The following is a 55196-nucleotide window of genomic DNA, read 5'->3' as shown; positions in this document are numbered from 1 at the left end:
GACTTGTCCCCGGCGGAAGAGCCGCTGTTGCGGGCAACTGGACCCGGCAACGACCCGTATTGTCGCATGACTCGGCAAAACCGCGACCCGGACGCTTCCGAAAGGCCTTGTCCAGGTTCCTGCAAACGGGCCCGCCCGGCCCCCGCAACCGATGCGCTGGGGTCATGCGTTAAACTCTTACCACGCCAGTATTACCAGGAGCGCAGCATGCGACTCACTTCCAAGGGGCAGGTCACCATTCCCCAGAACATCCGCGAACTCGCCGGGCTCAAGCCCTACGACGAGGTTGAATTCGAATACAAGAACAAGCAGATCGTGGTCCGTCCCGTGAAGCGCAAGAACACGCCTGCCGAGGAAGCGATTGCCTTGCTGCGCGGCAGCGCGACCTCCAACCTCGACATGTCGGCCGACGAGTGGCTTGAGATGACCCGGGGCCAGCGCTGAAGTGAGCGAGATGTTCCTGATCGACAGCAATGTGCTGATCGACGTGATTCATGAAGACCCGAAGTGGATGGCCTGGTCTGCCGCGGCCATCACCGACTGCCTCGGGCGCGGCAAGCTGGCCATCAACCCGCTCATCTATGCCGAGGTGTCGGCCTATTTCAACTCCGACCGCGACACCGATGCCGCTTTGCCCGCGCGGCTCTACGAGCGGCTGGAGCTGCCGTATGCCGCTGCACGCGGTGCGGCGGTGGCGTTCCGAAAATACCGCAAGGCGGGCGGCACGCGACCTTCGCTGCTGCCTGATTTCTACATCGGCGCGCATGCCCAACTGCTTGGGTGCACGCTCGTGTCACGCGACCGCGCCCGCTACAAGACCTACTTTCCCAAGATCAACCTGATTTCACCCCAGTAAAGACAAAGACACCCAACATGGCCCAGTACGTCTACACAATGAACCGCGTCAGCAAGACCGTGCCGCCCAAGCGGCAGATCTTGAAGGACATCTCCCTCAGCTTCTTCCCCGGCGCCAAGATCGGCGTTCTGGGCCTGAACGGCTCCGGCAAGTCCTCGCTGCTGAAGATCATGGCCGGCGTCGACAAGGAGATCGAAGGCGAGGCCATCCCGATGCCCGGCCTCACCATCGGCTACCTGGAGCAGGAACCCAAGCTCAACGCCGAGCACACGGTGCGCGAGTCCGTGGAAGAGTCGATGGGCGCGGTCTACGCGGCCAAGGCCCGGCTCGAACAGGTGTACGAGCTGTACGCGGCCGAAGACGCGGACTTCGATGCGCTGGCCGCCGAGCAGGCCGAACTCGAAGCCATCATCGCCACCGCCGGCACCGACTCCGAGCACCAACTCGAGATCGCTGCCGACGCACTGCGCCTGCCGCCGTGGGACGCCCAGATCGGCGTGTTGTCTGGCGGTGAAAAGCGCCGCGTCGCGCTGTGCCGCCTGCTGCTGTCCAAGCCCGACATGCTGCTGCTCGACGAACCCACCAACCACCTTGACGCCGAATCGGTCGAGTGGCTGGAAGTGTTCCTCAAGCGCTTCACCGGCACCGTCGTGGCCATCACCCACGATCGCTACTTCCTCGACAACGCAGCCGAGTGGATCCTGGAGCTGGACCGCGGCCGCGGCATTCCATGGAAGGGCAACTACAGCACCTGGCTCGAGCAGAAGGGCGAACGCCTGGCGCAGGAGCAGAAGAGCGAAGAGGCCCATGCCAAGGCGCTGAAGAAGGAACTCGAATGGTCGCGCCAGAACCCGAAGGCACGCCAGGCGAAGAGCAAGTCGCGCCTGGCCCGCTTCGAGGAGCTGAGCGATGTCGAATACCAGCGCCGCAACGAGACGCAGGAAATCTTCATCCCCGTGGCCGAGCGCCTGGGCAACCAGGTGTTCGAGTTCAAGAACGTCAGCAAGTCCTTCGGTGACCGCCTGCTGATCGACAACCTGAGCTTCAACGTGCCGGCAGGCGCCATCGTCGGCATCATCGGCCCGAACGGCGCCGGCAAGTCGACGCTGTTCAAGCTGATCGCGGGCAAGGAAAAGCCGGATTCGGGTGAAGTCATCGTCGGCTCCACCGTGAAGATGGCCTTCGTCGACCAGCACCGCGACGAGCTCGCCAACAACAAGACCGTCTGGGAAGACATCTCGAACGGCCTCGACATCATCAATGTCGGCAAGTTCCAGATGGCCAGCCGGGCGTATGCGGGCCGCTTCAACTTCAACGGCAGCGACCAGCAGAAGAAGGTCGGCACGCTGTCGGGCGGCGAGCGCGGTCGCCTGCACCTGGCCAAGACCCTGATCGCGGGGGGCAACGTGCTGATGCTGGACGAGCCGTCGAACGACCTCGACGTGGAAACGTTGCGCGCGCTGGAAGACGCGCTGCTCGAATTCGCCGGCTCGGTGCTGGTCATCAGCCATGACCGCTGGTTCCTCGACCGCATCGCCACGCACATCCTCGCGGCCGAGGGCGACAGCCAGTGGACCTTCTTCGACGGCAACTACCAGGAGTACGAAGCCGACAAGAAGCGGCGCCTGGGTGAAGAAGGCGCGCGGCCGCATCGCATGCGGTACAAGGCGCTCAAGTAGAACGCCTGGGCTACAAGGGCCCCCAAACGGGGCCTGCGCTTACAAACGAAACCGCCGCGAGGCGGTTTTTTTGAGCGTCTGGTGCCCCGACAGTCGCACCATGGGCACCATATGCTGTCGTAGATCACCGATAAAGAAAGAAGGTCAGGGATGACAACGTCGATGCGTTTGCTTTGGGCCGCCGCACCCGTGTTGCTGGCGAGTTGTGGCGGTGGCGGCGGTGGCGGTGGCGTCGCATTCCCCGTCGCGGCGGTCAGCCCGACCGCGACGGAGGGCGCGCCGGCACCTGCACCGGCGCCTGCCGGCACCACGCCACCCGCACCGTCCCCTGCCGGCACGCCCGTTGCCGGACCGCCATCCGCACCCGCTCCAGCGCCCGGACCTTCAGCCGGACCTCCGGCCCCCCCCGCCGCCGGAACCCCGGTCGCCGCGCCACCACCCGCTGCCGCGCCGACGCCAGCGCCGCCGTCGGGTCCGCTCAAAGTGACCGAGGTGGCCACGGGCCTGCCTTCTCCCTGGTCGCTCGCCTTCCTGCCCGATGGCCGCATGCTCATCACGGAGCGCACGGGCCGATTGCACATCCGCAATGCCGATGCCTCTGCCATCAATGGCGGCAACGATGTGGTGTGCTGCGTGCCCGCGGTCGACAGCACGGGCCAGGGCGGCTTGCTCGATGTCGCGCTCGATCCGGCCTTTGCCGCCAACAGGCGCATCTACATGACCTTCGCCGAAAGCGACGCCGCCGATGCCACGCTCAACGGCACCGCAGTGCTGCGCGCCGTGATCGATGCGGACAACCGCACGCTTTCGAATGTCACGGTCATCTATCGACAGGCGCCCAAAGTCGCGAGCGAGGGGCACTTCGGCTCGCGGCTCGCGTTCGACAACCAGGGCTACCTGTTCGTGACGATGGGCGAGCGGCAGCTCGACACCCAGCGCGGCTTTGCGCAGGACTTGACGCGAGGCAATGGCAAGGTGGTGCGCATCACCACCGACGGCGCCCCGGCGCCCGGCAACCCGAACTTCGGCGTGGCGGGCGCGCAGCCGGCCATCTGGAGCTACGGTCACCGCAACCCGCAGGGCGCGGCCATGCGGCCCGGGACCAACCAGTTGTGGACCAGCGAGCACGGCCCGCAAGGCGGCGACGAGGTCAACCTGACGCAGGCGGGCCGCAACTATGGCTGGCCCATCATCAGCTACGGCCAGGAATACGGCACGCTGACCCAGGTGGGCGAAGGCACGGCCAAGGCCGGCATGGAGCAACCCGCCTGGTACTGGCAGAAGTTCGACGGATCGGCCTGGACGCCGGGCACGCAGAAGTCGTCGACCGCGCCGAGTGGGATTGCCTTCTATTCGGCGTCGAACATCCCGGAATGGCAAGGCAACCTGTTCGTCGGGGCGCTTGCCGGCGTTTCGTTGTGGCGCCTGACGCTCAACGGCGATACGGTCACATCGCAAGAGCGCCTGCTGGCCGAGCGCGTCGAGCGCATCCGCGATGTGCGTCAGGGGCCGGACGGCTGGCTCTACGTGCTGACCGATGGCGCCAGCGGCAAGCTGCTGCGCCTCACGCGCTGACCGGACACTTCACTCCCGTGCGGCGAGCACCCGCTTGCGCACGGCGAAGATGTTGTTGCGCAGCGCATAAAGCTCGTCGGCATACGACAGCGGCACGGCCACCTTGTTGACCTTGCGGTCGATGTCGTCGAGCTCCTTGAGGAGCGCATCGTGCTCGCCGGTGCCGTTTTCCAGCTTCGCCTCCACCTCGCGCAGCCGCGCGTACCAGCGGAACACGCGCGAGCGCACGCGGAAGGTGTAGAGCGGCGGCACCACCTTCGACAGCGGCAGCATCAGCACGATCAGGCCGCCGATCACCAGCCACATGCGCTCGACCAGATTGCTTGCCCAGAACGGCAGGTAGCGTTGCCAGAACGGCGGCGTGCCGTTGATGGCGCGGTCGCCCTCGGGGCTGACCGGCAGTTCGCTGGTGCGCGTGTTGGGGAAATCGCGTGCGCGATTGAACCAGCCCGCCTCGCCGTGCAGCTTCTGCGCGGTCTGCGCGAACAGCTGGCGCAAGGCCGGGTGGGTCTGCTCGCGCGACAGCAGCGAGGTCGTGGCGGCCAGCAGCGCCACGTCGTGCGGCGGAATGTCCTTGTCCAGCGTGACCACGCCGCGCGGCAAGGCCACGGGAGACAGGAAGGCGAAGCGCCGCGCGTAGGCGTCGCCCTGGTCGAAGGGCATCAACTTGATGTTCGGCGCACGCAGCAGTTCACGCACCAGCGGCGACTGCGGCGCCGACGCGAGCACGACCACATCGATCAGCCCGGCCTGCAGCGCCGCGTCGGCCGGCGCCGGGTCGAGGTTGGAAAGCTCCATGTCCTTCGCGTCCATGTGGTTGGCGGCGAACAGCTTGTCCATGATCTGCGGCACGCCGCTGCCGGGCTTGTCGACATTGACGCGCAGGCCCTTCAGCTGCGCCAGCGACGTGAGCAAGCCCGTCTTGCGGTCGATCTTGCGGCCCGCCTCCTCGCGGTAGAACACCCACACCGGCTCGTAGAACAGGCTGCCCAGCGAGGTGATGCCCGCCTCTTCATCCGCCACCGCATCGGCCGCGCCGCCGCGCACGAAGGCCACGTCGGCGCCGCCGCTGCGCAGCAGCGCCAGGTTGTCGAGCGCGCCCTCGGTGGTCTTCAACTCGACCTTGATGCCGCTGGCGGCGAGCGCCTGCTGGTAGCGCTTGCCGAATTCTGCATAGGCGCTGCCCTGGGGCCCGGTCGCCAGCACGACGGTCTTGGGTGGCTGCGGATCCAGGTACCAGTACGCCGCGATGAGCAGCCCGATCACGATGAAGATCACAGGCCCGACCGAGACGATCAGGTCCCGGATGGTCAGCAGAAAGAGACGAAGCGCGCGTGGCATGTGCATCGAAAGTGTTCAGGTATGGGCGGTGGCGGGCAAAGCATTTGACGCGCCTTGGATCTCGTCATAAGAATGGCGAAAGCGTTGCACTTGGTAACACGCGAGTGCGTTCGTCGTGCGTTGAAGGCAGGCTGCGTCTTGGGCACGAACGGCCTTTCAGGGGGAATGAAGTGACTATACAAACGCCGGGCGCCGGCTGGGCCATGAGCCTGGAAAAGGTCGATCATGCCAATTCGCTGAAGCAGTGGCTGGATGGGCCGCTCCAGGAGTTGGTGCCGCATCGGGCTGTGCTGGCTGGCCACGGCCTGGCCCATTCTGCAGGCTACACAGGAATTCAGTTGGTCAAATCGGGCCTTTCCGAGGCCCACCTGACAACGATTGTTCGCCTGGGCGCGAGCGTGAGCAGCCCGCTGTTGAGCCGGCTCATGTCCTCCGGCGTTGGACACATCTTCTTCGATACGGATCGTGCAGGCGACGTTGAGGGCGTGGACCTTCGATGGCTGGCCAGCTTCACGAGTGCGGGCATGCACAACCTGCTGGGCATCGCGGGTCGATATACGCACGGAAGGGACGACTTCATGGCCTCGCTTGCGCTGTACAACGTGCCGCCCGAATTCGAGGCCCGCGGCGAAGCTCTGCGGGACGCGCTGCTGCCTGCGCTTCACAGGGCCTTTTGCCGGATAGAGGCATCCCCGACGAGGGCGCCCGGCACGCCGGGCAAGCGGCTCAGGCTGACCCCGGTGGAAACCGACATCGTCCGGCTGCTGATCCAGGGCAAGACCAACAAGGAGATCGGCCAGTTGCTCGGCAAGAGCGCCGAAACCATCAAGAGCAGGATCAGCCCGCTCATGCACCGGTGCGGCGTGAAGAACCGGACCGAACTGGTCTCGATGATCCTCGCGACCCAGCCCGATCTCGCGCCGCCGAATGGTTGACCGCACGGCATGCACGCGCGGCATGCAAGTGCGGCATGCAGGAACGCATACACCCAAGCGGGGGAATTGATACGAGACCGTCCAATATCTACATTTCATGGGCCGGTTCGCTGCTCGTCGACATCGGCCAGGCCGCATGAAAACGCCTCCCAGTCATCGTGCCGATGGGCGGCGGCCTGAACCTACCGAGCGGGAGGTGTGCCTATGACACAAGAAAGCCTGCGTCTTCCGGTTGCCGCGCAGGTCGCGGTGCAGTTGGTATCGATCGGATTGCTTGCCGTGCTGGCGGGGCAGGACATCTTTCCCGAATTTCGGCTGGTCAGCGACCTGGTGCGTTGCGCGGCGGGATGTGGATTGGTCCTCGTCGCACTGGACCTGGTGGCTGTCGTGCGGGGCGACTTCGACAAGCTTTCGGTCGATCACGCGCCGGTGATCGAGTCGCGCGCCGAGCCGGGCGTGCCGCCTGCCTTCGCAGCGCCGCCGCTACCGCAGGTCCCGCGCAGCCAGCGCATGGCGGCCCCCCACCGTCAGCGATTCCGCAGCACGCACGGCGCGTAGCGTCGCCCGCGCCACTGCTTCCGCCGCCATCGCGCTCAGCACGGTCATGCCCGGCGTGGCGCCGGTGACGGGCGCGCGGCAGGTCGCGAGGGCGAACAACGTGTCGCCGTCACTCATCGTGTGGACCGGGTTGATGCTGCGCGCCAGTCCATCGTGCGCCACCATCGCGAGGCGGTTGGCCTGCACTTTGGTCAACACCGCATCGGTCGCCACCACGCCGAGCGTCGTGTTGGTGCCGGCCAGCAATGGCTGGGGCAACTCGCCGCGCAGCAGCGCACGGCGGGTGTCGAGCAGTGTGCGGCCGTCCGCCGTCAGCGCGCCGGCCACCACCTGGCCGGTGTCGGGGTCGATCACATCGCCCAGCGCATTGCATGCGACCAGCGCGCCGACCGTGACGCCGGCCACCGTCACGGAAGCCGTGCCGATGCCGCCCTTCATGGCCCGGTCGATGCCGAACAGCTTGCCCACCAGCGCACCGCTGCCGGCGCCGACATTGCCTTCGGCCGGCGCCTCGCGCGAAGCCGCCTGGCAGGCCGCGTAGCCCGCCGCCGCGTCGGGCCGGATGCGCGGGTCGCCCATCGGCAGGTCGAACAGCACGGCAGCCGGCACGATGGGCAGCGTGCCGTAGCGCACGTCCATGCCCACGCCACGCTCCTCCAGCCAGCGCACTGCGCCCTCCGCGGCGGCGAGGCCCCAGGCGCTGCCGCCGGCGAGCATCACGCCGTGCACGCGCTCGACCAGGTTGCCAGGCGCCAGCAGATCGGTTTCGCGCGTGCCGGGCGCGGCACCGCGCACATCGACGCCGCCGACCGCGCCTTCGCGCGTGAGGATCACGGTGCAACCGGTGGGGCGACGGGTGTCGGAGAAGTGGCCGACCTCGATGCCGGCGACGTCGGTGATGGCGCCTGCGGGCGGCAATGGGGTATGGGACATCGGCGGCGATGATAAGGCGCGGCACGAGCGGCCTGCGCCCCCGTTGCATGAGGCCAGCCCGGATTGCCACGCGGCCCTCCTCGGGCGACGATGTACTCGCCGACCTTTCATATTCACGAAACCACGGAGACACGCCCATGCTGGGATTGATGCAGGACCGCCCATTGCTTATTTCTTCGCTCGTCGAGCATGCGGCCACTTTTCATCCGGACACCGAGATCGTCTCGCGCCTGCCCGAAGGCACGGTGCACCGCACGAACTGGCGCGGCATCCGGGACCGCGCCAAGCAGGTCGCCAAGGCGCTGGGCGCGCTGGGCGTGCGGCCGGGCGACCGCGTCGGCACGCTGGCCTGGAATTCCCACCGGCACCTGGAGCTCTACTACGGCGTGTCGGGCATGGGCGCGGTGCTGCATACCGTCAACCCGCGGCTCTTTCCGGAGCAGATCGACTACATCATCAACCACGCCGAAGACTCGGTACTGATGTTCGACGCGATGTTCGCGCCGCTGGTCGAGAAGCTGGCACCGAAGCTCCAGTCCGTGAAGGCCTTCGTGGCGATGACCGACCGCGCGCACATGCCGGCGGCCAACCTGCCCAACCTGCTGTGCTTCGAAGACATCGTCAACGCCCAGGATGCCGCCGGCTACGCCTGGCCCGAGTTCGACGAGCGTTCCGCTTCATCGCTCTGCTACACCTCCGGCACCACCGGCAACCCCAAGGGCGTGCTGTATTCGCATCGCTCGACCGTGTTGCACAGCCTGATGGAGCTGGCGCCCGACACCTTCGGCATCAGCTCGACCGAGACCCTGCTGCTGGTCGTGCCGATGTTCCATGCCAATGGCTGGGGCACGCCGTATGCCGCGGCCATGGTGGGCGCCAAGATGGTGTTTCCCGGGCCGCACCTCGACGGTCACAGCGTCTACACGCTGATGCGCGACGAGAAGGTGACCTTCTCGCAAGGCGTGCCCACGGTGTGGATGCTTCTGTTCCAGTACCTCGATGCGCATCCCGAGCTGGATGCGCGCGCGCTTGGCATCAAGCGCATCGGCATCGGTGGCGCGGCGTTGTCACGCGCGATGCTGGAACGGTTCGAGCGCGATTTCGGCGCCGAGGTGGTCCAGGGATGGGGCATGACCGAGACCAGCCCCATCGGTGCCATCAACACGCTGCTGGACAAGCACAAGAGGATGCCCGGGGAAGACCAGCTCAGGATCAAGCTCAAGCAGGGCCGCGGGGTCTGGGGAGTGGACCTGAAGATCATTGACGACGAAGGCCGTGTTCAACCCTGGGACGGCAAGGCGTTCGGCCACCTGTACGTGCGCGGACCATGGATCGCCAGCGGCTATTACCGCGGCGAGGGAGGCTCGCCGCTCGACGGGGAAGGCTATTTCCGCACTGGGGACATCGCGACGATCGACTCCGACGGTTTCCTGCAACTGGTGGACCGCGCCAAGGACGTGATCAAGTCCGGCGGCGAATGGATCTCGTCGATCGACGTCGAGAACGCGGCGATGGGTTGCCCCGGCGTCGCCGAGGCCTGCATCATCGGCGTATCGCATCCGACCTGGCAGGAGCGGCCTTTGCTGCTCATCGTCGGGCGGCCAGGGCAAGAGGTGACGCGCGAGGACGTGCTCGAATTCCTCGGCAAGCGCATCGCGAAATGGTGGTTGCCCGACGAGGTGCTGTTCGTGCCCGAGTTGCCGCACACCGCCACCGGCAAGCTGCTGAAGATGAAGCTGCGCGAGCAGTACCGCGACTACGTGTTGCCGACGGCAGTCGCCGCGACGTAGAGGGCGCCAGTCTCCCCCAGCCGCGCCCGCTCAGTCGGGCTCGACGACTGCCTCGACCTGTGCCGACAGCACGGCCTTCCTCAGCACCTCGTGGTCGCGCTCGTTCTGGTCTGCGTAGGCAGTTGCGAACTTGGCAATCGCCTTGTCGAAGGCGTCGCCCTTGCCGAGATACCCGCTGATCTGCGCGGGCGCGCCGGAGCGTGCATGGGCACGCGCAAGCGTCCATCCACACAACCTGGCGTAGTCGTTCATCACGCCGGGCGAGAAGACGTCGACCAGCGCGCTGACCTTCATGTCCCGCAGTTGCCGCACGAAGAAATGGCGGCCGAGCTTTCCCTCGGTCCAGCCGAGGAAGATGTCGCTGGCCGACTGGATCAGGCGGTAGCCGTTCACCACGCGCTGGCCGTGGTTGGGGTGCAGGCTCTTGCCGGCGTAGGCCTCCAGCACCGACGCGCGCGCCTCCTTCACCTGCAGGAAGAGTGGGTCGCTCTTGCCGGCCATCAGCAGCATCACGGCGCAGAAGGTGCCGACGCTGCCGACGCCCACCACCTTGATCGCGACGTCCTTGATTTCGTAGCGGTCGATCAGGGCGCGCCTGTCTTCCTGCACCGATTCGCGGTAGGTGCCGAAGGCCTCGCGGGTGCGGTCGAGCAGGGATTGCTCGTGCTCGTCGCGCGGGTGGTAGATGAGCGGCGGGTTGTCCTTGATGGTCGGCGCCGCTCCCGCCAATGCTGCGAGCTTGGGAAAGTCGTGCTCGAGCACGCTGCGCTGGCGTGCCGCGTCCACCCGCTTCTGCATGCGCTTGCGGGTCGAGTCGTCGCCGATGGTTTTCAGCGCCTCCTCGATCTCGACGCATGAATACCAGACGTCCAGTACCGACATCCGGCTGTACTCGTCCATGCGTTCGCGATAGCTGCGCACGCAGGCAAGCGCCGCATCGCGCGCGGCGCTTTCGCTGAACCGGTTGTTCCGGCCTGCCACCACGAGGCTGGCCGCCAACCGCTTGACGTCCCACTCCCAGGGCGCGGGGAGTGTCTCGTCCATGTCGTTGATGTCGAAGATCATCCTGCGCTCCGGCGTGGCAAAGGCACCGAAGTTCATCAGGTGGCAGTCGCCGCACGCCTGCACGCGCATGCCGGTGACGGGCGTGTTCGCCAGATCGTCCGCCATGTTGAGCGCGGCGCCGCGATAGAAGGTGAAGGGCGTGTGCACCATGCGGCCCATCCGCAGCGGCACCAGTTCCGGATCGCGGCCCTTGTTGGCCTGGGCCAATATGGCCAATGGGTCGGGGCGGCGGGAAGAAGGTTCCCACACTGCGTGCGATTCGCGCGGGCACTTCTCGCGCATGCTCTTGCCGAGCGCTTGCTGTTCGGCGCGCGACAGGCGTGGTTGAGCCGGCGAGGCGAGCTTCTTCTTCTGTTCCTTTGCCACATGCACTCCAGTCAGCCGCGATCGGGGCCGTCGGCATTGAGCGTAGCGCAAGTCGATTTGTTTGGCACCATATGGCCCATGCCAATTGCCGCCACTGCCATTCTTTGCCTCGTGCTTTCCGTCTCCGATGGCGACACCCTCAAGGCGCTCTGCGATGAAGCAGCGCTGCCGCAAAACCTCGTGACGGTACGAGTCGCCAGCGTCGACGCGCCGGAGAGCAACCAACCCTTCGGGCATCGCGCCAGGCAGGCCTTGACCGGTCTCGTGCTCGACAAGATGGCGCGTCTTGAATGCCGGGGCAATCCGGATCGCTACGGCAGGAGCGTGTGCAAGGTGATGGTGGCGCCGGCTTCATGCACACGCGAGCCATGTGCGAAGACGCTGGATGCGGGGCTCTCCATGCTCACGCTGGGGATGGCGTGGTGGGAGCCGCATTTCGCCGGGGAACAGACGCCGCAGGAGCGCGGCCAGTATGAGTTTGCCGAATCCGAGGCCAAGGCCAGGCACGCGGGCCTGTGGAAGGACGAGGAGCCCGTGCCGCCGTGGAACTGGCGGCAGGAGCACCCGCGTCCGCGCTGATCGCGCGGCGCGCGAATTCAGTGGAGCGTGTTCGGCCCGTCCTGCGCCGCGTGCGATTCGGCGCGGCGCTCGAGGGCGGCAATGCCGGCCATCATGGCGGCGGTGTAGGTGGGCATCGGGCCGGCGGCGTAGTCGACGGGAACCGGGTTCTGGTCTGGCGCTTCATGCTTGAGCAGGACCCAGCAATAGTGTCCCGGTATGGGCTCGTCGACGATCAGTTCAATGCTGTGCGATTTCATGGCGTGTGTCCTTCGATGGGCGGCAGCGCTGGCGGTCCTCAGGCTTAGAACGAACGGCCTCGGCGGAATTGAAACGCCCGCATCCAGACTAACTTTTGTATGCATGGCAATCCAGTGGCTGGCGTTGCGAAGAAGGCCTCGGATGTGATTGGTTGCACAGTGGAAGCAATTGTTATCGCGCCGCCCACAGCAGCCCGCGCTCGAACAGCGTGCGCATCTGCGGCACCTCGAACTCCTTCGACACGTGCCCCAGCGCGCTGTAGAACACGCGACCCTGCCCGTGCCTTCGCTTCCACACCACCGGCATCACCACGTCCTCGATCCAGGGCGCATGCTCGCCGCTGAACGTGGTCGTCGCCAGCACCTCGTTCGAGGGGTCGACGTGCATGTAGTACTGCTCGGAGCGGTAGTCGAAGTCGTCCAGACCGGCCATGACCGGGTCGTCGCGCCGCGCGATGTTGACGCGGAAGTCGATGACGTTGCCGGGGTGCGCGACCCACTGGCCGCCGGTCATGAACTGGTATTCGACCGCGTCGCGGAAGGCATCGCACATGCCGCCGTGAAAGCCCGCCAAGCCGACGCCGTTGCGCACGGCGTGGGCCAGGTTGGCGGCTTCGTCCTTCTCGATCTTCGACATGGTGAAGATCGGCACGATCACGCTCAGGTCGGCGATGGACGGGTCGGCGAAGGCCCGGGTGGTGGTCTCGACGCGCACCTTGAAGTCGTGCGACGCCAGCATGCCGGCGACGATGCCGGCGCATTGTTCGGGCTCGTGGCCGGCCCAGCCGCCCCAGACGATGAGTGCTTCACGCATTTTTGGCATTTCTCCGTGGGTTGATCAGTCGAGTTCGCCCGGTGGCAGGTGGGTCGGCAGCATTGCCGGACGTTCGGGCCGCGTCTCGATCGTGATGTGGCGGCCGCTGTCCGACGATGTCTGGAAGGCCTCCATCACCTCGAGTACATGCAGTGCCAGCGCGCCCGATGCGCGATGCGGCCGGTTGTTGCGGATGGCATGCGCCAGGTCGGCCACGCCCATGATGCGGTGGTTGCCGGTGGCGTAGGGATGTTCGGTCGGTTGCGGAATCCAGTCCTGGCCGGCGCGTGCGATTTCGATGGCGCCGAAGAAGCGATTGGGATCCGGGGCGCTCAGGCTGGCTTCGGTGCCGTACAGATCGATGTGCGAATGGCGATGCCGGGGCACGTCGAAGCTCGTGGCAATCGACACCAGGGCGCCGCTGGCGAACTCCATCGTGCCGGTGACGTGCGTGGCCACCTCGACCGGGATCCTGGTGCCCTTGAGGGGTTCGCTGGTGATGATGCGTTCCGACCTTGCACGCGCGACCGCGCCCGAAACCCGCGCCACCGGCCCGATCAGGTTCACCAGCGCGGCGATGTAGTACGGCCCCATATCGAGCATCGGCCCGCCGCCGGCCGCGTAGTAGAAGGCCGGGTTGGGATGCCAGCGTTCATGGCCCGGGCACATGAAGAAGGCGCTGCCTGCCAGCGGCTGGCCGATGGCGCCTTCGTCGATGAGCTTGCGGCAGGTCTGGTGCGAGCCGCCGAGAAAGGTGTCGGGCGCGCAGCCGACGCGCAGGCCGCGCTTGTCGGCCTCTTCGAGCAGCGTGCGTGCCTGGGCTGTGGTGAGGCCCAGCGGCTTCTCGGAGTGGACGTGCTTGCCGGCGCGCAGGACCTGCAGCCCGACCTCGACATGCGCGGCCGGGATCGTGAGGTTGACGATGATCTCGATGGACGGGTCGCGCAGCAACTCGTCCACGGAACAGGCCTTCAGCCCGAACTGCGTTGCACGCGCTTGCGCCGCCTGCGGGATGAGGTCGGCCAGTCCGCGGATGTCGAGGATGGGAAAGCTCGATGCCGCCTTGAGGTAGACCTCGCTGATGTTGCCGCAGCCGATGATGCCGATGCCGACTTTGCTCATTCAGGTGTCTTTCGTTGAGGGGTCATTCACTGCGCCATGAGACTGTTCGGCTTCCGCGACGTACGAAACTCTAGCGAGGCAGCGGCGCGGGCCGAGGGCTGCGGGTATTCCCCTCCGACCAACCACTGCGCGTCGAGATCACGTCGATGGTGTGCTCCACGCAGCGAAATAAAGGAGGAGCCCGCAGGGCGGGGGACATTCGCGGAGTGGAGTACGCCGTCGGCGTGATCCCGCCCACTGGCCGGCACCCCGGTAAGGCGTGGGCGCCACAGGCGTCGTTTCATCCCTTGACCGAACCACAAGTCAGCCCCGCCACGATGTGCTTCTGCGCCGCGAAGAACATCACCACCGCGGGCAGGATGGTCAGCGTGATGAAGGCCAGCACCAGGTGCCAGTCGGTCGAGTACTCGCCCTGGTAGGCCATGATCCCGAGCGGCCAGGTGTAGAGGCTGTCGCGGTTGAACACCACCAGCGGCAGCAGGTAGCCGTTCCAGCTGTGCACGAACACGATCACCGCGACGGTCGCCAGGATCGGCCGCGACAGCGGCAGCACGATGTACCAGAAGAACCGGAAGTAGCCGCAGCCGTCGATCTGCGATGCCTCGAACAGGTCGGGCGGCAGTTGCTTGAAGTAGTTGCGAAACAGCAGGATGCTCGTCGCCAGGCCGAAGGCCACCTGCGGCAGCACCACGCCCCAGTAGGTGTCGAGCAGGCCCAGGTCGCGGATCTTGATGAACAGCGGCAGGATCGCCGTCGCCGCCGGGAACATCAGGCCCAGCAGCAGGTAGTTGAAGAGAAAGTCCGAGCCGTAGAAGCGCACGTGCACGAAGGTGAAGGCGGCCATCGCGGAGACGGTGACGGTCAGCACCACCGTCAGCACCGCGATCACCAGCGAGTTGAGCATCAGGCGCCAGTAGCGCCCGCCGCCCAGGATGTCCCAGTAGTTGCTCCACTCCCAGTGCGCGGGCAGGCCGAACGGGTTCACCCGCAGGTCGCCCAGTGTCTTGAAGCCGCCCAGCGCGGTCGCGAACAGCGGCACCAGCACGATCGCCGCCACGATGAACAGCACCGCATAGCGCAGCAGGGGCGACATCGAGCCGGTGATGGAGGAGGGGTCCCCGAACGACTTGCTGCTAGTCATTGCGCATCAACGTCTTCTTATAGCCGAAGGCGAACACCACGCAGATGCAGAACAGCACCACCCCCAACGCGCTGCCAAAGCCGATCTGCATGCGTGTCACGCCGTAGGTGTAGAGGAAGGTGACCATGGTCTGCGTGCTGTCGGAGGGCCCGCCCTTGGTGAGCGGCATGATCACGTCGAAGAGCTGGATCGAGCCCAGGATCGCGAAGAACACCGACAGCCGGATCGTCGGCGCGAGCAGCGGCAAGGTGATGCGCCAGAAGATCTGCCAGTCGGTGGCGCCGTCCATGCGCGCGGCTTCGTTGAGGTTGCGGTCGATCTGCTGCAGGCCGGCGATGTAGAGGATCATGTGGAAGCCGAAGTACTTCCAGATCACCACCACGAGGATCGCGTACATCGCGAGTTCGGGCTCCGCCAGCACGTAGGGCGGCGTGGCCCCGAACAGGCCCCAGATCTTGGCGAGGAAGCCGTAGTCCCCGTCGTAGACGAAGCGCCAGATCAGTCCGGCCGCGACCTCGGCCAGGATGTAGGGCAGGAAGAAGATGAGGCGGAACGTGGTGGTGCCGCGCACCTTGTCCGACAGCAGCACCGCCATCGCCAGCGCGAGCGGCAACTGCACGACGAGCGACGCGACGATGATCAGCAGGTTGTTGCCCAGCGCCGTGCGAAACGCCGGCGTCTGGAACAGCAGCTGGAAGTTGCGCCAGCCGACCCACTGGGTTGGAGGGCCGTAGCCGCTCCAGTTGAAGAAGCTGTACCACGCCGCCTCGCCCATCGGCAGTGCCACGAACAGCGTGAACAGCAGCAGCGCCGGTGGCAGGAAGAACAGCACGACGGTGGCCGAGGCGCGCGTGCCGTGGGCCATGCGCAGCCTGCCCCACGGCGTCGATCGCGGCTCGGTGTTCAAGCGGGGGCTCATACGACCTTGCAATCAAGCGCAGGACAAGGCGGAGCGCCGCAGACAGTGCTGTAGCACGGCAAGGCGATCCAACGCAGTGATGCGTTTGATTGCGAGGTCGTATCAGTTGGCCAGCTTCCACGCCTGCTGTACTGCGTTTGCAGCATCCGCAGGCGTGGTGCGGCCGGCCGCGAGGTCGGCCGAGACGTCATTCACGACGGCGCCCACCGACGGGCCGAGCATCTGGTCGTAGTAGATCTGGTGGTACTTCGACTTCGACACGTTCTCCGCCAGCTGGCGCAGCACCGGGCGCTTGATCGATTCCTGCGTGCCGTTTACCACCGGGATGTAGAGGCCCTTCTCGGCCGCGATCTTCTGGTTGCTGGCGTCCATGAAGAAGCGCAGGAATTCGACGGTCGCGGGTGGCGAGCCCTTGGTGACAAGCCAGCCATTCATGCCGCCAAGGGTATCGCTCGGGTCACCCTTGCCGCCGGCCACGGTCGGGAACGGCATCCAGCCGAGCTTGTCGTCGGGGATGCCGGCCTTGTCGGCCGAGTTGGCCTTCATCGAGCCGAGCATGCCGTTGAGCATCAGCACCATCGCGCCCTTGCCGTCGCCGAACTGGCCAGATGACTGCGGGAAGGTGGCGCCAAGGTAGCCGGGCTGGAAGGGCTTGAGGTCGGCCAGCTGCTTGAACATCTCGCCGGCCTTGACGAAGGTCTCGGATGCGAAGCCCTTGCCCTCGTTGCGCAGCGCGGCGTCGAAGGCCGGCTTGCCGCCGATGCGGATGGCCAGGTGCGACCAGTAGAAATGCAGCGGCCACTTGTCGCCGCCGCCCGCGATGATCGGCGTGATGCCCGCGGCCTGGAACTTCTTCACCGCGCCGAGCAGGTCGTCCCAGGTCTTGATGGAGGCGGCGTCGACGCCGGCCTTGGCGAACAGGTCCTTGTTGTAGAAGAAGCCGACCTGCGAGGTCTGGAAGGGCACGCCCCAGACCTTGCCGTCGATTGCGTAGGGCGGCACCGAGGCGGCCATCAACGTGTCTTTCCAGCCGCTGTTCATCGGCGTCGTCAGGTCTTCGACGACACCGGCCCTGACCTGCTCGCGCAGCACGCCGCCACCCCAGCTGTAGAGGATGTTCGGCTTGTCCGGCGATTGCAGCAGCGTGGTGAGCTTCTTCTTGTACGACTCGTTCTCGAGGTACTGGATCTCCACCTTCACGCCGGGGTGCGTGGCCTCGAAGCGGCGCGCGACGTCGTTGTAGAAGGTCGTGACGTCGGGGTTCTGGTCGACGTGCATGAGGCGGACGTTGACGTCGGCGGCGATGGCGCTGAACGCGGCCAGTGCGGTCGCGGCGAAGACGGCCGGGGACAGGAACGTTGCAAGTTTCACTGGGGCTCCCTATAGGGGTGGTGTGATACGACCTTGCAATAAAGCGCAGAACAAGGCGGTCCAACGCAGTCATGCGTTTGATTGCAAGGTCGTATGAATTGATGATGTGTCTGATGCCGCATGGCGTCAGTAGGGAGTTCCACCAGTGAGACGGATGCGCCGCGCGCGGCTTGCGTGGACGGAACGCGTCAGCCTGGCGAACGCGCGGCGCCGCGTTCGCGCAGCACGTCGGCCAGCACATCCGGGAAGTCCGTGATGATGCCGTCCACGCCCATGTCCAGCAGCCGCAGCATGTCGGCGCGCTGGTTCACCGTCCAGGGGAGCACGGTCATCCGCAGGGCGTGGGCCTGCCGTACTTGCGCGGAAGTCAGGTCGTTGAAAGCGGGTGACCAGATCACCGGCGCCTTGCCGCCCGCGGACGCGGCCTGCACCAGCAAGGGCGTGGAGCCGAAGCTGGCGGCATCGAGGCCGAGCGTCCAGCGGCTGTCGCGCAGGGTTCGCGCGGTGCTCAGGTAGGCGCGCGGCAGGTCCGGCGCGAGCTGGCCGACCAGGGCGAGCGTGCGCCAGTCGAAGCTCTGGATGGTCACGCGCGAGGCCATGCCGGCCTTGTCGATCTCGGCGAGCAAGGCGCGCAGCATCGGCTCGGGCGCGGCGGTGTCTTCCGGCCGTGTGGGGTCGACCTTGGTCTCGATGTTGAAGCGGATTCGCTCGTCGCCGCGTTCGCGGGCCATGGAGAAGAGGGCGGCCAGTGTCGGGATGCGTTCGCCATCGCTGGGCTGCTGGGTGGCAAAGGGCTTGCCGTAGCTGCTGTCCGGATTCAGCCTTCCGACGTCGTAGCCCTGCACTTGCGCCAGCGTCATCGTGCGGATGGCCGGGCCGACGGCCGGCAACCATGCGCCCTGCGCGTCGCGGGTGTGGTCGGGGTTGAGCGCGGTGTCGTGCGAGATGACGACCACGTTGTCGGCCGTGAGGCCGATGTCGAGTTCGAGCGTGGTCACGCCGAGTCGCATGGCATTACGGAATGCGGCCAGCGTGTTCTCGGGCGCGAGGCCGCGGCCTCCGCGATGAGCCTGCAGGTCGAAGCCGGCCGGGGGCGAGGCCGGTGGCACGATGCACGCAGCCAGCAATGCACATGCCAGCACCGGCATCCACCGAACGCCCGCCGTCATTTCAGGCTTCACTTGAGCTCCACCTTGATGCCATCGTCCAGCACCGTGATCGCGCCGATCTCGTAGGTCTTGCGGCCCACGGTCAGCTCCTCGCGCTTGAAGGTGTGCAACGGGTAGTCGCGCAGCAACTCCTGCGCGACCAGGCCGCCGACTTGCTGCAGCCGCGCGGCGTCGCGCCCGCCGAGGCCTTGCAGCTCGATGCGATCGGCGCGCGGCTGGTCGAGCCGCAATGCCAGCGCGGCAGGGTCGTACTTCAACGCGCTGCTGACCGACACGATGCCGCCGACCGCGGACGGCTGCATCAACGGGCTGCCGATGACCACGATGGCCGAGATGGCGGCGCGATTGTTGCGGGCATCGAGCGCGAGCCGCGGATCGCGCAGCAGCACTTCGAAGATCTCCGCATAGCGCTGCTGGACGGGAAAGCGCTTGACGATCTGTGCCTCCAGCTCCGCCCGGCTCGCGGTGTATTCGCTGGTGAAGAAATTGAAGCCCGCGAAAGCGGCGAGCGGCGTGGGCGCCAGTGCGGCGCCGAACAGGCCGCGGAGGACGCCGCGCATGAGGCTGCGCCTCGAAAAAGGCAGGACGGGTGATCGATGAGCCATGGCAGGTCGAGCTTGCCACAGCGCAAACGTTCCGCGCCATGGGTGGATTCGCCCGCTACGATGGGCCCCGGATAACGCCACAGAGGTGACAAACGTGACCCCTTCCTCCTCCGACATCGCGGCCCGGCGCCGCGCCTTTCGGCAACTGCACGCCAGCGGCTGCTTCGTCATTCCAAACCCGTGGGACGTGGGCAGCGCACGCTATCTCAAGGCGCTGGGCTTCAAGGCGCTGGCCACGACGAGTTCCGGCTGTGCCTGGTCGCTCGGCCGTGCCGATGGCGACATGTCGCGCGAGATGGTGCTGGACCACCTGCGCGAGATGGTGGCCGCCACCGACCTGCCGGTGAACGCGGACTTCGAGAGCGGCTTCGCGCCCGACCCGCAGGGTATCGCGGAAAGCGTGCGCCTGGCCATCGAGACCGGCGTGGCCGGCCTGTCGATCGAGGACTCGACCGGCGACCCGGCCGAACCGCTGCTGGACATCGAGGTGGCGGTGGCCCGCATCCGGGCGGCCCGCCATGCGATCGACAAGGCCGGCGGCGACACCTTGCTGATTGGCCGCGCCGAGAACTTCTTCGCCGGCCGGCCGGACCTGGACGATGCCGTGGTCCGGCTCAAGGCTTACTCGGAAGCCGGCGCCGACTGCCTCTACGCGCCCGGCATCCGCACGCGCGAGCAGATCGAGATCGTGGTCGCGGCCGTGTCGCCCAAGCCGGTCAACCTGCTGGTCGGCTCGGCCAGCGACCTGACGATGCATGACATCGCGGCGCTGGGCGTGCGGCGCGTGAGTGTCGGCGGCGCGTTGGCGCGCGCGGCCTGGGGCGGCTTCATGCGCGCCGCCCGCGGGCTGGCGGAACGCGGCAGGTTCGATGGGTTCGCGGACGCGGCATCGGGCGTGGAGCTCAACGGCCTGTTCCGCGAGAAGGTGTGAATATTTCTACTGCGGCCACCGATCTCGGGTCTGCGGTGCTCGCCGTACTGGAGTACGGCTCCGCTCCGCGAACCGGCCTCCCGGCAGGCGCCCTGCGCTACGAAATCTTCACACCTTCTGAGCAAGCGTCAATCCAATCCGTCACGACGACTTCTTCGTTGATGCCTTGAGCGCATTGAGCGCCGCGTCCGAGAAGATCTGGTGCCCGCGCGGCGTCGGGTGGAACGCATCGGACCACAGGTAGGTCGTCGCGGCATCGGGCGCGCGCAGCGTGGCGGCGGTGCACAAGGCGGCGCTGGCGACCGTGCAGGCGGGCGTGTCGACGTTCACGAAGCCGTACTTCGACGGGTTGGCTACGGCATCCGCGAAGTCGGCCGCCGCGTCCATGTAGACCACGTTGCCCATGCCCGCGATGCCGGCCTTGAGGATGGCGTTGAACTGGTTGGTCCAGGCGGTGATCTGCGACGCAGGCACCTTGGTGTAGCAGCCCGTGGCCTGGTAGGCATCGCTCAGGTAGTGCGCGCCGAAGGGGTTGCCGCTCCAGTCGGAGGCCGCCGCCACCAGCACCACCGGCGCGCCGTTGTCATGGATGCGCTTGATGTTGGCGACCTGTGAATAGGCGGCGGTCATGATCTCGCTGGTCGCGCCGGCGATGGTCGCGTTGCCGCTGCCGGTGCCCGGACCGTTGTCGTCGGTGCCCCAGCACACCGAGCTGAACTGCGCATAGGTGTCGTTGCCGCCGCCGTCGAGGACGACCAGCTCGCTGGCCGGAAACTTGGCATGGCTGGCCAGGTAGCTGGTGATCTGGCGCGAGATCGGCGCCACGATCTGGTTGTTGCCGATGCCGCTTTCGCTCGGCAGCGCGTCGACGCGCGCGCCGCCTTCCGCATAGCCGTTGCCGCCGATCACGGTGGCCGTGCCCACGCCGGCGCCCTTGACGCCGCTGGCGGTTTCGTCCAGCGTGAGCGAGCGGTTCGGCGTCACGCCCAGGCCGAAGAAGTCGGCGATGTTCTCGACCCAGACCTTGCCGGGGTTGACCGTGAACTTGCCGGGGTTGGCCGGGTCGCCGGTGGCGGCCTTGTAGGTGCCCACGTCGCTCAGGCTGTCGCCGAAGACGGTGACCGACGCGATTGCCACGCGCGTGTCGGGTGGCGGCGTGTCGGCTTTCTGGGGAGTGGTCACGATGGGCAGGCTGTAGCCTCCACCACCACCACCGCCGCCGCAGGCCACGAGGCCGCTGCCCAACACCACGCACATGGCGGTCAAGCGAAAGGCTTTGACGCTGCTCTTCTTCATCTGTCTGTCTCCGGGTTTCAATCGATCGAGGGAAGGAGATGGCGCGCACGCCATGCCCCGCTCCGATTCTTGAAGTGCGTCAAGTAACGGCCGGGTCGCCGGAATGACAGATCGAATGAGGCCGGGGGAAATCCCCGATGAAGTGCGCCGGTAGTTGATGTTTGCAAGCAACATACCGCGCGGTAGCACGACGGCGGACGACCCCCGCGAACAGGGTTCGGGCAACGGGGCGACGTGTGCGCCACCCCTGCAAATACATCAGGTCTTGAGCGTCGCCTTCATCGTGATCTCCGGCACGCTCGCCAGCGCCTTCGACAGCGGGCACCCGGCCTTGGCCCCGGCCGCGATCTTCTGGAAGGTGGCCTCGTCGATGCCGGGAATCGCGGCCTCGAGTTCCAGCGCGATGCGATCGATCTTGAAGCCGTCGCCGTCCTTCACCAGCCGCACGGCGGCCTTGGTGTCGATGCTGGTGGCCGCGAGTCCGGCGCCTTCCAGCGCGAACGCAAAGGCCATCGTGAAGCAGCCCGCGTGCGCCGCGCCGAGGATCTCCTCGGGGTTGGTGCCCTTGCGGTCGTCCTCGAAGCGGCTGGCGAAGCCGTAGGGGTAGGCCTTGAGTGCGCCGGTCTCCGTGCTGATCTGGCCCTTGCCGGTCTTGCCGGCGCCTTCCCAGTGAACGCTTGCATGCTTTTCGGGCATCTCGACTCCTCGATGGGTTGAACGACCAGCGGTTGTAAGCCGTTGCGGGGAGCTTGTCTGTAGTCATGCGGCGCATCCCGTCCGGGTCGCCGAAGTGACGCCTTGGGGGCTTCCCGTATTCGAATATGCTGCGCTGCCGCGTAGGCTCGGATGACTCTGGAGACCCAATGAACCGCCCGCATTACAAGTTCTGGCCTGCCCGCCTGCCCAAATCCATCACCGTCCCCGCCACCTCGCTCTGGCACAACCTGGCCACCAGCGCCGCGCGCTACCCCGACAAGCCCGCGCTGGTGTTCTTCGGCCGCGTCATCACCTACAGCGACTTCCTGGCGCAAACCGAACGCTTGGCCGGCACGCTGCATGCTCTCGGTGTGAAGCGCGGCGACCGCGTGGTGCTCGACATGCAGAACTGCCCGCAACTGGTGATCGCGCACTTCGCGATCCTGCGGGCCAATGCGGTGGTGGTGCCGGTCAACCCGATGAACCGGGCCGAGGAACTGAAGCACTACATCGTCGACCCCGATGCCAAGGTCGCGATCACCACCGGCGACCTCGCAGCCGAACTGGCCAAGGCCAGCGACGCGCTGCCCGCGGATCAGCGGCTGGCCCACCTGATCGTGACCCAGTTCACCGATACCTTCGATACCGACGTGTCGGGCGACGAGGCGCCGGCAGCGGCCTGGCGCGACTGGCTGCTCACGCGCCACCCGCTGCCCGCGCTGGCCGGCGGTCAGGCGATGCACTGGACCGACGCCTTGAATGCAGGCCACACGCCCCCTGAACACGTGGTGGGCGCCAACGACATGGCGCTGCTGCCCTACACCAGCGGCACCACCGGCCTGCCCAAGGGCTGCATCCACAACCATTCGAGCCTCAACCACAACGCCTTCGCCAGCCAGCTCTGGGGCCTGGGTTCGTCGGAAGGCGTGATGCTGGCCGTGGTGCCGATGTTCCACATCACCGGCACCGTGAGCCTGATGCACACGACCATCGTGTTCGGCGGCACCATGGTCATCATGCCGCGCTGGGACCGCGACGTGGCCGGCCGCCTGATCTCGCGCTGGAAGGTCACGAGCTGGACCAATATCCCCACCATGGTCATCGACCTGCTGGCCAGCCCCAACTTCGCCAACTACGACCTGAGCAGCCTCGTCTACATCGGCGGTGGCGGCGCGGCCATGCCGCAGGCCATTGCGCAGCGCCTGCTGGATTCCTACGGCCTCAAGTACCAGGAAGGCTACGGCCTTACCGAGACCGCCGCGCCCTCGCATGCCAACCCGTTCGAGAACCCGAAGCAGCAATGCCTGGGCATCCCGTACATGAGCACCGACTCGCGCGTGGTCGACCCGGAGACCTTGCAGGAGCTACCGGTCGGCGAATCGGGCGAGATCATCACGCACGGCCCCGAGGTGTTCCAGGGCTACTGGAAGCGCCCGGACGCGACCGCCGCGGCTTTCGTCGAATTCGAAGGCAAGCGCTTCTTCCGCACCGGCGACATGGGCCGCATGGACGAGGACGGCTACTTCTTCATGACCGACCGGCTCAAGCGCATGATCAATGCGAGCGGCTTCAAGGTCTGGCCGGCCGAGGTGGAACTGCTGATGTTCAAGCACCCCGCGATCCAGGAAGCCTGCGTCATCGCCACGAAGGACGACTACCGCGGCGAATCGGTCAAGGCCGTGATCGTGCTGCGCGCCACGCACCAGGACACCACCGAGCAGGAGATCATCGACTGGTGCCGCGAGAACATGGCGGTCTACAAGATCCCGCGCAAGGTGCAGTTCGTCGATGCGCTGCCGAAGAGCGGGAGCGGCAAGGTGATGTGGCGGCTGCTGCAGGAGGCGGAGGCGACGGCGAAGGGGTGAGCGGCAGGCAGGTGGCCGTGCTCACCCCAGGTGCGCGACCGCCAACCCCAGCGCGGTCCACAGGCCGATGAAGATCTGGAAGCCGATCAACAGCAGCGGATCCTCAGGCAGCATGTGATTCCTCCTGCCGGCGCGCCTCGATCAGCGAGGTATAGAAGTCGATCGTTGCGGTAATGGCGGCGAGGTCGTTGCGGCGCAGCTTGCGGCCCACGGTGACGGCCTCGGCAACCTTTCGCGTCAGCGGGTGGATCTGCTTGCTCAGCGGGCGGGCGGAAGTGCAGTGCGAGCGGATCTCGGCCTGCAGGATCTCAATCCATGCCCCGATGAGGGCCAGTGCGGTGTCGAACAGGGCGGTGGTGCCCTGGTCCTTTTGACCCTTTTGATCGATAACGTCGTTCATTTGAATTTCCCTGAAAAAGACGACCCGCCCGAGGCGGGCTGAAGTGCTCAGGTCGATGTCTTGGCTCGACTGACCCAGCGAACCTGGATTGGGCGCCATCCGTGCGTCTTCCGATGCAGGAACCCGGCATGGCGCATCGCGGAAATGTCCGTGCTTGCGAAGGAAAAATCTCCGGGAGGGCGATGCGGTGCGCCTGGGCGCGAATCGCCCCCGGCGCCTCAGGCGTGGTCTTTCGGCCGGTGCTCCGGCAGCGTCTCGGGCACCACCCGCGCACTGCGCTGGTAGGTGCCATAGGCGCTGGCCCAGTCCATCAGCACGATCAGCCGGTTGCGAAAACCGATCAGGAAGTACACGTGCGCGAACAGCCAGAACAGCCAGGCCATGCGGCCGCTGAAACGCAGCGGGCCGAAGGGGGTGCTCAGGTCGACCACCGCGGCGTTGCGGCCGATGGTGGCCAGGTTGCCGTAGTCGGCGTAGCGGAACTGCTCGGTCGGCTGGCCCTTGAGCCGCCGCAGGATGTTGGCGGCAGCGGTGCGGCCCATCTGCTTGGCCCCGGGCGACACGCCGGGCACCGGCTTGGGCTCCTTGCCCTTGGGGTAGCTCATGGCGGCGGCCAGGTCGCCCACCACGCTGATCTCGGGGTGGCCGGCGAGGGCCAGGTCGGGCTCGACCTTGAGGCGGCCCGCACGGTCGACGCTCATGCCCAGAGACTCACCCAGGATGCGTCCCAGCGGCGACCCGGTCACGCCCGCGGCCCACACCACGCAGTGGCTGTCGATCCTTTGCACGCTGGGTGCCGCGCCGTCCGCGCCGCCACCCGTCTGGAAGCTCAGGCCCTCGGCGTCGATGGCGGTGACCTTGGCGTTCAATTGCACCTCCACGCCCAGATCCTCCAGATGCGCCTGCGCCTTCTGGCTCAGGCTTGCCGGCATGGCTTGCAGCACGCGCGAGCCGCCCTCGATCAGCAGCACCCGCGATTCGGCCGGATCGATGTGGCGGAACTCGCCTTTCAGGGTGTGTCGCGCGATCTCGACCATCGTGCCGGCCATCTCGACGCCGGTCGGGCCCGCCCCGATCACGCAGAAGGTGAGCATGGCGCGGCGCTTTGCCGGATCGGACTCCCGCTCCGCCGCCTCGAAGGCAAAGAGCACCTTGCCGCGCACGGTGAATGCGTCCGCCAGCGTCTTCAGGCCCGGTGCATGGGCCGCCCAGTCGTCGTGGCCGAAGTAGCTGTGCGTGGTGCCCGCAGCCACCACCAGATGGTCATAGCCGATGCGCTGGCCATCGGCCAGGATCACCTCGCGCGTGGCCGGCGCAAAGCCGCTGACTTCGGCCATCAGCGTCGTGATGTTCCGTTGGTTGCGGAACAGGCTGCGCGACGGCGCCGAGATCGAGGGTGCCGCCAGGCCGGCCGTGGCCACCTGGTAGAGCAGTGGCTGGAACAGGTGGTGGTTGGTGCGCTCGATGACGGTGATGTCGACATCCGCCCGCTGCAGCGCCCGTGTCGCTTCCAGCCCGCCGAAGCCGCAGCCGATGATGACGATGTGAGGACGCGCAGTGGGGGAGGGCAGGGTGCTCATCGGCGGATTATCCATGTCGCCACTGGGGATTCACCATCGGTTACAGGGCCGATTTGCCCGACGTAGCCCAAAGGTTTGACCACCGCCCGGCGCCTGCGCGAATTCGTCCTACGCGCATCGATCAACCCAATCGGCTACAAACACGCTTTGCCCGCGATCGGAGACCGCATGAATCCGGACAAGCCGCTTGCGCAGGCGGCACACACCCTGCGCCAGCAGTACCGCGCCGTGCGTGCCCACAGCCTCGCCCTGGCTGCGCCGTTGTCGCCCGAGGACCAGTGCATCCAGTCGATGCCGGACGCGAGTCCGACCAAATGGCACCTGGCCCACACCACCTGGTTCTTCGAGACCGTGCTGCTGCAGCCGCATGCCGTCGGCTATCGTCCTTTCGACACCCGCTTTCATTACCTTTTCAACTCCTACTACGAGGCCCTCGGCCCTCGCCATCCAAGGCCGCAGCGAGGCTTGCTGACTCGGCCTTCCGTCGAGGAAGTGCGCGGCTATCGCGCGCATGTGGACGAGGCCGTGGATGCGCTGCTGAGACAGCCGGGCGGCCAGGCCTGGCCGGATGTCGAGGCGATCGTCACGCTGGGACTGCAGCATGAACAGCAGCATCAGGAGCTGCTGGTGACCGACATCCTCCATGCGTTGTCGTGCAACCCGATGTTGCCGGCTTACCGGCCTGCATCCGGCCCCGCGCTGAGGCTGGCGGCCGTGCCGGCGCCGGTGCGCTGGCTGCGGCATGCAGGCGGCCTGGTCGAAGTGGGCCACGGAGGCGAGGGCTTCTCCTTCGACAACGAGACGCCTCGCCACCAGGTGCTGCTGCGGCCTTTCGAGATGGCCGACCGGCTGGTGACCTGCGGCGACTATGCCCAGTTCATTGCCGACGGCGGCTACCAGCGGCCCGAGCTGTGGCTCTCCGATGGCTGGGCTGCGGTGCAGGCGCAGGCCTGGCGCTGCCCGGCGTACTGGCTGCCGCCGGATGACCCGCGCATGGCGCTGCACGGTGGCGGCAATGCGGCGGGCTGGCATGTCTTCGGCGTGCACGGCCTGCGCCCCCTGGAGCCCGAGGCCCCGGTGGCGCAACTGAGCTTCTACGAAGCCGCCGCATATGCCGAATGGGCCGGCGCGCGGCTGCCGACCGAGTTCGAATGGGAAGCCGCGAGCACCCTGCCCGGCATGCGGCAGCTCACCGGGCATGTCTGGCAGTGGACACGTTCCTCCTACGACCCCTACCCCGGCTTCCGTCCGCTGCCCGGCATCGCGGCCGAATACAACGGCAAGTTCATGGTCGGGCAACTGGTGTTGCGCGGCGGCAGTTCGGCCACGCCGGACGGGCATGCGCGCGCGACCTATCGCAACTTCTTCCCGCCGGCCGCGCGCTGGCAGTTCACCGGGCTGCGGCTCGCGCGGGGGCATTGAGACATGCGAAATCCATCCTTCGACCTCGACTCGCTGCCGGCCCTGCAGGAGCAGCCGCTTTCCGACTTTGCGCAGGACATGCTCAGGGGATTGGCCGGCAGGCCGCGCAGCATTCCGCCGAAGTACTTCTACGACGGGACCGGTTCGGCGCTGTTCGACCGCATCTGCGCGCTGCCGGAGTACTACCCGACGCGCACCGAGCTGCGCATCCTCACGGACCGGGCCGCGGAGATCGCCAACCACATCGGGCCGGCGGCGGAGATCGTCGAGTTCGGCGCGGGGTCGCTGACCAAGGTGCGCCTGCTGCTCGACGCGCTGGAAACGCCCAGGCGCTACCTGCCCATCGACATCTCGGGCGAGCATCTCGAAGGCGCGGTGGCGCGCCTGCGCGCCGACTACCCGGGCCTGGAAGTCGTCCCCGTCGTGGCCGACTACACGCGCCGCTTCGCGCTGCCCGCGCCGGCGATGGACGGTGGCCGCCGCGTCGGCTTCTTCCCCGGCTCGACGCTCGGCAACTTCAGCCCCGAGGAAGCGCTCGCCTTCCTGCAGAGCGCCGCGCGCATGCTGCGCGGCGGCGGCCTGCTGCTGGGCGTGGACCTGATCAAGGACCCAGCGCTGCTGCACGAGGCCTACAACGATGCGCAGGGTGTGACCGCGGCCTTCAACGTCAACCTGCTGCACCGCGCCAACGCCGAGCTGGGGGCCGACTTCCACCCCGGCAACTTCACCCACGCGGCCTTCTACAACGCGCCGCTGCAGCGCGTCGAGATGCACCTGGTGAGCAGGCGCGCGCACGCGGTGAACCTGCTCGGCGAGCGCTTCACCTTTGCCGAAGGCGAGACCATCCACACCGAGAACTCGCACAAGTTCAGCATCGACGGGCTGCGCACGCTGGCGGTGAAGGCGGGCTTCGGCATCGGGCCGGTGTGGACCGATGCGGAGCGCCTGTTCAGCGTGCACTGGCTGCCCGTCGCGACGGCGCAATAGGCGCTGCCCGCGCAGCGCGGGATGCGCCCGGATAAGATGGGCGCCCCCACGCTCATCACTGCGTGCAATCGCTGCCCCCGAGGGGGCGCATGCCTCGCCAGAGGCAGTCCGTCGCAAGGCATCTACATGAAAGCAACCTGGAACGGCGCCACCATCGCCGAGAGTGACGACACCGTCGTGGTCGAGGGCAACCACTACTTCCCGATCACGTCGCTGAATCGCGATTTCGTCACCTTCAGCAACCACCGGACCACCTGTCCCTGGAAGGGCTCGGCCAACTACTACTCGCTGCTCGTCAACGGCGAACTCAACGCCGACGCCGCCTGGTACTACGCCGACCCGAAGCCCGAGGCCGAAGAAGTTCGTGACCGCGTGGCGTTCTGGAAGGGCGTGAAGGTCTCGGCGTAGATGCGCGCCCACGACAGTGCAGGGCGCGGGGTTGCACGCCCATGACGGAGTTCGCACCGCGCTTCTGCTCGCCCGCCCAGCTCGACACCGCGCTGCGCGAAGACGGCTATGCCGTGCTGGACCCGGATGCCGTGGCCGAATGGATCGGGCATTCGCTCGACGAACTCGACGCGATGCATCCGGACTGGGACACCCTGCCGCCTGACGACTACCTGAAGGACGGCGGCCGTTACCGGCAGCGCCGCCACGCCTGCTTCACAGTGGCCAGCGATGTGCTTCACCTGGTGCCGCACCGCGCCCATTGGCAGCCGGTGGAATACAACGCGCTGCATGGCGGCATGCAGCGCTGGTTCGCGCCGATGGAGGCGCACACGCTGGTGCAGCCGGCGTGGCAGCAACTGATGCTGAGCCTGGCGCATGCCGCCAGCACCTTGCGCGGTGCGCGGACCTGGTTCGTGGAGGCGCACCAGTTCCGCATCGACACCGCGGGCGGCATCGGGCGGCCCACGCCCGAGGGCGCGCACCGCGACGGCGTCGACCTGGTGGCGGTGGCGCTGGTCGGCAGGCACAACGTCAAGGGTGGCGAGACGCGTGTTTTCGAGGCCAACGGCCGGCGCGGCGAGCGTTTCACGATGACCCAGCCTTGGAGCCTGTTGCTGCTCGACGATGCCCGCGTCATCCACGAGTCCACCCCGATCCAGCCCTGGAACGAGAACCATGGCGGCTGGCGCGACACCCTTGTCGTCACCTGCAGGGCCGGCGCCTTCCAGGGCGACGACAGCTGACATCCTGCATGGCCCGCGACTTGCGTGGGCCGCCAAAGTGCGCGCCCGAGGGTTGGCCGGGCTTGTGGGCTTGCTGTTGCGGTCCTACATTCACCGTGCCCGCTGCACGTTAAATTGATCTGCGCACCGCATGCAAGAAGGAGAGGTGGTCATGTTCAATCACATCATGGTTCCGATCGACGGCTCCGAGACTTCGATGACCGCGGTCAGCAAGGCCAGCGCGCTTGCGTTGGCGTTCGGCAGCCGCATCACGCTGATCCACGTGATCGACAACTACCCCTTCATCGGCGTCGGCGCGGACTATGCGTTGGGCCAGAACGAATACCTTGCCGCGGCCACCACCAGCGCCAATGCGGCGCTCGCGCGCGGCGTGGCCGCGCTCGCGGCCGAGGGCCTGCACAGCGACCAGCGCGTCATCGACGGCCACGTGGTGCATGAAGGAATCACCGACACGGCCCATGCCATCGGCGCCGACCTGATCGTGATGGGTTCGCACGGGCGCTCGGGCATCGAGAAGCTGCTGCTCGGCAGCGTGACGCAGCGCGTGCTGCAAGACGCGCACATGCCGGTGCTCGTCGTCAAGACCTGACCCATACCCCGAGGCGCCTGCGCGCAGCCTCGCTTGATCGCGACGGTCAGTCCGGGATGAAGAAAGGGACCGGGCTTTCGAAACGCATCGGCTCCTGCGTCGCGGGATGCGTGAAGGCCAGCGACGTGGCATGCAGCAGGAGGCGCGGCGCGCGGGCCTGCACCGCGTCGCTCCCATACAGCGCGTCGCCGAGGATCGGATGGCCGATCGACAGCAGGTGCACGCGCAACTGGTGCGAGCGGCCGGTGAGCGGTTCCAGTTCCACGTGCGTGGCGTCGTGCCCCTGGCGCAGGGCGCGCCAGCGCGTCTGGCTCGGCTTGCCGGCGGCATCGATCTTCTGCAGGGGGCGGCGCGGCCAGTCGGCGATCAGCGGGGCGTCGATCAGGGCCCAGTCCGCCGACACGGGCAGCAGGCCGTCGACCACCGCCTCGTAGCGCTTGTCCACGCGGCGTTCCGCGAAGGCATCGCCCAGCGCACGCTGCATCGGCGCGCTGCGCGCCATCAGCACCAGGCCACTGGTGGCCATGTCGAGCCGATGGACGACCAGCGCATCGGGCCATCGCTGCCGGGCACGCGCGCTCAGGCAGTCCTGCTTGTCCGGGCCGCGGCCCGGCACGCAGAGCAGGCCGGCGGGCTTGTCGAGGACCAGCAGGTGCGCATCCTCGTGAATCGCGCGGACAGTGTCGTGGGCTTCGTGATCGCGGGGAATCATCGGCGGTCAGTTTAGGGGTGTGGGTGCTCGGCTATCCTCGAAGCGATGCCCGAGCCCCAAGCCGCCCCAGGATTTTCCGAGCTCACGCGCGAGCGGTCCTTCATGCACATGTGGATGTCGCGCCTGTTCGGCACGGCCGGCACGCAGATGCTGATGGTGGCCATCGGATGGCACATGTACGACCTCACTGGCAAGGCGTGGGACCTGGGCCTGGTCGGTCTTTTCCAGTTCGTGCCGGCGCTGCTGCTGGCGCTCTACGCCGGCCACATCGTCGACCGGCACCATCGCGGACGCATCGTGGCCGCGTGTCTTTCCGTGCAGGCGGCAGTGGCGCTGACCTTGCTGGTCGCCGGCCGCCTGCAACTCGATTCGCGCGGGCTGCTGCTGGGCCTGTCGCTGGTGCTGGGCGCGGTGCGGGCCTTCCAGATGCCGGCCCAGCAGGCGCTCACGCCGATGCTGGTGCCGCCGATCATGCTGCCGCGTGCGATGGCTTTCAGCTCGGCCGGCACGCAGGGCGCGATCATCGCGGGTCCGGCCATCGGCGGGCTGCTGTTCGTGGCCGGCATCAGCGTGGTCTATGGCGCCTGCATGCTGCTGTTCGTCGCGGGCGGCGTGCTGGTGGCGCGGCTGCGCTATGCCCATGCGCCGCCGCCCAAGGCGCCGGTCACGCTGCAGACGCTGTTCGCGGGGGTGGACTTCATCTGGCGTCGCAAGACCGTGCTCGGCGCGATCTCGCTCGACCTGTTCGCGGTGCTTCTGGGCGGCGCGGTGGCGCTGCTGCCGATCTATGCCAAGGACATCCTGCACACCGGGCCTTGGGGCCTGGGCCTGCTGCGTGGCGCACCCGCCGTGGGGGCGCTGCTGACCTCGATCGCGCTGACGCGCCGGCCCATCGAGCGCAAGGTCGGCCGCACCCTGCTGGCGGCGGTGGCGGCCTTCGGCGTCTGCATGATCGTGTTCGGCATTTCGCAGAACTTCGTCGTGTCGCTGCTGGCGCTGGCGGTGTCCGGCGGCGCGGACATGGTCAATGTCGTGATCCGGCAGACGCTGGTGCAACTGGAAACGCCCGACGAGATGCGTGGCCGTGTGAGTGCGGTGAATTCGATCTTCATCGGCGCGAGCAACCAGCTGGGCGAGTTCGAATCGGGCGCCACCGCCGCCTTGCTCGGCCCGGTGGGCTCGGTGGTGGCGGGCGGCGTGGGCACGGTGCTGGTGGCGGTGGGCTGGCTGTGGCTGTTTCCATCCCTGGCCAGGCGCGACCGGATCGTGGCGACGGCCGACGCGACGCCATCCAGGAAATAGCCGCGGCAGCCGCGAGGATCCTGCGGCTATCCGCAGCCTCCAGGGTTACGGCGTAGCGCAGGTGTCCGGCGACCCCGGAGGCGCCCGGTGCGCTTGCGGGCCCGGAGACTGACCGGTTGCGACGATGTGCCCCCTCACATGCGAACGCAAGAGGCAATACAGGGAAGCGCGGCCCGCCATGCACAGGGCGGCCGTTCATGAAAGCCGTTGCTACAGGAACCGGTAGGCGAGCGGAACGTCGAGCGTGAGGTCGCTCGTGGCCTCGGCCACGCAGGGCAGGATCAGGCCCTCGTCACGTTCGTCGACGCTCACGCCGGGCCAATCGATCTGGTAGCGGATGCTGCCCTCGAGCATGCGGCACAGGCAGGTGCGGCAGGTGCCGTTGCGGCACGAACTGGGCAGTTCCACGCCGGCCTGTTGCGCCGCGCGCAGCAGGCTCTGGCCGGGTGCGGCGTCGAAGGCATAGCCGGCCGGCTCTACGCGCACGGTCCAGCGTGGGAGCGCTGGAACTTCTTCGCTCATCGGGTCATGCTCATGGATCGTCGCCGGGCTCCGCAAGCCGGTTGCGGCGGATGTCGCGCAGCATGAAGAGGTAGAGGCTTTCGACTTTCTCCCGCGCCCACGGTGTCTTGCGCAGGAACTTGAGGCTCGACCCGACGCTCGGGTCATGCGTGAAGCAGCGCACTGGAATGCGCTCGCCGAGCCCTTCCCAACCATAGTGATCCGCCAGCGCGGTGACGATGGCTTCCAGCGTCAGCCCGTGCAGCGGGTTGCGTGGCTGGGCGGGCGGCGATTCGCTCACTTGTTCTTGAGCTTGCCGCGCGGGATCACCGCGGTGGTGACGGTGGGACGCACCAGTTCGCCGCCGCCGGCCGCTGGCGCCTTGGGGGGCGAAGTGTCCTTCTTGGGCTTCTTCGATTCCTTGTTGGTTTTTTGTTGACCTTTGGCCATGACGAACTCCGTTGGGGGTGCAGGGGATAAGAAGCAAGGCAGTTTAGCGGGGCAGCGACAATAGCGCCCCGATTCCGTTTGTTGTTCGATCCATGTCTGATTACCAAGTTCGCCCCGCCGAGATGAGCGATTCCCGCGCTGTCGCCGAAGTCCATGCCGCCGCCGCACGCGCCGCCTACGAGGGCCTGCTGCCCGAAGACCAATTGAAGGCGCTGGCCCCGGCCACGCGCGAGGCCAAGTGGCGCGAAGCCATCGAGTTCAGCGAGCCCCAGGTCCACGTGGCCGAACTCGACGGCCAGGTCGTCGGCTTCGTCGGCTTCGACCGCTCGCGCGACCCCAAGACACCGTCCACCGCCGGCGAGATCTGGGCCATCTACGTCAAGCCCGAGCACTGGGGCAAGGGTGTGGGCGTCGCGCTGTGGGATGCCGCCCGCGAAGGCCTGGAAGAAGAGGGCTGCACCTCCGTCACCATCTGGGTGCCGCTGCGCAACGACCGCGCGATCCGCTTCCATGAACTCGCCGGCTTCAAGCGCGAGATGAAGACGGCCCGCACCACCTCCGTCGGCGGCATCAAGATCGAGGAAGTCCGCCTCAAGCGCAGCGTCGCCTGATGGAAGCCACCACCGCGGTTACCGCGCGCGACACGAGTCAGCAGCGTCGCACGGCGCTGGTGCGCTGGCTGCGCGACATGCATGGCTGGTTCGGCCTCTGGGGCGCCGTGCTGGGCCTGGTGATGGGCTTCAGCGGCATCTGGCTCAACCATCGCAACGTGCTCAAGCTGCCCCAGGCACAGGAACGCAGCCGCGCGCAACTGGCGTTGCCCGATCCGGTGCCCGAGACGCCGGAGGCCATGGCCGCGTGGCTGCAGGATGCGCTGCGCCTGAAGGCCCCGCCGAACAACACACGCATCGAACCCGGCCGCGCCGTGGCCTGGGCCGAGAAGGGCGACAAGACCGCGCCCGCACTCACGCAGCCTGCGCACTGGATCTTCAACTTCGGCGGACCGCGCGAGACGGTGCAGGTCGACTTTTGGCAAGGCAACCGCTCGGTCGGCGTGGCCACCACGAGCAATGGCCTGATCGCCACGCTCACCAGCATGCACAAGGGCAACGGCATGCCGGTGGCGTGGATATTGCTGATCGACACGCTGGCCGGCAGCCTGATCTTCCTGTCGCTTTCCGGCGTGACCTTGTGGCTGCTGACGCATCGGCGCCGCAAGCTGGGCCTGAGCATCTTCGGCCTGTCGGTGGCTGCGTTGCTGACGCTGGCGCTGACGAATCTCTGATTTTTCGCTTGCAAGGGAGTTGCCGATGGCCGCGAGCCTTTTTCTGCTGCTGGATGACATTGCCACGGTGCTCGACGACGTCGCCATGCTCACCAAGGTGGCGGCCAAGAAGACTGCGGGCGTGCTCGGCGACGACCTGGCGCTGAATGCGCAGCAGGTGTCCGGCGTCAAGGCGGACCGCGAGCTGCCCGTCGTATGGGCGGTGGCCAAGGGCTCGTTCATCAACAAGGCGATCCTGGTGCCGCTGGCCCTGCTCATCGGCACCTTCCTGCCATGGGCGGTGATTCCGCTGCTGATGGTGGGCGGTGCGTTCCTGTGCTTCGAGGGCGTGGAGAAGCTCGCGCACCAGTACCTGCACAAGGCCGAGCACGACGCCGAGGTCAAGCACCACGTCGATGCCATCGCCAAGCCTGAGATCGACGTGGTCGCGGCGGAGAAGGACAAGGTCAAGGGCGCGGTGCGCACCGACTTCATCCTGTCCGCCGAGATCATCGTCATCACGCTGGGCACCGTGGCGGACCAGCCCTTCACCTCGAAGCTGACGGTGCTGGTCGGCATCTCGATCATCATGACCGTGGGCGTCTATGGCCTGGTGGCGGGCATCGTCAAGCTCGATGACGCGGGCCTGTGGCTGAGCCAGCGTGCAGGCGCGGCCCAACGCGCACTGGGTCGCGGGCTGCTGGCGTTTGCACCCTGGCTCATGAAGGCGCTGTCGGTGGCCGGCACGGCCGCGATGTTCCTGGTGGGCGGCTCGATCCTGGTCCATGGCGTGCCGGCCCTGGGCCATGCCGTGGAGGCTTGGGCCGCGGGCATCGGAGGGATAGGCGGCTCGCTGCTCACGATGGTAGTGGATGGGCTGGTGGGGGTGGTGGCCGGCGCCGTGGTGCTGGGAGTGGTCGAGGTGGTGAAGAAAGTCTTGAAGAAGTAGCGTTGCCCCCGGAGGTATCGTCGATGCGTAATTCGATCCAGGCTTGGCTCACCGGTCTTCTGATCGCACTGGCTGCTTCGCAGGTCCAGGCGCAGACCACGCAGCAGGTGGTCGATATCCCGACCCGCCCCGGCGTCACGCAGCGAATGCTCGTGCTGACGCCGCCAACCACGAAGGCCGCGGTGATCCTGTTCGCCGGTGGGCATGGTGGCCTGCAGATCTACCCCAATGGCTCGTTCAACTGGGGCGCCGGCAACTTCCTGGTCCGCGCGCGACAGCTGTTTGCAGACCAGGGGCTCATGGTCGCCGTCATCGATGCGCCTTCGGACCGCCAGCGTCCACCTTTCCTCGCCGGCTTTCGCCAGAAGCCGGAGCATGAGGCCGATGTCCGCGCGGCCATCGCGTGGATGCGCGAGCAATCGAAGGCGCCGGTATGGCTCGTGGGCACGAGTCGCGGAACCCAGTCCGTGGCCTTCGTCGCCACCGGGCTATCGGGCCTCGAAGGGCCGGACGGCATCGTGCTGACCTCGACCGTCCTCAAGGACGACAACGGCCGGCCCGTCCCGGCCATGCCGCTGGAAAAGATCCGCGTGCCGGTTCTCGTCGTGCACCACGAACAGGATGGCTGCGCGTCTTGCCCCTTTGCCGAAGTGCCCGCGCTCATGGCCAAGCTCGCGAACTCACCGCGCAAGGAACTGCTGAGCTTCAATGGCGGCGAGAACAAGGGCGATCCCTGCGAAGCCATGGCCTATCACGGCTTCAACGGGCTGGAGCGCGAAGTCGTCCAGCAGATCTCCGCGTGGATCCTCGACAAATAGGTCGGGCCTTCAGCGCTGCCTTCACCGCCCCTTGCCGCGCTTGACCAGTCCCACCACGATCAGCGCCACGCCGAGCACGATGGCGAACCACCCGACCACGTAGGCGCCGGCGAACATCTCGCGATAGGCCTGCGACTGCAGGAAGCCCGGCGCCAGCAGGATCGCCAGGCCGATCACGATGCAGGCGATGCCGCGAGGCAGCAGGTGGGCGTTGTCTTTCATGATTGCCATTCGATCGATCTCCGCAGGAAGGCGTATCCGAGCGCCGTGAAGGTGGCGCGCTCGGCATTGTTCTTGCCGTAGGCATGGCCGCCGGCATCCAGTTCGAGCAGCCACGCGGGTTGCAGCATGGCCTGCAGCTTGGCGGCCATCTTGCGCGCGTGGCCCGGATGCACGCGATCATCGCGCCGGTTGCTGGCCAGCAGGATCGGCGGGTAGCCGTGGCCCGGCTCCGCGCAGTGGTAGGCCGACAGGTGCTGCAGGAAAGCCCAATCCCCGGGGACGTCCGGGTTGCCGTATTCGGCCATCCAGCTCGCGCCTGCCAACAGCTTGTTGTAGCGCCGCATATCGACCAGCGGGATGGTGCAGAACAGCGCGCCAAAGCGCTCGGGGTAGCGCGTCAGCATGTTGGTGATGAGCAGGCCGCCGTTGGAGCCGCCCTCTGCCGCGATGCGCCTGGGCACCGTCACCCCGCGCCGCACCAGGTCGGCGGCGACGGCGGCGAAGTCATCGTGCGACTGGCGCTTGCCTTCGCGCCGGCCGGCATCTTCCCAGGCCGGGCCGAACTCGCCGCCGCCCCGGATCTGCGCCACCACCGACACGCCGCCGCGCTCCAGCCAGAGCTTGCCGATCGACGCGTTGTAGCCCGGCAGCACCGAGACGCCGAAGCCGCCGTACCCGTAGAGGTGCACCGGCGCGCGGCCGGCTTCATGCAGCGTGGCGTCGGCCGGGCCGGTCATCGTGTAGGGGACGGCGACGCCGTCGGTCGAGATGGCCTCGTGCCGCGTCGTGACCAGTCCGCGTGCGTCGAAGCGTTCGGGTGCTCGTTGCAACAGTTGCGCGCTGCCGGCATCGGCGGGCAGCAGATAGAGCGACTCGGGCGTGAGCGGGCCGAGGCACATCGCGAGCGCATCGCCGTTCGATTCTTCCTCGCAGGCATCGAGCGGCCAGAGGTAGGCGGTGCCGCCTTCTGGCAGGCCGGTGACCGTGGTGCAGGTCCAGCCTTGCGCCGACGGTGTCCAGCGCTGGAAGACGGGGTTCAGGTTGTCGAGGATCGACAGCAGCAGTTGTCCACCCGTCCATGAAAAACCCTGCACCGCGCGCCGGTCCGAGGGCTCGAACAGCAAGTCCATGGCGCGGCTGCCGCCGATGTACGCGGCGAGGCTGATGCCGAGCACGCTGCCTTCGCGCCACGTGGTGCCACCGAGGGCCCAGTCGCTGCGCAGGCGCAGCACCATCCAGTCCTCGTAGATCTCGGGGATGGCGTCGGCCGGGATGTCGATGAGGGTCTTCGGGCCTTGGCGGTCGCCCATCCACAGCACCAGCTTGCGATAGTCGGGCCGCGCGAAATACCAGACGCATTCGCGCTCGCCGGTTTGGCCCGCCTGCATGCCCGCGGACATGTGCGTGGCCGGAACCTCGAAGAGCAACGGGGACCGCAGCGGGTCGGCCCCGCGCCGCCAGCGCCACACCTTGCGGCCGTAGCCTGACTGCGTGGCGTTGTCGTCGCCGAGCGCGGACAGCAGCAGCAAGGTGTCGCGGTCCAGCCATTCGACGCCGGCCTTCGAGGAGGGCAGCGTGAAGGCATCGCTGCCCGTGACGAAGCTGCGCGAGGCCATGTCGAACTCGCGCAGTACGACGGCATCACCGCCGCCGCGCGACAGGCGCAGCATCGCGAGGTCGTGCGTGCGGGGCAGGGTGCTGGCGCCGCCCCAGACCCAGTCCTCGCCTTCGGCCGCGGCCAGCGCGTCGAGGTCGAGCAACACGTCCCATTCAGGCTGGCCGGCCCTGAAGCGCGCCATCGTCGTGGTGCGCCAGATGCCGCGTGGATTTGCCGCGTCTTTCCAGAAGTTGAACAGCAGCGGCCCGCGTCGCGTGATCATCGGCAGGTTGTCGTCGCGGTCGTAGATGGCCTGCAGCGCATCGCGGTCCTGCGCGAATCGATCGTCGCCGAACGCGGCCAAGGTGCGGCCGGATTGCGCATCGGCCCACTGGACGGCAGCAGGCGCGTCGACGTCTTCGAGCCAGAGGTGCGGGTCGTCGTCAGGGGACTGGAGGGTGGGCAACTTGGCGAGGTCGGATGGCGCGGGCATCCGGCGAGCTTAAGGGCAACCCGCTTCGTCGCAACGTTCGGCCTTGACCGAGGAACCGGCCGATCGCAGAGACACAGCAAGCGCGCCTCGCCGGGGTCGGCCATCGCAACGTCGTGCCCCTCCGCGATCAGGCGGAGGTCGCGCTGGCCGAAAGGTCACCCAGCTTCCACCAGCTCTCGCAACCAGGGGTCGCGCACTTCAAGCACCTCGAACAAGCCGATCGCACGCAAAGCCGGCACCAGCGCCAGCAGGTCCGACTGCGCGAGCGCGCGCGCCTCGGCCGTCGCATCGCTCGCCGCCAACAGCCGCGCATTGGCAATGAATGCACCCACCGAACCTTTGCGCACGGTGACGCCACCGAACTGCATCGCGTTCACCGCATCCGGCAACAACTCTTCTGCTTTCATGATCCTGGTTCCTTTGAAGGGTAAAGACTGCAGTGTGCGGCTGCACGCCGTTGGCGCTGTATCGTTACGATGCCACTGCATTCTCTTTTGACGCCAAGTTGAGTTCATCGGTCAATTCCATCCTGCGCAATGCCATCGACCGGTCGGATGGCGCGCGCCTGATCGTGTTGCGCATGGAGGCCGGAGAGCGGCGTGAATCCGAACCGCATCGTCACGCGCGTGGACAACTCGGCGCCTTGAACGCTGGACTGATGACGATCGACACGGCCGCCGGCCGTTGGGTCATGCCACCGGGCCGAATCGGGTGGATCCCGCCGGGCTTCCTGCACGCCGCGCAGTTGCATGGCACCGTGGAAGGCTGGAGCGCCTATCTTGCGCCGGGCGACTGCGCTACCTTGCCTGCCGAGCCATGCGTGCTGGCTTGCTCGGCGTTGGTGGCACCCATCATGGAGCGGGCATCGCAGTGGGACGAGGGCGCCTTGCAGCCGCCGCAGCAGCGCCTGCTCGAGGTGCTGCTCGATGAACTGGCGGTGGCACTCGCCCAACCACTGCAATTGCCGTTTCCCCAGGAGCGTCGGCTGGTCCGCATCGCACGAGCGCTGGCGAGCGAGCCGGGCGACAAGCGAAGCCTGGACGAGTGGGCACGCTGGGCAGGCCTGAGCGGCCGGTCGCTGAGCCGCAATTTCGCGAAGGAAACCGGCATGCCCTTCGTGCAATGGCGCCAGCTCGCGCGCATGGTGCAGGCGCTGGAACAACTGGCGGGCGGCATGCCGGTGAACCAGGTGGCCTGGTCGCTGGGGTATGAGAGCGTCAGCACCTTCATCGCGGCGTTCAAGCGGCTGTTCGGCGCCACACCCTCGCAGTTCGCGGTGCGTTCCTGAACCGGCGCGCGAGTCAATCGGCGCATGTTGGACAATCCGCGCAGGAAATGATTTGAGAGAACCGATGCACCGTATGCCACTTCGACGCAAGACATCTTTTATTCAGATCGCAGCACGCGCAGTAGCCACCTTGGCATTCGGAGCGGTACTCTGCGTCGCGGCGCAGGCCCAACCGGTGCCTTCCGACTTCCCGGGCGCAACCATGCGCTTCCTGAACGCCGAGTTGCCGCAGATGGAAGTGGCCGTCAAGGAACGCGACCGCGACTACTTCGAGCAGGCGATGGGCCGCATCATGGCGTTTTCGGAGGCCTGGGGTTTCAAGACGACCGCCAACCCCGCGCTGGCGCAGTACGCGACGTGCACTGATGCCGTGAACGACTTCGTCATCGTCGGGCTCTGCCGCGTGATGCCCAAGGCCAGCGAGTGCGAACCCGGCCTGGCGCCGAAGTTCGACGCCAATCTCCAGCGCTGCCGCGACCTCGCATCAAAGCCTTGAGGCGACCTGTTCCGGAAACGTGACGCCGGCCTGGCCGGTCTTCCACGCCGGGTACTTCTGCGTGGCCGCTGTCCACAGCGCGGACCCTGCGAGTGCGCGCAACCAGGCCTGCAAGGCGGGCCAGGGTTGCGCGTCGAACCACGCCACGTCGGTCTGCGCAAACTGCCGCACGAAGGGTGCGATGGCGTAGTCCACCAGCGCGGGTCGCTGCCCGAACAGATGGCTCGCATCGCGCAGCTTCGCGTCGAGTTCTTCCAGGAAGCGCGCGCCATTCGAGCGATGAAGGGCCGCGTCGGCGCGTTCATACCGGTTCGGATACTTGTAGCGATCCAGTTGCTGCTTGAAGTCGCCGTCGCATCGGGCAATGAGCGCCAGCATGTCGTCTGCAGTGCCGCGCTCGGGTTGCAGCCAGCGTGCGGGATCGTGCCGGTTCAAAGTCCACAGCATGATGTCCAGGCTTTGTTCGATCACCGTGCCGTCCGTGTCGACCAGCACCGGCACCGTGCCCTTGGGGGATGCCGCCAGCAGTTCGGCCGGCTTGTCGCGCAGCACGACTTCGCGCAGCTCGCATGGCTGGCCGCTGGTCGCCAGCGCAAAGCGGGCACGCATCGCATAGGGGCATCGGCGGAACGAATAGAGGATGGGCAAGGCGTTCGCGCTGGGCATTCGCCGATGCTACAAAATCGGCGCCACGCCACACCGGCCCAACCCCTCCAACCCTGAACACCATGTCACTCGCCCCCATCGAAATCGAAACCGGCCCGAAGCCCACGGCGTCCGTCATCCTCATGCACGGCCTCGGCGCCGACGGCAATGACTTCGTGCCGATCTGCAACGAACTGGAGCTCGGCGGCATCGGCCCGATCCGCTTCGTGTTTCCCAACGCGCCGGTGATGCCGGTCACCATCAACAACGGCTACCCGATGCCAGCCTGGTACGACATCTACGGGCCGATCGGCGACAAGGGCGAGGATGAGGCAGGCCTGCGCCGCTCGATGGCCAGCATCGAGGCCCTGATCGCGAAGGAAAAGACGCGCGGCATCCCGGCCAGCCGCATCGTGATCGCGGGCTTCTCGCAGGGTTGCGCGATGGCGCTCCTCACGGGCTTGCGGCATGCGGAGAGGCTGGCGGGCATCGTCGCGCTCTCAGGCTACCTGCCGCTGGCTGCCACGACGGCCGCCGAGGCCACCGTCATGAACCGCGACGTGCCGATCTTCATGGCGCACGGGCAGCGCGATGGCGTGGTGCAGATCGAGCGCGCCACCGCCTCGCGCGATGCGCTCACGGCGTTGGGCTATGGGATCGAGTGGCATGAATACCCGATGGAGCATTCGGTGTGCCTGGAGGAGATTGCGGACCTCGGCGCCTGGCTCCGGAAGGTTCTGGCTTGAACGGCATCGGCGCGCTTGCCCGTCGTCCGGCAACCACGCCCATGCTGATGTTGAGCCCCCGCGTCTCTGGCACGAAGTCCTCGAGCGAGCGCAGGCGCACGCACGGCACTTAGACCGTCGCCGGCCGTCGCGGCGAGCGCCATCGCCGGAAGTGGCCCACGGTCAGGTTGACAGGGCCATACTGCCAACGGCGACGCGGCCCTGGCGACTTCCATTCCAAAGAGGCGAGACATGACGGTATCCGCAGGCACCCCCAAGTCCGGACCCATCTCCGCGCACGGAGGGCAGAACCGGGCAGCGCTGCCCGGGCTCGCGCTGGCCGCCATCGGCGTGGTCTTCGGCGACATCGGCACCAGTCCGCTCTACACGATGAAGACGGTGTTCGACCCGGCCAACGGGCTGACGCTGGACCAGGCCAACCTGTTCGGCGTGATCTCCCTGATCTTCTGGTCGCTGATGCTGGTGGTGTCGCTGAAGTACGTGGTGCTGATCATGCGGGCCAACAACCACGGCGAAGGCGGCATCATGGCCCTGCTGGCGCTGGCCTCCTCGTCGGTGGCGGACCGCCCGCGACTGCGGCACGGCCTGCTGCTGCTCGGCGTCTTCGGCGCGGCGCTGTTCTATGGCGACGGCGTCATCACGCCCGCCATCTCGGTGCTGAGCGCGGTCGAGGGGCTCGAGATCGCAGCGCCCCGGCTCGCGCCCTACGTGATACCGATCACGCTCGCCGTGCTGGTCGGACTGTTCGTGGCGCAGAAGTGGGGCACGGCCGGCATCGGCGCTGTGTTCGGCCCGGTGATGGTGGCGTGGTTCCTGGTGCTGGCACTGACCGGGCTCATGCACACGATGGCGACGCCGGCGATCCTCGCGGCGCTCAATCCGCTCCAGGCCCTGGCCTTCTGTGCGCACCATGGCTGGCTGGCCTTCGTCGCGCTCGGCTCGGTGGTGCTGGCGCTGACCGGCGCCGAGGCGCTCTATGCGGACATGGGGCATTTCGGCGCGCCGCCGATCCGTCTCTCGTGGTTCGTGCTGGTGTTCCCGGCGCTGGCGCTGAACTACCTGGGGCAGGGCGCCTTGCTCATCCGTGACCCCGCGGCGCTCGACAACCCGTTCTTCCACATGTTCCCGCCCTGGGCGCTGGTGCCGATGGTCGTGCTCGCGACCGTGGCGACGGTGATCGCCTCGCAAGCCGTGATCTCGGGCGCCTACTCGATGACCAAGCAGGCGGTGCAACTGGGCTTCCTGCCGCGCATGGCCGTGAAGCACACCTCCGACGAGCAGATCGGGCAGATCTACGTGCCGGCGATCAACTGGATGCTGCTGGCCTCCGTCATCGCCGCCGTGATCGGCTTCGGCTCGTCCACCAACCTCGGCGCGGCCTACGGCATCGCGGTGACCGGCACCATGCTGATCACCACCTGCCTGACCTTCTATGTGATCCGCTACGCATGGCACTACAACTGGTTGCTGTGCGTGCTGGCCACCGGCTTCTTCTTCGTCATCGACCTGACCTTCTTCGCCGCCAACCTGCTGAAGATCGTGGAGGGCGGCTGGTTCCCGCTGCTCATCGGCCTGCTCATCTTCACCGTCATGGCGACCTGGGGCCGCGGTCGCCAGATGATGCTGGACGAGGCGCGCGCCCGCGCCGGAGCGACCCCGCTCAAGCCCTTCATGGACTCGCTGCTCGCGCAACAACCGGTGCGCGTCGCCGGCACTGCCATCTTCATGTCGATCGACCCGAACGTGGTGCCGCATGCCCTGCTGAACAACCTCGAGCACAACGCGGTGCTGCATGGCCGCGTGCTGTTCGTGACGGTGGCCATCCAGGAGATTCCGAGCGTGCCCGACACCGAGCGCGTCACGGTCAGCATGCTCGCGCCCGAGTGCTACCAGGTCACGGTCAGCTACGGCTTCAAGGACGAGGTCGACGTGCCGCTCGCCTTGCAGGGCTGCACCGCCCAGGGTGTGTTGCTCGACCCTGCGCGCAGCTCGTACTTCCTCAGCCGCGCGACCGTGGTGCCCACGCTCGGCGCCGGCATGCCGATATGGCGCGAGAAGCTGTTCGCGACCATGGCGCACAACATCGGCAATGCGGCCGACTACCTCAAGCTGCCGGCCAACCGTGTGATCGAGCTAGGCACGCGGGTCGAGATCTGACTGCCCGGCCTGACTACCCGCCGAGCGCCTTCAGCAGCTTCGCGCCATTCGGCGAACCCCAGCCCGTGCAGGCGTCCCATCCGGCAGCGGCGTTGTAGGCGCCGTTGTTGCCGACGGTGATGTCCTTGAACAGGCCCTTGCCGGCCAACTGGCCGTAGATCAACGGATTCAGGAAGCCCACCGGCTTCCCGATCTTCTGGTTCATCAGCGCAATCAGGCCGGCCCACAGCGGCGCCACCGCGCTGGTGCCGCCGATCACCATGTTCTGGCCGTCCACCCGCACTTCGTAGCCGCTGGCCGGGTCCGCATCGCCGGCTACGTCGGGCACGCCGCGCCCGACGAACCTGTTCGGGGCCGCCGGCACATGGGCATTGGCCTGGTAGGCGGGCCGCGCAAAGGTCGTGCTCACGCCGCCGCCGGTGGAACTGTCGGTGCCTTCGTTCCACACCACCTCGGCGGTGATCCTGCCGGCCGTCGCCGTGAGGCGGGTGCCGCCGCATCCCAGCGCGAACGGGCTGGACGCGGGGAAGTCGACATGCGCGGCGCCATCGCCCACGCCGTCGCCCGAGCCGTTGTCGCCGGCCGCGCAGCAGACCGTCACGCCCATCGCCGCGGCGGCCTGGAAGGCCTGGTCGAACTGCGTCATGGCCTGGGCCGTCCAGTTGGACTCGGCCGAGCCCCAGCTGATCGAGATGACCGAGGGCTTGTTCACCTTGTCGTGGACCGCGTGGGTGATGGCGTCGAGGAAGCCCTGGTTGGTGTTGGGCGCGAAGTAGACCGCGATCTTCGCCTTGGGCGCCACGGCCGCAGCCACTTCGATGTCGAGCATCACTTCGCCGTCGGCCCCGTTGGCATTGGTCGGATGGTTGTGCGCGCCGTCGACCAGCACCGCCTTGACGGTGGGCACGGGCAGGCCCAGTCCGCCGAAGTAGGCCTTGATGTCGGCCGGCCGGAAGCCGCCGCCCAGTTCGATGATGCCGATGCATTCGCCCGAACCGTCCAGGCCGGTTGGAAAGTTGTAGAGCCTGGCCAGCGCCGGTGGCGTGAAGGAGGCCGAACCGGCACGCGGCGTGAACGCGCGGCCCAGCGCCTTGTGCTGGAAGTGCGGGTCGGCCTGCGGGCGGTCGTCGAGCCCGAACACGCCGACCACCACGTCCGCCAGGTCCGCCGGCACGGAGATGCTGCCGGTGCGGCCGCGGTAAGTGCCACCTTCGTGCTCCATGGCGTGCAGCGCGACGCCGAAGGCTGCCGACATCGACCTGGCATCGCCCGAGAGCACGACGCTGCGGCGCTCGACGTTGGCTTCCACCACGCTCAGGCCGTGCGCCTTGGCGAAGGCCTCCACCTTGGCGATGTCCGCCGGATCAGCGCCGTGGCTCGCGCTGTACTCCTCCCGGCTCAGGTAGCTGCGTTGCGAGGGCAGGGCATCGGCCTGGACCGATCCCTGCGCCAGGCTCTGGATCGCGGTCCGGGGGCGGATGCGCACCGTGACGTCGATGCGCTCGTCGTCTGGAACAAGCCCGGTGGACTGGGCGCCGGCAACGGCCTTCTTGTCGCTGCCGGGTACGGGGACGCGTGCGGTGCCAGTGGCCATCTCGATCTCCTTGTGGGTCAGAGGGGCGCGGAGTGTGCGCTTACGGGTCTGACCCTTGGCTGACGGATGGCTTGCCTATCTCCTCTGGGGAATGGAGGCGTGGGCGAAGGCCAGGATGAGGTTGTTCGCCGGCATCGGCGTGCGTTGCACCAGGCGCAGCCCCATGGCCGCAGCCTCTTGCGCCACGTCCTCGACGCGCCGTATGCCCCAGGCGGGATTGCGTGCGCGCAGGCTGGCGTCGAAGTCAATGTTGCCCGGCGCCGTCTCCACGTCGTCCTGCAAGTACGGCCCGTAAGTGACCAGCAGGCCGCCCGGCGCCAGCACGCGTGCCGCGCCGCGCATCAACGCCGCGCAGCTGGCCCAGGGCGAGATGTGCAGCATGTTCGCGCAGAACACCGCATCGAAAGGGCCGCGCACCGGCCAGTCGCGGGCCATCACGTCGAGCACGACTGGCGGCAGTACGTTGGCCGCATCCGTGCGCCAGGCGTCGATCGAGCCGACAGACTGCGCGTCGCCATCGCTCGGCTGCCACTTCCAGTCCGGCATCGCCGTCGCGAAGAAAGCCGCATGCTGGCCGGTGCCGCTCGCGATTTCGAGCACGCGGGCCTGGGCGGGCAACAGCCGCCGCAGCACGTCGAGAATGGGCGGGCCATTGCGTTCGGCGGCGGGGCTGCAGGTGCGTGGGCTGGGCATGCCGGGCACTGTACCTGCGATGCCTCGTTTCAATGCGAAAATAGCCGCCCGCGTCCATCTGGCGCATCCCCCATCTGCTGGTAAAACAGGATGACGTGGATCGGTTTCCCGAGCCAGCATCCGGCCATCAAGCGCACGCCAGCGGGCGTTGCCGGCCCGTGCTACCTTCCAGCCCCACAAAAGAACCGAGTTGGACAAGAACCTATGAGCAAATTGACGGAGCGGTTGAATGCGCTCTCGCCCGCGCGGCTGAAGGGAATCCGGCGCGGTATCGAGAAAGAGAGTCTGCGGGCCCAGCCCGATGGCAAGCTCGCGCTCACGCCCCATCCGTTGGCGCTGGGCTCGGCGCTCACGCATCCGCACATCACCACCGACTTCAGCGAGTCCCAGCTCGAACTGATCACCGGCGTGCACGCCAGGCCCGAGGCGGCCCTCGACGAGCTCCTCCAAGTACATCAATTTACTTACCGCGTGCTGGCCGAGCATGGCGACGAGCGCCTGTGGGTGTCGAGCATGCCCTGCGGCCTGCCGACCGACGAGACCATTCCGATCGGTCTCTACGGCTCGTCCAATGTCGGCCGCGCCAAGAGCGTCTATCGCATGGGCCTGAGCCACCGCTATGGCCGGCGCATGCAGACCATCTCGGGCATCCACTACAACTGGTCGCTGCCCGAGGTGTCGAGCGAACAGTACTTCGCGCTGATCCGCAATTTCCGCCGGCATGCCTTTCTGCTGCTGTACCTGTTCGGCGCATCGCCGGCCCTGTGCGCCACCTTCGTGGCCGGCCGTCCGCACGAACTGCAGCCGCTGGGCGATGGCGGCACGATGTACATGCCCCATGGCACCTCGCTGCGCATGGGACGGCTCGGCTACCAGAGCGAGGCGCAGGCTTCGCTGGCCGTGAGCTACAACAGCCTGGACGGCTATGGGGCCTCGCTGCAGGAGGCGCTGACCAGGCCCTGGCCGGCCTACGAGGCCATCGGCATCCAGAACCTCGGCGGCGACTACAACCAGCTCGCCACCAGCCTGCTGCAGATCGAGAACGAGTTCTACGGCACCATCCGGCCCAAGCGCGTGATCTATTCGGGCGAGCGCCCGCTGCATGCGCTGCGCGAGCGCGGCGTCGAGTACGTCGAGGTGCGGCTGATGGACCTCGACCCCTTCGAGCCGGTCGGCATCTCGGCGCAGACCATGCGCTTCATCGACGTGTTCCTGCTGCACTGCCTGCTCAGCGACAGCCCCGACGACACGCCGCAGGAAATCGCCGAGCTGGCGCACAACCAGCACCTGACCGCCGCGCGCGGCCGCGAGCCCGGACTGAAATTGCGGCAAGCGGGGGCCGATGTGCCGCTTGCCGACTGGGGCGCGAAGCTGGTCGAGGAGTTCGCGCCGATCGCCGCTGCGCTGGATGCGGCGCATGGCGGCCATGACTATGCCGATGCCCTGGCCGCTGCTTCGGCCGGGCTCCAGAATCCGGACGGCCTGCCGTCAGCGCGGGTGCTGGCGGCGATGGCCAGTGCCCATGACAACTCCTTCATCGGCTTCGTGCGTGCCCAGTCGGAGCGGACGCGCCAGGCCATCCTGGCGCAGCCGCTCGAGCCGCACCAGCTCGCGCATTTCGAGCAGATGACGCAGGACTCGCTCGATGCACAGGCGTCGATCGAGGCGGCGGACACGATGCCGTTCGAGATTTATCGCGAGCAGTATGTTTCCCCGGCGCGCTTGGGGATACGGAGTCGGGCGGCTGTAGCCGCTTGAGATTCTGGGCCCCGTCGCGGGGCCCAGCCGTTCACTCCGTCTCCCCTTGGGGAGAGGGCTGGGGTGAGGGTCCGCGCCGCAACAGTCGCCTGCCGCTTTCCACCCGGGCTTGCCCTCACCCCGACCCTCTCCCCGAGGGGAGAGGGAGTAGTCAGAGGCAGGCACCTGCCTGCCTTGGTAGGCGAGCGCCTACCCACTTTGAACCGCATCGCTCACCGACGTCTCCATCGCGGACGCGCAGTGTGAGCACATGGCTTGCAAGACATATCTCGTGGAAGACAGTTCGCTCATCAGGGAAAACCTCGTGGGTTTCCTCGAGGACGTGGTCGAGGCCCAGGTGGTGGCCTGTGCTGCTTCGGAAAACGAAGCCGTCGCCTGGTTGCACACGCATCGGGATGACTGGGAGCTGGCCATCGTCGATCTTTTCCTGCTGCAGGGCAACGGCTTCGGCGTCATCAAGGCCTGCCGCGACCGCAGCGAGAACCAGCAGGTGATCGTGCTCACCAACTACGCGACGGCCGAGATGCGCGAGCGTTCGCAGGCGCTCGGCGTCGATGCCTTCTTCGACAAGTCCTCCGAACTCGAATTGCTGGTCGACTGGTTCGAGTCGCGCCGCGTCCAGCAGCACTGACGACCCGGTGTGCGCGGCTCGCTACAGTCGAGCCCATGCCCACGGACCTGTCCCCGTTGCCGCTCCCCGAGGGCGTGCGCTCCCGCTTCGCCGACAACGGCAACGGCCTGCAGATGCACTGGCTCGAAGCCGGCTTCGAGCAGCCCGGCCGACCCCTGGTCGTGCTGCTGCACGGCTTTCCGGAACTGGCCTTCAGCTGGCGCCACCAGATGCTGCCGCTGGCGGCGCTGGGCTTTCATGTGATCGCGCCGGACCAGCGCGGCTATGGCCGCACCACCGGATGGGATGCGCGCTACGACGAAGGCGATCTCGCCTCCTTTCGCATGCTCAACCTCGTGCGTGACGTGCTCGGCCTGGTGTTCACGCTCGGCCATCGACAGGTGGCGGCGGTGGTCGGCCATGATTTCGGTTCGCCGGTGGCGGCATGGTGCGCGTTGCTGCGGCCCGATGTGTTCCGCTCCGTGGTCTTGATGAGCGCGCCCTTCGCGGGTCCGCCCGCGCTGCCCTTCGACACAGTCGGACATCCCACACCCGCCCGTGCGTCGATGGCTGACGTGCTCGCCGCCCTGGCCGCGCTGCCGCGTCCGCGCAAGCACTACCAGTGGTACTACTCGACGCCCGAGGCCAATGCCGATATGCACGGCGCGATACAAGGCGTGCACGATTTGCTGCGCGCCTACTACCACCACAAGAGCGCCGATTGGCCCGGCAACCGGCCGCATTCCTTGCCCGGCCTCGACGCCGACGCGCTGGCCACGCTGCCCACCTACTACGTGATGGACATGGCCCTGGACATGGCCGCCACGGTGGCCGCCGAGATGCCTTCGCCCGAGGCGATCTCCGCCTGCCGGTGGCTGCCCGACGAGGCCTTGCGGGTCTACAGCGCCGAGTACGCGCGCAACGGCTTCCAGGGCGGCTTGCAGTGGTATCGCTGCGGTACGTCTGCGCGCTTCGCGGCCGAGTTGCAGACCTTCGCGGGCAAGACCATCGACGTGCCCGCCTGTTTCATCGCCGGACGCCAGGATTGGGGCGTGCACCAGGTGCCGGGCGCCTTCGAGGCCATGAAGCGAAGGGCCTGCACCGACCTGCGCGCGGTCCACCTCGTGAATGGCGCCGGCCACTGGGTGCAGCAGGAGCAGCCGGAGGCGGTCAACCAGCGCCTGGGCGAATTCCTGGCTCAACTGAGGCGCTGATCAAGTCCCCCGCGAGGACGCGCGCCTCCTGTGTCGAGCCCGCACCGCCGCTTCACTCCGGCGCGATATCCACGTCCTTGCGTATCGAATCGCGGTCGCGGCGGCCTTCGATGCGGGCCAGCGTGTGCTCGACCAGGCGCTTGAGCTTGGCCAGCGCACCGCGGAAGGCCTCGTCCTGCGTTGGCGCATCGTGTGTCGCCGCCACCGGCTGGTGATGCGCGAGCCGTGCTTCCATCGTGCAGCGCTTGTCGCCGCCGCCGCTCTTGCCAGGTGTCTCGCCGCTCATGTGCACCTCGACGCGCGTGACCTCTTCCAGGAATCGCGCCAGCATTCCCTTGATTTCCGTGTCTGCCCAGCGCTCCAGCGCATCCTTGTTCTCGATGCCATTGCTGGCGTTCACTTGAATTTGCATGGTGCCTCCTCGACCAATTCAACACTTTCGGGCGGTTTGCCTGCCTCATCATGAACCGATGTGACGGCTTCCGGCTCCCACGTGCCTTAAATTCGATGCTTTTTGCAAGGGCACTGCCCGCACATTCACAGGAGCAATATGTCAATCGAATTCAAGGGCCGCGTGGCCATCGTCACCGGCGCAGGTGGCGGACTGGGCCGGCAGCATGCTTTGGCCCTTGCGGCGCGCGGCGCCAAGGTGGTGGTGAACGATCTGGGCGGCGCCCGCGACGGCTCGGGCGGCTCGGTCAGCGCGGCGCAGGCCGTGGTCGACGAGATCAGGGCCGCCGGCGGCGAAGCGATTGCCAACGGCGCATCGGTCACCGACTTCGAGGCCGTGCAGGCCATGGTGCAGCAGGCCGTGGACGCCTGGGGCCGCGTCGACATCCTCATCAACAACGCCGGCATCCTGCGCGACAAGAGCTTTGCCAAGATGGAACTGGCCGACTTCAAGCTCGTGATGGACGTCCACCTGATGGGCGCGGTGAACTGCACCAAGGCCGTCTGGGCGCTGATGAACGAACAGAAGTACGGCCGCATCGTGATGACCACTTCGTCGTCGGGCCTGTACGGCAACTTCGGCCAGAGCAACTACGGCGCGGCCAAGATGGCGCTGGTCGGCCTGATGCAGACGCTGAGCATCGAAGGCGCGAAGAACAACATCCGCGTCAACTGCCTGGCGCCCACGGCCGCCACGCGCATGACCGAGGACCTGATGCCCGCCGAAGTGCTTGAGGCCCTGAAGCCCGAAGGCGTGGTCCCCGCCATGCTGGTGCTGGCCTCGCAGGATGCGCCGACGCGCGCCATCCTCTGCGCCGGCGCCGGCTCGTTCGAAGCGGCGCACATCACGCTGACCCAGGGTGCGTACATCGGCATCGCACCCGACGCACCCGAGGAACTCCTAGCCCGCCTTGCCGAGGTGACCGACCGCGCCGGCGAGCAGGTGCCGATGAGCGGCGCCGCGCAAGGCACCGTGGAGATCGGGAAGGCGATGGCTGCGGCGAAGGCCCTGGCTTGAGGCCGACGGGTCTCCGCAGACCTGCGGGAGCCGGGCAACGCCGGCTCCTTGCTACGTAGACGTCCCGAACCCTGACACGCTCGTCGCGTTGGACCGCATCGGCTTGGCCGCCGAGCCCCACGTCGCCGATTGCTGGCGGGGTTCCGCCTCCAGCGCGATGCTGTGCTTGTCCATGAGGCGATAAAGCGTCATGCGCGAGACGCCCAGCTCGCGCGCCGCATGCGTGATGTTGCGGCCCACGCGGTTCAGCGTGAGGCAGATCACGTCGCGTTCGGCGGTGATCCGCGCGGTGTTCAGCGCCATGCCGATGGTGCTGTCGGCCATCGACAGGCCCAGGTCGGCCGGCGCGATCAGGCGGCGGTCGGTCATCACCACGGCGCGCTGCACGCGGTTGAACAGCTCGCGCACGTTGCCCGGCCAGGCGTGGGCCTGCATGGCCTCCATCGACTGCCGGCTGAAGCCGCGCGCATGGGTGCGGGTCTTGGCGGCGCAGCGCTGGAAGAAGTGCTCGGCCAGGATCGGCACGTCCTCCATGCGCCGGCGCAAGGGCATCACGTCGATCGACAGCACGTTGAGCCGATAGAACAAGTCCTCGCGGAACTGGCCCACGGCCACCGCTTCGGCCAGGTTCACATGCGATGCAGCCACCACGCGCACGTCGACGTGCAGGTTGCGCACGGCGCCCACGCGGTTGATGGTCTTCTCCTGCAGGAAGCGCAGCAGGTTGGTCTGCAGCTCGATCGGCAGGTCGCCGATCTCGTCGAGGAAGATCGTGCCGCCGCTGGCCGCCTCGATCAGCCCGCGCCGTTCCGCCGATGCGCCGGTGAAGGCCCCACGCTCATGCCCGAACAGTTCCGACTGGATCAGCGTCGGCGCGATGGCGCCGCAATTGACCACCACGAACGGCCCCGACGCGCGTTGCGAGCATTGGTGGATGGCGCGCGCCGCCAGTTCCTTGCCGCTGCCGCTTTCGCCGCCGATGAGCACCGGCGCGTCGGTCTGCGCCACCTTGCGGATTTCCGAGCGCAGGCGCGCCATGTCGGCCCCCTGGCCCACCATGCCGAGCGCATCGACCGATCGCGCGTCGGCCCGGTGGCGGCGCTTGAGCATGCCGCGCTGGCGCGCATGGCCGAGCATCATCGAGAGGTCGCCCCAGTCCACCGGCAGCACCTGTTCGTCGAAGAAGCAGTTGAGCACCAGGTCGCGGAACTCGGCGGACTCCAGCGCCTCGGGCTGGCACAGCGCGACCCACTGCGTGGTGTCCGACGCGCCCACCAGCGCCTCCACGGCGGAGGCCGGCACGCCCAGCTTGGCGCCGACGATGAGCAGGCCGACATGGAAGCTCCCGTGCGTCAGGATGCGCACGGCCGAGCCGACGTCGCGCGCCTGCGTGACGCTCCAGCCGTTCGCGGTCAGTTGCGTCGCCGCGGTTTCGGCGTCGCCTTCGAGATTCAGGCAAAGGATGTGTTGCGGTTGCATGAGGGTGGCACGGTGGCCGTTGTAGCCGTCAGAAGGGGTCAGAAGGAGAAAGGCACCCGCATGGTCAGGGTGAGGTCCGGCGTGTCGCGCGTGAGGCCGGCGCCGACCGACAAGTTCATCGTCGAGCGGTCGTTCATCCGGTAGGAATAGCCCAGCAGCAGCGAAGCGAGCTGCGTGCGCACCGAGCCCGCGACCGTCTGGCCGTTCTGCTGGGTGGGGCCGACGGAATACAGCTCCACGCCCAGGCTGAAGGAAGAGCGGTCGTTCAACGCCAGGCCCATGCCCAGGTTCAGGCCCCAGGCGTTGCCCGGCTTGACGTCGCCGAGCTGCTCGGTCTGGCCGTTGAGCACCGTGCGGCTCACGTTGTTGCGGCCGAAGTTGTAGGTGTAGTTGATGCCGCCGAAGAACACCGCGGGGTCGGTCGGGAACAGCCAGGTCAGGCTGGGCTGCAATGAATAGAAGCCCGAGCCGGTCGGCAGTTCCGTCGGCAGCCCGGTGCCCGTGGTGTTGCCCACGCAACGGGTCACGCAATCGGTCACGACGCTGAACGGGTCCTTGCCCGTGCGCGACTTGAAGCGCAGCCCGCCGACCAGGTAGGGCCAGCCGTCCTTGCCGGCGTTCAGCTGGTAGCGCATGGCCGCTTCCACGTCGCCGATGCCATTCCCCTTTGTATTGAAGACGTTGTCCTGCGCCGAGCCGGTGAAGACCTCGCGGCTCACGGTGGCATCGGAGCGTGCGACGTATGGCAGCTTCAGTTCCAGCTCCATGCGGCTGGTTACGCCCCAGCGGCCGGTCAGCGCGCCGATGAAGGTGTTGCTCTTCTGCTCGCGCACGTCGATCAGCCCGATCAGGATCGCCGGGATCACGGTGTAGCCGACCAGCGCCACCCGGTTGCTGGACGAGTAGCCGTACTGCAGCGAGGGTTCGAACACGAAGTGGCCCCGCGGCGTGAGCACGCTGGGCTCGTCGAACAGCTGCGCCACGGGCGCCTGCGGCTCGGGGGTGGCGGCCGGCGCGACGCCCACACGCACCGGGCGCTCGCCGCCGTCCGTGGGTGCCGGCGCGGGCCTGGCGCCGTCGGCGACGGCAGCGCCGCCGAAGGCCGCCGCGGCGCTCGGCCGGACAGGCGTGCTCGCGATACGCGCGGCGTCCTTGTCGAGGCGCTCCTGCAGTTCGCGGTAGCGCGCATCCTGGTCGGCCACCTGCTTCTTCAGCGCCTCGATCTGCTGCCCCTGGGCGTTGACCTGGCGTTGCAGGACGCTTTCACGTGCGGCTGGTGGCCTGGTACTTTTTGCGGGAGGCTTGGCGCCGCTCTTGGGCGGGCTGTTCGTGGTCGATTCGGACTGGGCGAAAGCCCCTGCGCATGCCAGGGAAGAACACACCACCACCAGTGCGCGCAGCTTGTGCGGATGTAAAGGCGTCATCTTGTCCCCTCAAGTGTTTCTAGGTGTGAGGTAGCAGGCGTGAGCGTAAGTGTTTCCTTCAAATCGTGGCAAGAAGTATTTGCAAACAAAGGTAAACAAAATTGGAAATGGATGGGCCGGTGTCACGGGCTTGTGGCACCTCGCAAAAAACGGCGGCTCCGCCGCGGAAATCGCGCCAGCACTGGCTTTCAGGCGGGATGGCGGGCCGTGCGACGCGAAGGCTGGGCACGCATGCGTCACGTCGATGTGACGGTTCCGGACGGCGGCTTTACATGGCGCTTGTAAGCCGTTGAGAGGCAAGGCTGTTGCAACGAGGTCGAGAGCGAGCCCGATTCGTCAAGGTGGCGTGACAGAACCCGCGCGCGGCAGCCTCGTTTTCAGTCGTCCCGCTCACTCGAAGGCGTATGCGCGCAGGGGTCGCCCAACTCTTTTCTCCAATGAAAGCGAGGCGATTCACAAGATCAGATTCGCGGGTTGGTACCGAAGTTGCAGAGGACGCCTCCGATTTGCGGTTGCGCAAGTCGATCGCATGTCCTGCCCTTTCTTCATCAACCTTTTGGAGACTGTATGAAAAAGACTTTACTGGCCGCTGCACTTGCGCTGGCCTTCACCGGAGCCGCGTACGCGGATAGCGGGGCTCAGACAGCAGACAGGGGAGGGGAAGCCACCTCCGGGGACAACACGGCGAGTGCGGCGCGCTCGGCCGCGCTGAACAACGGATCAAGCGGTACGTTCGACAACGCGTTCAACAGCACGTCCTCGCACATCACGGGCTACAGCGAGCTGACGGGCGCGGTTTCGGGCAACACGGTCTATGGCATCGGCAACAACCCGTCGAATTCAGGCAATGCCAATGGCGGCAAGGCGTATGGTGGCGCTGGCGGCACGGGTAGAGGCGGCACGGCTTCTGGCACCGGCACCGGTGCGACAGGCGGAACCGGCCAGGCCGCGCTCGGCGGCGGAGGCGGCAGCGCCACCAATGGCAGCGCTTCCAATGGCAGCAACACCAATGGCAGCGCAAGCGCCGGCAATGGTGGCAGGGGCTCAGGCGGCGGTTCCAATGGCGGCGCGTCGGGCGGCGATGCCACGACCACGGCCGGAAATGGCGGCAGGGCAGCCGCGGCTGCGAACGGCGGCACCGGCGGCGATGGTGGCAACACCGGTCGTTCGTCCACCGGCAGCGGCGGCGGCGGCGGCGATACCGGCCGTTCGTCCACGGGCAGCGGCGGGCGGGGGGGGGGGACCGGGGGGGGCCAAGGGGGGGCGGGCGGGGGGGGCCCCCCACCTGCCCAGCCGTCGG

General features: G+C 67.3%; 56 protein-coding genes and 1 pseudogene. 29 read left to right on the top strand and 28 right to left on the bottom strand.

Features of this window, described 5'->3' with window-relative positions:
- The first annotated feature begins 207 nt into the window (after positions 1–207).
- The 4 genes from HB681_RS29070 (at position 208) to HB681_RS29055 (ending at position 4110) form a co-directional block, all read left to right on the top strand.
- The gene (locus tag HB681_RS29070; protein ID WP_213958357.1) at positions 208–444 is read left to right on the top strand and encodes an AbrB/MazE/SpoVT family DNA-binding domain-containing protein; all 237 of its coding nucleotides are present in this window, start codon (positions 208–210) and stop codon (positions 442–444) included.
- Positions 445–454: 10 nt separating this feature from the next.
- Positions 455–856 (top strand): type II toxin-antitoxin system VapC family toxin, encoded by a 402-nt coding sequence (locus HB681_RS29065; protein WP_213958356.1) that lies wholly within the window; start codon positions 455–457, stop codon positions 854–856.
- Between the two features lie 17 nt (positions 857–873).
- On the top strand, positions 874–2535 hold the full coding sequence (ettA, locus tag HB681_RS29060) for an energy-dependent translational throttle protein EttA (RefSeq protein ID WP_213958355.1): 1662 nt from the start codon (positions 874–876) through the stop codon (positions 2533–2535).
- 162 nt (positions 2536–2697) lie between these two features.
- Positions 2698–4110 carry a PQQ-dependent sugar dehydrogenase gene (locus tag HB681_RS29055; RefSeq protein ID WP_213958354.1) on the top strand — a complete coding sequence of 471 codons (1413 nt, stop codon included), beginning with the start codon at positions 2698–2700 and terminating at the stop codon, positions 4108–4110.
- A gap of 9 nt (positions 4111–4119) precedes the next feature.
- On the opposite strand, the gene HB681_RS29050 is transcribed toward HB681_RS29055, so the two are convergent.
- Positions 4120–5457: a TAXI family TRAP transporter solute-binding subunit gene (locus HB681_RS29050; RefSeq protein WP_213958353.1), complete on the bottom strand. Its 1338-nt coding sequence runs from the start codon at positions 5455–5457 to the stop codon at positions 4120–4122.
- 197 nt (positions 5458–5654) lie between these two features.
- On the opposite strand from HB681_RS29050, the gene HB681_RS29045 reads away from it, so the two are divergent.
- Both HB681_RS29045 and HB681_RS29040 read left to right on the top strand, forming a co-directional pair.
- On the top strand, positions 5655–6386 hold the full coding sequence (locus HB681_RS29045) for a helix-turn-helix transcriptional regulator (RefSeq protein WP_213958352.1): 732 nt from the start codon (positions 5655–5657) through the stop codon (positions 6384–6386).
- A 204-nt stretch (positions 6387–6590) separates the two neighbouring features.
- A complete protein-coding gene (locus HB681_RS29040) occupies positions 6591–6944 on the top strand; it encodes a hypothetical protein (RefSeq protein ID WP_213958351.1) in 354 nt (117 codons plus the stop codon).
- Here HB681_RS29040 and HB681_RS29035 read toward each other — a convergent pair.
- Positions 6870–7877: a P1 family peptidase gene (locus HB681_RS29035; protein ID WP_213958350.1), complete on the bottom strand. Its 1008-nt coding sequence runs from the start codon at positions 7875–7877 to the stop codon at positions 6870–6872. The genes HB681_RS29040 and HB681_RS29035 overlap by 75 nt on opposite strands.
- Positions 7878–8014: 137 nt before the next feature.
- Between HB681_RS29035 and HB681_RS29030 the strand changes: the two genes are divergently transcribed.
- Positions 8015–9667, top strand: a complete 1653-nt coding sequence (locus tag HB681_RS29030) for a 3-(methylthio)propionyl-CoA ligase (RefSeq protein ID WP_213958349.1) — start codon at positions 8015–8017, stop codon at positions 9665–9667.
- 30 nt (positions 9668–9697) lie between these two features.
- Here HB681_RS29030 and HB681_RS29025 read toward each other — a convergent pair whose 3' ends face one another.
- Complete coding sequence (locus HB681_RS29025; RefSeq protein ID WP_345944776.1) at positions 9698–11098, bottom strand: DUF2252 domain-containing protein; 1401 nt, start codon at positions 11096–11098, stop codon at positions 9698–9700.
- A 111-nt stretch (positions 11099–11209) separates the two neighbouring features.
- Here HB681_RS29025 and HB681_RS29020 point away from each other — a divergent pair, with 111 nt between their 5' ends.
- On the top strand, positions 11210–11677 hold the full coding sequence (locus HB681_RS29020; RefSeq protein WP_345944775.1) for a thermonuclease family protein: 468 nt from the start codon (positions 11210–11212) through the stop codon (positions 11675–11677).
- Positions 11678–11694: 17 nt separating this feature from the next.
- Here HB681_RS29020 and HB681_RS29015 read toward each other — a convergent pair whose 3' ends face one another.
- The 8 genes from HB681_RS29015 to HB681_RS28980 all read right to left on the bottom strand — a co-directional run bounded on the left by HB681_RS29015 (position 11695) and on the right by HB681_RS28980 (position 19012).
- Positions 11695–11916 carry a hypothetical protein gene (locus HB681_RS29015; protein ID WP_213958347.1) on the bottom strand — a complete coding sequence of 74 codons (222 nt, stop codon included), beginning with the start codon at positions 11914–11916 and terminating at the stop codon, positions 11695–11697.
- A gap of 172 nt (positions 11917–12088) precedes the next feature.
- Positions 12089–12730, bottom strand: a complete 642-nt coding sequence (locus HB681_RS29010; protein ID WP_213958346.1) for a ThuA domain-containing protein — start codon at positions 12728–12730, stop codon at positions 12089–12091.
- Positions 12731–12754: 24 nt separating this feature from the next.
- A complete protein-coding gene (locus tag HB681_RS29005; protein WP_213958345.1) occupies positions 12755–13852 on the bottom strand; it encodes a Gfo/Idh/MocA family oxidoreductase in 1098 nt (365 codons plus the stop codon).
- A 280-nt stretch (positions 13853–14132) separates the two neighbouring features.
- The gene (locus HB681_RS29000; RefSeq protein ID WP_213958344.1) at positions 14133–14993 is read right to left on the bottom strand and encodes a carbohydrate ABC transporter permease; all 861 of its coding nucleotides are present in this window, start codon (positions 14991–14993) and stop codon (positions 14133–14135) included.
- Entirely contained in the window at positions 14986–15900 is a 915-nt protein-coding gene (locus HB681_RS28995; protein WP_213958343.1) for a sugar ABC transporter permease, read from the bottom strand. Before HB681_RS28995 ends, HB681_RS29000 begins: the two co-directional genes overlap by 8 nt.
- A 114-nt stretch (positions 15901–16014) precedes the next feature.
- Positions 16015–17283: an extracellular solute-binding protein gene (locus HB681_RS28990; RefSeq protein WP_213958342.1), complete on the bottom strand. Its 1269-nt coding sequence runs from the start codon at positions 17281–17283 to the stop codon at positions 16015–16017.
- Between the two features lie 188 nt (positions 17284–17471).
- A complete protein-coding gene (locus tag HB681_RS28985) occupies positions 17472–18464 on the bottom strand; it encodes a glycerophosphodiester phosphodiesterase (RefSeq protein ID WP_345944774.1) in 993 nt (330 codons plus the stop codon).
- On the bottom strand, positions 18461–19012 hold the full coding sequence (locus HB681_RS28980) for a DUF1439 domain-containing protein (protein WP_256354522.1): 552 nt from the start codon (positions 19010–19012) through the stop codon (positions 18461–18463). Before HB681_RS28980 ends, HB681_RS28985 begins: the two co-directional genes overlap by 4 nt.
- 130 nt (positions 19013–19142) lie before the next feature.
- On the opposite strand from HB681_RS28980, the gene HB681_RS28975 reads away from it, so the two are divergent.
- Positions 19143–19988 (top strand): isocitrate lyase/phosphoenolpyruvate mutase family protein, encoded by an 846-nt coding sequence (locus tag HB681_RS28975; RefSeq protein ID WP_345944773.1) that lies wholly within the window; start codon positions 19143–19145, stop codon positions 19986–19988.
- Positions 19989–20129: 141 nt separating this feature from the next.
- Here HB681_RS28975 and HB681_RS28970 read toward each other — a convergent pair whose 3' ends face one another.
- Both HB681_RS28970 and HB681_RS28965 read right to left on the bottom strand, forming a co-directional pair.
- On the bottom strand, positions 20130–21284 hold the full coding sequence (locus tag HB681_RS28970) for an SGNH/GDSL hydrolase family protein (RefSeq protein WP_213958339.1): 1155 nt from the start codon (positions 21282–21284) through the stop codon (positions 20130–20132).
- Positions 21285–21542: 258 nt separating this feature from the next.
- Positions 21543–21980: an OsmC family protein gene (locus tag HB681_RS28965; protein WP_213958338.1), complete on the bottom strand. Its 438-nt coding sequence runs from the start codon at positions 21978–21980 to the stop codon at positions 21543–21545.
- 167 nt (positions 21981–22147) lie between these two features.
- Here HB681_RS28965 and HB681_RS28960 point away from each other — a divergent pair, with 167 nt between their 5' ends.
- Positions 22148–23845: a long-chain fatty acid--CoA ligase gene (locus tag HB681_RS28960; RefSeq protein WP_213958337.1), complete on the top strand. Its 1698-nt coding sequence runs from the start codon at positions 22148–22150 to the stop codon at positions 23843–23845.
- A gap of 103 nt (positions 23846–23948) precedes the next feature.
- Here HB681_RS28960 and HB681_RS28955 read toward each other — a convergent pair whose 3' ends face one another.
- Positions 23949–24344, bottom strand: a complete 396-nt coding sequence (locus tag HB681_RS28955; protein ID WP_213958336.1) for a hypothetical protein — start codon at positions 24342–24344, stop codon at positions 23949–23951.
- 119 nt (positions 24345–24463) lie between these two features.
- On the bottom strand, positions 24464–25825 hold the full coding sequence (locus HB681_RS28950; protein WP_213958335.1) for an NAD(P)/FAD-dependent oxidoreductase: 1362 nt from the start codon (positions 25823–25825) through the stop codon (positions 24464–24466).
- A 168-nt stretch (positions 25826–25993) separates the two neighbouring features.
- On the opposite strand from HB681_RS28950, the gene egtB reads away from it, so the two are divergent.
- The 5 genes from egtB (at position 25994) to HB681_RS28925 (ending at position 30016) form a co-directional block, all read left to right on the top strand.
- Positions 25994–27247 carry an ergothioneine biosynthesis protein EgtB gene (gene egtB / locus HB681_RS28945; protein ID WP_213958334.1) on the top strand — a complete coding sequence of 418 codons (1254 nt, stop codon included), beginning with the start codon at positions 25994–25996 and terminating at the stop codon, positions 27245–27247.
- A gap of 3 nt (positions 27248–27250) precedes the next feature.
- Complete coding sequence (gene egtD, locus HB681_RS28940; RefSeq protein ID WP_213958333.1) at positions 27251–28234, top strand: L-histidine N(alpha)-methyltransferase; 984 nt, start codon at positions 27251–27253, stop codon at positions 28232–28234.
- A 126-nt stretch (positions 28235–28360) separates the two neighbouring features.
- Positions 28361–28642: a DUF427 domain-containing protein gene (locus tag HB681_RS28935; RefSeq protein ID WP_213958332.1), complete on the top strand. Its 282-nt coding sequence runs from the start codon at positions 28361–28363 to the stop codon at positions 28640–28642.
- A gap of 41 nt (positions 28643–28683) precedes the next feature.
- Entirely contained in the window at positions 28684–29427 is a 744-nt protein-coding gene (locus tag HB681_RS28930) for a 2OG-Fe dioxygenase family protein (RefSeq protein ID WP_213958331.1), read from the top strand.
- A 151-nt stretch (positions 29428–29578) separates the two neighbouring features.
- Positions 29579–30016, top strand: a complete 438-nt coding sequence (locus HB681_RS28925; protein WP_213958330.1) for a universal stress protein — start codon at positions 29579–29581, stop codon at positions 30014–30016.
- A 46-nt stretch (positions 30017–30062) separates the two neighbouring features.
- Here HB681_RS28925 and HB681_RS28920 read toward each other — a convergent pair whose 3' ends face one another.
- The gene (locus HB681_RS28920; protein ID WP_213958329.1) at positions 30063–30728 is read right to left on the bottom strand and encodes an RluA family pseudouridine synthase; all 666 of its coding nucleotides are present in this window, start codon (positions 30726–30728) and stop codon (positions 30063–30065) included.
- 45 nt (positions 30729–30773) lie between these two features.
- On the opposite strand from HB681_RS28920, the gene HB681_RS28915 reads away from it, so the two are divergent.
- Positions 30774–32030, top strand: a complete 1257-nt coding sequence (locus HB681_RS28915) for an MFS transporter (RefSeq protein ID WP_256354523.1) — start codon at positions 30774–30776, stop codon at positions 32028–32030.
- A gap of 210 nt (positions 32031–32240) precedes the next feature.
- Here HB681_RS28915 and HB681_RS28910 read toward each other — a convergent pair whose 3' ends face one another.
- The 3 genes from HB681_RS28910 to HB681_RS28900 are packed head-to-tail and all read right to left on the bottom strand — an operon-like array spanning position 32241 to position 32981.
- On the bottom strand, positions 32241–32552 hold the full coding sequence (locus HB681_RS28910; protein ID WP_213958328.1) for a 2Fe-2S iron-sulfur cluster-binding protein: 312 nt from the start codon (positions 32550–32552) through the stop codon (positions 32241–32243).
- Positions 32553–32562: 10 nt separating this feature from the next.
- On the bottom strand, positions 32563–32832 hold the full coding sequence (locus HB681_RS28905; RefSeq protein WP_213958327.1) for a VF530 family protein: 270 nt from the start codon (positions 32830–32832) through the stop codon (positions 32563–32565).
- On the bottom strand, positions 32829–32981 hold the full coding sequence (locus HB681_RS28900) for a hypothetical protein (protein WP_213958326.1): 153 nt from the start codon (positions 32979–32981) through the stop codon (positions 32829–32831). The genes HB681_RS28905 and HB681_RS28900 overlap by 4 nt, the downstream gene beginning before the upstream one ends.
- Before the next feature lie 92 nt (positions 32982–33073).
- Here HB681_RS28900 and HB681_RS28895 point away from each other — a divergent pair, with 92 nt between their 5' ends.
- Genes HB681_RS28895 through HB681_RS28880 form a run of 4 tightly spaced genes read left to right on the top strand, consistent with a single transcriptional unit; the run spans position 33074 to position 36012 of the window.
- Positions 33074–33592: a GNAT family N-acetyltransferase gene (locus HB681_RS28895; protein ID WP_213958325.1), complete on the top strand. Its 519-nt coding sequence runs from the start codon at positions 33074–33076 to the stop codon at positions 33590–33592.
- The gene (locus tag HB681_RS28890) at positions 33592–34266 is read left to right on the top strand and encodes a PepSY-associated TM helix domain-containing protein (protein ID WP_213958324.1); all 675 of its coding nucleotides are present in this window, start codon (positions 33592–33594) and stop codon (positions 34264–34266) included. Before HB681_RS28895 ends, HB681_RS28890 begins: the two co-directional genes overlap by 1 nt.
- Positions 34267–34291: 25 nt before the next feature.
- The gene (locus HB681_RS28885; protein ID WP_213958323.1) at positions 34292–35194 is read left to right on the top strand and encodes a DUF808 domain-containing protein; all 903 of its coding nucleotides are present in this window, start codon (positions 34292–34294) and stop codon (positions 35192–35194) included.
- Positions 35195–35217: 23 nt separating this feature from the next.
- Positions 35218–36012, top strand: coding sequence for an alpha/beta hydrolase (locus HB681_RS28880; protein ID WP_213958322.1), 795 nt, complete (start codon positions 35218–35220; stop codon positions 36010–36012).
- Positions 36013–36033: 21 nt separating this feature from the next.
- Here HB681_RS28880 and HB681_RS28875 read toward each other — a convergent pair whose 3' ends face one another.
- The 3 genes from HB681_RS28875 to HB681_RS28865 form a co-directional block, all read right to left on the bottom strand.
- Positions 36034–36234 carry a hypothetical protein gene (locus HB681_RS28875; protein WP_256354524.1) on the bottom strand — a complete coding sequence of 67 codons (201 nt, stop codon included), beginning with the start codon at positions 36232–36234 and terminating at the stop codon, positions 36034–36036.
- Entirely contained in the window at positions 36231–38324 is a 2094-nt protein-coding gene (locus tag HB681_RS28870; protein ID WP_213958320.1) for a prolyl oligopeptidase family serine peptidase, read from the bottom strand. Before HB681_RS28870 ends, HB681_RS28875 begins: the two co-directional genes overlap by 4 nt.
- 155 nt (positions 38325–38479) lie before the next feature.
- Positions 38480–38731, bottom strand: a complete 252-nt coding sequence (locus tag HB681_RS28865; RefSeq protein WP_213958319.1) for a hypothetical protein — start codon at positions 38729–38731, stop codon at positions 38480–38482.
- A 98-nt stretch (positions 38732–38829) separates the two neighbouring features.
- Between HB681_RS28865 and HB681_RS28860 the strand changes: the two genes are divergently transcribed.
- The gene (locus HB681_RS28860; protein ID WP_213958318.1) at positions 38830–39612 is read left to right on the top strand and encodes a helix-turn-helix transcriptional regulator; all 783 of its coding nucleotides are present in this window, start codon (positions 38830–38832) and stop codon (positions 39610–39612) included.
- A 175-nt stretch (positions 39613–39787) separates the two neighbouring features.
- Positions 39788–40108, top strand: coding sequence for a hypothetical protein (locus HB681_RS28855; RefSeq protein WP_256735141.1), 321 nt, complete (start codon positions 39788–39790; stop codon positions 40106–40108).
- Here the strand turns inward: HB681_RS28855 and HB681_RS28850 are convergent.
- The gene (locus HB681_RS28850; RefSeq protein WP_213958317.1) at positions 40097–40774 is read right to left on the bottom strand and encodes a glutathione S-transferase; all 678 of its coding nucleotides are present in this window, start codon (positions 40772–40774) and stop codon (positions 40097–40099) included. The two genes, HB681_RS28855 and HB681_RS28850, sit on opposite strands and share 12 nt — an antisense overlap.
- Before the next feature lie 62 nt (positions 40775–40836).
- On the opposite strand from HB681_RS28850, the gene HB681_RS28845 reads away from it, so the two are divergent.
- Positions 40837–41499, top strand: coding sequence for an alpha/beta hydrolase (locus HB681_RS28845; RefSeq protein WP_213958316.1), 663 nt, complete (start codon positions 40837–40839; stop codon positions 41497–41499).
- A gap of 231 nt (positions 41500–41730) precedes the next feature.
- Positions 41731–43656 (top strand): potassium transporter Kup, encoded by a 1926-nt coding sequence (locus HB681_RS28840; protein WP_213958315.1) that lies wholly within the window; start codon positions 41731–41733, stop codon positions 43654–43656.
- Between the two features lie 13 nt (positions 43657–43669).
- On the opposite strand, the gene HB681_RS28835 is transcribed toward HB681_RS28840, so the two are convergent.
- Positions 43670–45250, bottom strand: a complete 1581-nt coding sequence (locus HB681_RS28835) for a S53 family peptidase (protein ID WP_213958314.1) — start codon at positions 45248–45250, stop codon at positions 43670–43672.
- Between the two features lie 75 nt (positions 45251–45325).
- Entirely contained in the window at positions 45326–45943 is a 618-nt protein-coding gene (locus tag HB681_RS28830; RefSeq protein WP_213958313.1) for a DUF938 domain-containing protein, read from the bottom strand.
- Positions 45944–46147: 204 nt separating this feature from the next.
- Between HB681_RS28830 and gshA the strand changes: the two genes are divergently transcribed.
- The 3 genes from gshA (at position 46148) to HB681_RS28815 (ending at position 49525) form a co-directional block, all read left to right on the top strand.
- Positions 46148–47701, top strand: coding sequence for a glutamate--cysteine ligase (gshA, locus tag HB681_RS28825; protein WP_213958312.1), 1554 nt, complete (start codon positions 46148–46150; stop codon positions 47699–47701).
- 250 nt (positions 47702–47951) lie between these two features.
- Positions 47952–48332, top strand: coding sequence for a response regulator (locus HB681_RS28820; RefSeq protein WP_213958311.1), 381 nt, complete (start codon positions 47952–47954; stop codon positions 48330–48332).
- Positions 48333–48367: 35 nt separating this feature from the next.
- Positions 48368–49525 carry an alpha/beta hydrolase gene (locus HB681_RS28815; RefSeq protein ID WP_213958310.1) on the top strand — a complete coding sequence of 386 codons (1158 nt, stop codon included), beginning with the start codon at positions 48368–48370 and terminating at the stop codon, positions 49523–49525.
- Between the two features lie 52 nt (positions 49526–49577).
- On the opposite strand, the gene HB681_RS28810 is transcribed toward HB681_RS28815, so the two are convergent.
- Complete coding sequence (locus tag HB681_RS28810) at positions 49578–49937, bottom strand: HPF/RaiA family ribosome-associated protein (protein WP_213958309.1); 360 nt, start codon at positions 49935–49937, stop codon at positions 49578–49580.
- A gap of 138 nt (positions 49938–50075) precedes the next feature.
- On the opposite strand from HB681_RS28810, the gene HB681_RS28805 reads away from it, so the two are divergent.
- Entirely contained in the window at positions 50076–50993 is a 918-nt protein-coding gene (locus HB681_RS28805; protein WP_213958308.1) for an SDR family oxidoreductase, read from the top strand.
- Between the two features lie 51 nt (positions 50994–51044).
- Here the strand turns inward: HB681_RS28805 and HB681_RS28800 are convergent, their stop codons facing one another.
- Positions 51045–52472, bottom strand: a complete 1428-nt coding sequence (locus tag HB681_RS28800) for a sigma-54 dependent transcriptional regulator (protein ID WP_213958307.1) — start codon at positions 52470–52472, stop codon at positions 51045–51047.
- 38 nt (positions 52473–52510) lie between these two features.
- The gene (locus HB681_RS28795; RefSeq protein ID WP_213958306.1) at positions 52511–53896 is read right to left on the bottom strand and encodes an acetate kinase; all 1386 of its coding nucleotides are present in this window, start codon (positions 53894–53896) and stop codon (positions 52511–52513) included.
- Positions 53897–54463: 567 nt separating this feature from the next.
- Here HB681_RS28795 and HB681_RS38665 point away from each other — a divergent pair.
- Positions 54464–55196: pseudogene (locus HB681_RS38665) on the top strand (hypothetical protein); the annotation flags it as partial.

The sequence above is a fragment of the Variovorax sp. dw_954 genome (genome assembly GCF_018449755.1).
Taxonomy (GTDB): Bacteria; Pseudomonadota; Gammaproteobacteria; order Burkholderiales; family Burkholderiaceae_C; genus Variovorax.
This window is presented reverse-complemented; position numbering and strand designations above follow the sequence as displayed.

Bases quoted from the DNA above. Each gene is read 5' to 3' on its own strand.
- HB681_RS28980 (WP_256354522.1), bottom strand. From the start codon at position 19,012: ATGCGCGGCGTCCTCCGCGGCCTGTTCGGCGCCGCACTGGCGCCCACG.
- egtD (WP_213958333.1), top strand. From the start codon at position 27,251: ATGCGAAATCCATCCTTCGACCTCGACTCGCTGCCGGCCCTGCAGGAG.
- HB681_RS29055 (WP_213958354.1), top strand. From the start codon at position 2,698: ATGCGTTTGCTTTGGGCCGCCGCACCCGTGTTGCTGGCGAGTTGTGGC.
- HB681_RS28805 (WP_213958308.1), top strand. From the start codon at position 50,076: ATGTCAATCGAATTCAAGGGCCGCGTGGCCATCGTCACCGGCGCAGGT.
- HB681_RS29015 (WP_213958347.1), bottom strand. From the start codon at position 11,916: ATGAAATCGCACAGCATTGAACTGATCGTCGACGAGCCCATACCGGGA.
- HB681_RS29045 (WP_213958352.1), top strand. From the start codon at position 5,655: ATGAGCCTGGAAAAGGTCGATCATGCCAATTCGCTGAAGCAGTGGCTG.
- HB681_RS28965 (WP_213958338.1), bottom strand. From the start codon at position 21,980: ATGCCCGAAAAGCATGCAAGCGTTCACTGGGAAGGCGCCGGCAAGACC.
- HB681_RS29035 (WP_213958350.1), bottom strand. From the start codon at position 7,877: ATGTCCCATACCCCATTGCCGCCCGCAGGCGCCATCACCGACGTCGCC.
- HB681_RS28850 (WP_213958317.1), bottom strand. From the start codon at position 40,774: ATGCCCAGCGCGAACGCCTTGCCCATCCTCTATTCGTTCCGCCGATGC.
- HB681_RS28795 (WP_213958306.1), bottom strand. From the start codon at position 53,896: ATGACGCCTTTACATCCGCACAAGCTGCGCGCACTGGTGGTGGTGTGT.
- HB681_RS29000 (WP_213958344.1), bottom strand. From the start codon at position 14,993: ATGACTAGCAGCAAGTCGTTCGGGGACCCCTCCTCCATCACCGGCTCG.
- HB681_RS28900 (WP_213958326.1), bottom strand. From the start codon at position 32,981: ATGGCCAAAGGTCAACAAAAAACCAACAAGGAATCGAAGAAGCCCAAG.
- HB681_RS28955 (WP_213958336.1), bottom strand. From the start codon at position 24,344: ATGGCGCCCAATCCAGGTTCGCTGGGTCAGTCGAGCCAAGACATCGAC.
- HB681_RS28930 (WP_213958331.1), top strand. From the start codon at position 28,684: ATGACGGAGTTCGCACCGCGCTTCTGCTCGCCCGCCCAGCTCGACACC.
- HB681_RS28885 (WP_213958323.1), top strand. From the start codon at position 34,292: ATGGCCGCGAGCCTTTTTCTGCTGCTGGATGACATTGCCACGGTGCTC.
- HB681_RS28925 (WP_213958330.1), top strand. From the start codon at position 29,579: ATGTTCAATCACATCATGGTTCCGATCGACGGCTCCGAGACTTCGATG.
- HB681_RS28840 (WP_213958315.1), top strand. From the start codon at position 41,731: ATGACGGTATCCGCAGGCACCCCCAAGTCCGGACCCATCTCCGCGCAC.
- HB681_RS28950 (WP_213958335.1), bottom strand. From the start codon at position 25,825: ATGAGCACCCTGCCCTCCCCCACTGCGCGTCCTCACATCGTCATCATC.
- HB681_RS28845 (WP_213958316.1), top strand. From the start codon at position 40,837: ATGTCACTCGCCCCCATCGAAATCGAAACCGGCCCGAAGCCCACGGCG.
- egtB (WP_213958334.1), top strand. From the start codon at position 25,994: ATGAATCCGGACAAGCCGCTTGCGCAGGCGGCACACACCCTGCGCCAG.
- HB681_RS28875 (WP_256354524.1), bottom strand. From the start codon at position 36,234: ATGAAAGACAACGCCCACCTGCTGCCTCGCGGCATCGCCTGCATCGTG.
- HB681_RS28870 (WP_213958320.1), bottom strand. From the start codon at position 38,324: ATGCCCGCGCCATCCGACCTCGCCAAGTTGCCCACCCTCCAGTCCCCT.
- gshA (WP_213958312.1), top strand. From the start codon at position 46,148: ATGAGCAAATTGACGGAGCGGTTGAATGCGCTCTCGCCCGCGCGGCTG.
- HB681_RS28960 (WP_213958337.1), top strand. From the start codon at position 22,148: ATGAACCGCCCGCATTACAAGTTCTGGCCTGCCCGCCTGCCCAAATCC.
- HB681_RS28815 (WP_213958310.1), top strand. From the start codon at position 48,368: ATGCCCACGGACCTGTCCCCGTTGCCGCTCCCCGAGGGCGTGCGCTCC.
- HB681_RS28800 (WP_213958307.1), bottom strand. From the start codon at position 52,472: ATGCAACCGCAACACATCCTTTGCCTGAATCTCGAAGGCGACGCCGAA.
- HB681_RS28915 (WP_256354523.1), top strand. From the start codon at position 30,774: ATGCCCGAGCCCCAAGCCGCCCCAGGATTTTCCGAGCTCACGCGCGAG.
- HB681_RS28935 (WP_213958332.1), top strand. From the start codon at position 28,361: ATGAAAGCAACCTGGAACGGCGCCACCATCGCCGAGAGTGACGACACC.
- HB681_RS29050 (WP_213958353.1), bottom strand. From the start codon at position 5,457: ATGCACATGCCACGCGCGCTTCGTCTCTTTCTGCTGACCATCCGGGAC.
- HB681_RS28920 (WP_213958329.1), bottom strand. From the start codon at position 30,728: ATGATTCCCCGCGATCACGAAGCCCACGACACTGTCCGCGCGATTCAC.
- HB681_RS28970 (WP_213958339.1), bottom strand. From the start codon at position 21,284: ATGAAGAAGAGCAGCGTCAAAGCCTTTCGCTTGACCGCCATGTGCGTG.
- ettA (WP_213958355.1), top strand. From the start codon at position 874: ATGGCCCAGTACGTCTACACAATGAACCGCGTCAGCAAGACCGTGCCG.
- HB681_RS28810 (WP_213958309.1), bottom strand. From the start codon at position 49,937: ATGCAAATTCAAGTGAACGCCAGCAATGGCATCGAGAACAAGGATGCG.
- HB681_RS28835 (WP_213958314.1), bottom strand. From the start codon at position 45,250: ATGGCCACTGGCACCGCACGCGTCCCCGTACCCGGCAGCGACAAGAAG.
- HB681_RS29005 (WP_213958345.1), bottom strand. From the start codon at position 13,852: ATGAGCAAAGTCGGCATCGGCATCATCGGCTGCGGCAACATCAGCGAG.
- HB681_RS29070 (WP_213958357.1), top strand. From the start codon at position 208: ATGCGACTCACTTCCAAGGGGCAGGTCACCATTCCCCAGAACATCCGC.
- HB681_RS28865 (WP_213958319.1), bottom strand. From the start codon at position 38,731: ATGAAAGCAGAAGAGTTGTTGCCGGATGCGGTGAACGCGATGCAGTTC.
- HB681_RS28890 (WP_213958324.1), top strand. From the start codon at position 33,592: ATGGAAGCCACCACCGCGGTTACCGCGCGCGACACGAGTCAGCAGCGT.
- HB681_RS29065 (WP_213958356.1), top strand. From the start codon at position 455: ATGTTCCTGATCGACAGCAATGTGCTGATCGACGTGATTCATGAAGAC.
- HB681_RS28830 (WP_213958313.1), bottom strand. From the start codon at position 45,943: ATGCCCAGCCCACGCACCTGCAGCCCCGCCGCCGAACGCAATGGCCCG.
- HB681_RS29010 (WP_213958346.1), bottom strand. From the start codon at position 12,730: ATGCGTGAAGCACTCATCGTCTGGGGCGGCTGGGCCGGCCACGAGCCC.
- HB681_RS28820 (WP_213958311.1), top strand. From the start codon at position 47,952: ATGGCTTGCAAGACATATCTCGTGGAAGACAGTTCGCTCATCAGGGAA.
- HB681_RS28880 (WP_213958322.1), top strand. From the start codon at position 35,218: ATGCGTAATTCGATCCAGGCTTGGCTCACCGGTCTTCTGATCGCACTG.
- HB681_RS29040 (WP_213958351.1), top strand. From the start codon at position 6,591: ATGACACAAGAAAGCCTGCGTCTTCCGGTTGCCGCGCAGGTCGCGGTG.
- HB681_RS29030 (WP_213958349.1), top strand. From the start codon at position 8,015: ATGCTGGGATTGATGCAGGACCGCCCATTGCTTATTTCTTCGCTCGTC.
- HB681_RS28895 (WP_213958325.1), top strand. From the start codon at position 33,074: ATGTCTGATTACCAAGTTCGCCCCGCCGAGATGAGCGATTCCCGCGCT.
- HB681_RS28910 (WP_213958328.1), bottom strand. From the start codon at position 32,552: ATGAGCGAAGAAGTTCCAGCGCTCCCACGCTGGACCGTGCGCGTAGAG.